39 protein-coding genes and 1 rRNA gene are annotated in these 46,248 nt (G+C 70.8%); 16 read left to right on the top strand and 24 right to left on the bottom strand.

Annotation, left to right across the window (positions count from 1 at the left end; all coding sequences use genetic code 11):
- Window positions 1-328: 328 nt before the first annotated feature.
- Window positions 329-1,033: a hypothetical protein gene (locus ACRYCC_RS43235; RefSeq protein WP_433820034.1), complete on the top strand. Its 705-nt coding sequence runs from the start codon at window positions 329-331 to the stop codon at window positions 1,031-1,033.
- Here ACRYCC_RS43235 and ACRYCC_RS43230 read toward each other — a convergent pair.
- Both ACRYCC_RS43230 and trxA read right to left on the bottom strand, forming a co-directional pair.
- Window positions 993-1,829, bottom strand: a complete 837-nt coding sequence (locus ACRYCC_RS43230; RefSeq protein ID WP_433820032.1) for a putative RNA methyltransferase — start codon at window positions 1,827-1,829, stop codon at window positions 993-995. The genes ACRYCC_RS43235 and ACRYCC_RS43230 overlap by 41 nt on opposite strands.
- Before the next feature lie 99 nt (window positions 1,830-1,928).
- The gene (gene trxA / locus ACRYCC_RS43225) at window positions 1,929-2,291 is read right to left on the bottom strand and encodes a thioredoxin (RefSeq protein WP_433820031.1); all 363 of its coding nucleotides are present in this window, start codon (window positions 2,289-2,291) and stop codon (window positions 1,929-1,931) included.
- Between the two features lie 175 nt (window positions 2,292-2,466).
- Here trxA and ACRYCC_RS43220 point away from each other — a divergent pair, with 175 nt between their 5' ends.
- A complete protein-coding gene (locus ACRYCC_RS43220; protein ID WP_433820029.1) occupies window positions 2,467-3,429 on the top strand; it encodes a sigma-70 family RNA polymerase sigma factor in 963 nt (320 codons plus the stop codon).
- Between the two features lie 84 nt (window positions 3,430-3,513).
- Window positions 3,514-4,848 carry a class II 3-deoxy-7-phosphoheptulonate synthase gene (locus tag ACRYCC_RS43215; RefSeq protein WP_433820035.1) on the top strand — a complete coding sequence of 445 codons (1,335 nt, stop codon included), beginning with the start codon at window positions 3,514-3,516 and terminating at the stop codon, window positions 4,846-4,848.
- A gap of 10 nt (window positions 4,849-4,858) precedes the next feature.
- Here the strand turns inward: ACRYCC_RS43215 and ACRYCC_RS43210 are convergent, their stop codons facing one another.
- Genes ACRYCC_RS43210 through ACRYCC_RS43200 form a run of 3 tightly spaced genes read right to left on the bottom strand, consistent with a single transcriptional unit; the run spans window position 4,859 to window position 7,296 of the window.
- A complete protein-coding gene (locus tag ACRYCC_RS43210; protein ID WP_433820027.1) occupies window positions 4,859-5,245 on the bottom strand; it encodes an ATP-binding protein in 387 nt (128 codons plus the stop codon).
- 5 nt (window positions 5,246-5,250) lie between these two features.
- Window positions 5,251-5,574 carry an STAS domain-containing protein gene (locus tag ACRYCC_RS43205; protein ID WP_433820026.1) on the bottom strand — a complete coding sequence of 108 codons (324 nt, stop codon included), beginning with the start codon at window positions 5,572-5,574 and terminating at the stop codon, window positions 5,251-5,253.
- Window positions 5,575-5,601: 27 nt separating this feature from the next.
- On the bottom strand, window positions 5,602-7,296 hold the full coding sequence (locus ACRYCC_RS43200) for a SpoIIE family protein phosphatase (RefSeq protein ID WP_433820025.1): 1,695 nt from the start codon (window positions 7,294-7,296) through the stop codon (window positions 5,602-5,604).
- A 120-nt stretch (window positions 7,297-7,416) separates the two neighbouring features.
- Here ACRYCC_RS43200 and ACRYCC_RS43195 point away from each other — a divergent pair, with 120 nt between their 5' ends.
- Window positions 7,417-11,619 carry a HAMP domain-containing protein gene (locus ACRYCC_RS43195; RefSeq protein ID WP_433820024.1) on the top strand — a complete coding sequence of 1,401 codons (4,203 nt, stop codon included), beginning with the start codon at window positions 7,417-7,419 and terminating at the stop codon, window positions 11,617-11,619.
- Window positions 11,620-11,651: 32 nt separating this feature from the next.
- Complete coding sequence (locus tag ACRYCC_RS43190) at window positions 11,652-12,266, top strand: response regulator (RefSeq protein ID WP_433820023.1); 615 nt, start codon at window positions 11,652-11,654, stop codon at window positions 12,264-12,266.
- Here ACRYCC_RS43190 and ACRYCC_RS43185 read toward each other — a convergent pair whose 3' ends face one another.
- Window positions 12,267-12,662 carry an ATP-binding protein gene (locus ACRYCC_RS43185; protein ID WP_433820021.1) on the bottom strand — a complete coding sequence of 132 codons (396 nt, stop codon included), beginning with the start codon at window positions 12,660-12,662 and terminating at the stop codon, window positions 12,267-12,269.
- 117 nt (window positions 12,663-12,779) lie between these two features.
- Between ACRYCC_RS43185 and ACRYCC_RS43180 the strand changes: the two genes are divergently transcribed.
- Together ACRYCC_RS43180 and ACRYCC_RS43175 are read left to right on the top strand one after the other, a co-directional pair.
- A complete protein-coding gene (locus ACRYCC_RS43180; protein ID WP_433820020.1) occupies window positions 12,780-13,589 on the top strand; it encodes a helix-turn-helix domain-containing protein in 810 nt (269 codons plus the stop codon).
- Window positions 13,586-13,789 (top strand): DUF397 domain-containing protein, encoded by a 204-nt coding sequence (locus tag ACRYCC_RS43175; protein ID WP_433820019.1) that lies wholly within the window; start codon window positions 13,586-13,588, stop codon window positions 13,787-13,789. The genes ACRYCC_RS43180 and ACRYCC_RS43175 overlap by 4 nt, the downstream gene beginning before the upstream one ends.
- A gap of 83 nt (window positions 13,790-13,872) precedes the next feature.
- On the opposite strand, the gene ACRYCC_RS43170 is transcribed toward ACRYCC_RS43175, so the two are convergent.
- Entirely contained in the window at window positions 13,873-14,436 is a 564-nt protein-coding gene (locus ACRYCC_RS43170) for a GNAT family N-acetyltransferase (RefSeq protein WP_433820018.1), read from the bottom strand.
- Between the two features lie 75 nt (window positions 14,437-14,511).
- Here ACRYCC_RS43170 and ACRYCC_RS43165 point away from each other — a divergent pair, with 75 nt between their 5' ends.
- The gene (locus tag ACRYCC_RS43165) at window positions 14,512-15,999 is read left to right on the top strand and encodes an HNH endonuclease signature motif containing protein (protein ID WP_433820017.1); all 1,488 of its coding nucleotides are present in this window, start codon (window positions 14,512-14,514) and stop codon (window positions 15,997-15,999) included.
- Window positions 16,000-16,141: 142 nt separating this feature from the next.
- Here the strand turns inward: ACRYCC_RS43165 and ACRYCC_RS43160 are convergent, their stop codons facing one another.
- The 6 genes from ACRYCC_RS43160 to ACRYCC_RS43135 form a co-directional block, all read right to left on the bottom strand.
- The gene (locus tag ACRYCC_RS43160) at window positions 16,142-16,429 is read right to left on the bottom strand and encodes a DUF6295 family protein (RefSeq protein WP_433820015.1); all 288 of its coding nucleotides are present in this window, start codon (window positions 16,427-16,429) and stop codon (window positions 16,142-16,144) included.
- 12 nt (window positions 16,430-16,441) lie between these two features.
- Window positions 16,442-17,203 carry a dienelactone hydrolase family protein gene (locus ACRYCC_RS43155; RefSeq protein WP_433820014.1) on the bottom strand — a complete coding sequence of 254 codons (762 nt, stop codon included), beginning with the start codon at window positions 17,201-17,203 and terminating at the stop codon, window positions 16,442-16,444.
- The gene (locus ACRYCC_RS43150; protein WP_433820013.1) at window positions 17,200-18,897 is read right to left on the bottom strand and encodes an MFS transporter; all 1,698 of its coding nucleotides are present in this window, start codon (window positions 18,895-18,897) and stop codon (window positions 17,200-17,202) included. The genes ACRYCC_RS43155 and ACRYCC_RS43150 overlap by 4 nt, the downstream gene beginning before the upstream one ends.
- A gap of 143 nt (window positions 18,898-19,040) precedes the next feature.
- A complete protein-coding gene (locus tag ACRYCC_RS43145; protein WP_433820012.1) occupies window positions 19,041-19,484 on the bottom strand; it encodes a MarR family winged helix-turn-helix transcriptional regulator in 444 nt (147 codons plus the stop codon).
- A 224-nt stretch (window positions 19,485-19,708) separates the two neighbouring features.
- Window positions 19,709-22,336 (bottom strand): GcvT family protein, encoded by a 2,628-nt coding sequence (locus tag ACRYCC_RS43140; RefSeq protein ID WP_433820011.1) that lies wholly within the window; start codon window positions 22,334-22,336, stop codon window positions 19,709-19,711.
- The gene (locus ACRYCC_RS43135; RefSeq protein WP_433820010.1) at window positions 22,329-23,111 is read right to left on the bottom strand and encodes a GntR family transcriptional regulator; all 783 of its coding nucleotides are present in this window, start codon (window positions 23,109-23,111) and stop codon (window positions 22,329-22,331) included. The genes ACRYCC_RS43140 and ACRYCC_RS43135 overlap by 8 nt, the downstream gene beginning before the upstream one ends.
- Window positions 23,112-23,327: 216 nt before the next feature.
- Between ACRYCC_RS43135 and ACRYCC_RS43130 the strand changes: the two genes are divergently transcribed.
- From ACRYCC_RS43130 to ACRYCC_RS43120, 3 genes are all read left to right on the top strand, one after another.
- Window positions 23,328-24,257 carry a phosphotransferase gene (locus ACRYCC_RS43130; RefSeq protein WP_433820009.1) on the top strand — a complete coding sequence of 310 codons (930 nt, stop codon included), beginning with the start codon at window positions 23,328-23,330 and terminating at the stop codon, window positions 24,255-24,257.
- A gap of 100 nt (window positions 24,258-24,357) precedes the next feature.
- A complete protein-coding gene (locus ACRYCC_RS43125) occupies window positions 24,358-25,905 on the top strand; it encodes an amino acid permease (RefSeq protein ID WP_433820007.1) in 1,548 nt (515 codons plus the stop codon).
- 215 nt (window positions 25,906-26,120) lie between these two features.
- Entirely contained in the window at window positions 26,121-27,152 is a 1,032-nt protein-coding gene (locus tag ACRYCC_RS43120; protein WP_433820006.1) for an urease accessory protein UreH domain-containing protein, read from the top strand.
- Window positions 27,153-27,195: 43 nt separating this feature from the next.
- Here ACRYCC_RS43120 and ACRYCC_RS43115 read toward each other — a convergent pair whose 3' ends face one another.
- Window positions 27,196-27,609 (bottom strand): hypothetical protein, encoded by a 414-nt coding sequence (locus ACRYCC_RS43115; RefSeq protein WP_433820005.1) that lies wholly within the window; start codon window positions 27,607-27,609, stop codon window positions 27,196-27,198.
- 96 nt (window positions 27,610-27,705) lie between these two features.
- Between ACRYCC_RS43115 and ACRYCC_RS43110 the strand changes: the two genes are divergently transcribed.
- Window positions 27,706-28,296: a TetR/AcrR family transcriptional regulator gene (locus ACRYCC_RS43110; RefSeq protein ID WP_433820004.1), complete on the top strand. Its 591-nt coding sequence runs from the start codon at window positions 27,706-27,708 to the stop codon at window positions 28,294-28,296.
- Between the two features lie 94 nt (window positions 28,297-28,390).
- Here the strand turns inward: ACRYCC_RS43110 and gltX are convergent, their stop codons facing one another.
- Both gltX and ACRYCC_RS43100 read right to left on the bottom strand, forming a co-directional pair.
- Complete coding sequence (gene gltX, locus ACRYCC_RS43105) at window positions 28,391-29,806, bottom strand: glutamate--tRNA ligase (protein ID WP_433820003.1); 1,416 nt, start codon at window positions 29,804-29,806, stop codon at window positions 28,391-28,393.
- A gap of 18 nt (window positions 29,807-29,824) precedes the next feature.
- Window positions 29,825-30,403 carry a TIGR03086 family metal-binding protein gene (locus ACRYCC_RS43100; protein ID WP_433820002.1) on the bottom strand — a complete coding sequence of 193 codons (579 nt, stop codon included), beginning with the start codon at window positions 30,401-30,403 and terminating at the stop codon, window positions 29,825-29,827.
- A 129-nt stretch (window positions 30,404-30,532) separates the two neighbouring features.
- Here ACRYCC_RS43100 and ACRYCC_RS43095 point away from each other — a divergent pair, with 129 nt between their 5' ends.
- Window positions 30,533-31,357: a DUF6597 domain-containing transcriptional factor gene (locus ACRYCC_RS43095; RefSeq protein ID WP_433820001.1), complete on the top strand. Its 825-nt coding sequence runs from the start codon at window positions 30,533-30,535 to the stop codon at window positions 31,355-31,357.
- A 61-nt stretch (window positions 31,358-31,418) separates the two neighbouring features.
- A complete protein-coding gene (locus ACRYCC_RS43090; RefSeq protein WP_433820000.1) occupies window positions 31,419-32,027 on the top strand; it encodes an NUDIX hydrolase in 609 nt (202 codons plus the stop codon).
- A gap of 14 nt (window positions 32,028-32,041) precedes the next feature.
- Here ACRYCC_RS43090 and ACRYCC_RS43085 read toward each other — a convergent pair whose 3' ends face one another.
- The 5 genes from ACRYCC_RS43085 to ACRYCC_RS43065 form a co-directional block, all read right to left on the bottom strand.
- On the bottom strand, window positions 32,042-33,601 hold the full coding sequence (locus ACRYCC_RS43085) for a sulfatase family protein (protein ID WP_433819999.1): 1,560 nt from the start codon (window positions 33,599-33,601) through the stop codon (window positions 32,042-32,044).
- 33 nt (window positions 33,602-33,634) lie between these two features.
- On the bottom strand, window positions 33,635-34,762 hold the full coding sequence (locus ACRYCC_RS43080) for a hypothetical protein (RefSeq protein WP_433819998.1): 1,128 nt from the start codon (window positions 34,760-34,762) through the stop codon (window positions 33,635-33,637).
- Window positions 34,763-35,007: 245 nt separating this feature from the next.
- Window positions 35,008-35,508: an HAD domain-containing protein gene (locus tag ACRYCC_RS43075; RefSeq protein ID WP_433819997.1), complete on the bottom strand. Its 501-nt coding sequence runs from the start codon at window positions 35,506-35,508 to the stop codon at window positions 35,008-35,010.
- 107 nt (window positions 35,509-35,615) lie between these two features.
- Window positions 35,616-36,785, bottom strand: a complete 1,170-nt coding sequence (locus ACRYCC_RS43070) for an ARPP-2 domain-containing protein (RefSeq protein WP_433819996.1) — start codon at window positions 36,783-36,785, stop codon at window positions 35,616-35,618.
- A complete protein-coding gene (locus ACRYCC_RS43065; RefSeq protein ID WP_433819994.1) occupies window positions 36,782-38,188 on the bottom strand; it encodes a hypothetical protein in 1,407 nt (468 codons plus the stop codon). Before ACRYCC_RS43065 ends, ACRYCC_RS43070 begins: the two co-directional genes overlap by 4 nt.
- A gap of 204 nt (window positions 38,189-38,392) precedes the next feature.
- On the opposite strand from ACRYCC_RS43065, the gene ACRYCC_RS43060 reads away from it, so the two are divergent.
- A complete protein-coding gene (locus ACRYCC_RS43060; RefSeq protein WP_433819993.1) occupies window positions 38,393-39,490 on the top strand; it encodes a winged helix DNA-binding domain-containing protein in 1,098 nt (365 codons plus the stop codon).
- Window positions 39,491-39,637: 147 nt separating this feature from the next.
- Here the strand turns inward: ACRYCC_RS43060 and ACRYCC_RS43055 are convergent, their stop codons facing one another.
- On the bottom strand, window positions 39,638-41,296 hold the full coding sequence (locus tag ACRYCC_RS43055) for an alpha-amylase family protein (protein ID WP_433819991.1): 1,659 nt from the start codon (window positions 41,294-41,296) through the stop codon (window positions 39,638-39,640).
- Between the two features lie 267 nt (window positions 41,297-41,563).
- Here ACRYCC_RS43055 and ACRYCC_RS43050 point away from each other — a divergent pair, with 267 nt between their 5' ends.
- Window positions 41,564-42,499: a hypothetical protein gene (locus ACRYCC_RS43050; RefSeq protein ID WP_433819990.1), complete on the top strand. Its 936-nt coding sequence runs from the start codon at window positions 41,564-41,566 to the stop codon at window positions 42,497-42,499.
- 190 nt (window positions 42,500-42,689) lie between these two features.
- Here the strand turns inward: ACRYCC_RS43050 and ACRYCC_RS43045 are convergent, their stop codons facing one another.
- Together ACRYCC_RS43045 and rrf are read right to left on the bottom strand one after the other, a co-directional pair.
- A complete protein-coding gene (locus ACRYCC_RS43045; protein ID WP_433819989.1) occupies window positions 42,690-45,665 on the bottom strand; it encodes a hypothetical protein in 2,976 nt (991 codons plus the stop codon).
- A gap of 484 nt (window positions 45,666-46,149) precedes the next feature.
- Window positions 46,150-46,248 (bottom strand): 5S ribosomal RNA (rrf, locus tag ACRYCC_RS43040); the annotation flags it as partial.

The following is a 46,248-nucleotide window of genomic DNA, read 5'->3' as shown; positions in this document are numbered from 1 at the left end:
CCCGCACCAGGCAACGACCCCATCCTCCCACAGACCAAGCACCACTCAGCCCACAGAACCACGAAGCCACACACCCAAACCCCAGGACCGCCCGCCTCTCGGCGTTCCGCATCCCCTTGGGGCGAGGCACTACGTTAGGCGTGCCAGGCAACGGCGTCAAATCGGTCGGGGCCTGCGTGTCCCAGCTCACGCTGCGGTACGGTCTCACCCCCTGGTAGCGGAGCGATCCGCTCACCTGCACACCCCGACCTCCCCCACCGAGGCCACGTCTCGAGACCGCACGTCTCCGATCGGCGGGTCGTACGCCGGGGCGGGAGGGAGGAGGCCCATGACCACCTATGTCATCTCCGGCGGCATCCGGCGCGGCTCCGCCGAGCGTCTGGTGGTGGCGGCCGCGATGGCGCCGGCCGTCCAGGAGGACCAGGCGTGGCGGTTCAGGGTGCGGCCGGGCCTCATCGAGGTCGAGGCCGATCCTGCCCGGCTGCGGACCGTGCGGGACCCGCAGGGGCGGAGCCTGCACATCGGCTGCGGTACGGCCCTGCTCAACCTCCGGCTGGCCGCCGCGCAACTCGGGCGCGAGCCCGTACTCCGGCTGTCGCCCGACCGGTCCCGGCCCATGCTGCTGGCCACCGTACGGCTGGCGGGCCCGCACCGGACCACTCGGCTGGAACGGGCTCTGTACGCGGCGACGTTGCACCCGCTCCCCTCCCGGCAGCCTCAGGGTGACGAGCGGCCGGCGAGCCGGGTGGTCAATGAACTGGCGCACGCGGTCCGCCTGGAGGGGGCCGCGCTGCACGCTCTTCCCGCCGGTACCGCCGTCCTCACCACCCGGGGTGACGGCCCCGACGAGTGGCTGCGAGCCGGTCAGGCACTTCAGCGGCTGATACTCACCGCCGCGACGCTCGCCGTCTCGGCGTCGTTCCGCGACGAGGTGGCGGGCGCACCGGGGGTGGACGGCGTGGTCGAGCCCGGTGATGTTCCCCAGGTGCTGGTCACACTGGCGCGAACCGCGATATCCGGAACGAGGCCGTGACCTTGACCGGGTCTGGCAACCCGGTGAGGCGGCGGCGCAGCTCGTCACCGGGAATGTGGCCCGCGCTCGGGCCCATGCCGACGAGGGTCTCCACCTCGGCGTGGCTCAGGCACAGGGTGAACTCGTGCTCGCGATGCCGGTCGGGGCGGAAGTGCTCCCCCAGGGTCGCGGCCATCCGTTCGGGCTTGCGCTCGTCCACCGACAGCAGGCCGAGCGCGCCGACCAGCTCGCCGAGGTGCCGGTCGGTCGGCGTGACCACCACCAGGGCGCCGTCCGGGCGCAGGACCCGGTGGAACTCCGCGCCGTTCCGGGGTGCGAACACGTTCATGATCACGTTGATCGAGGCGGTACGGACCGGGAGGGGCCGCCACAGGTCCCATACGACCGCGCCGATCCTCGGGTGCGCACGGACGGCCCGTCGCAGCGCGAACTTGGAGACGTCGAGGGCGATGCCCGTCGCTCCGGGCACCCGGTCGAGGACCGCACCGAGGTAGTGGCCGGTGCCGGCTCCGGCGTCGAGGACACGGGGAGCCTCCGGCAGTCCGTCCGCCACCTCCTCGGCGAGCCGCGCCGCCAGGGAGGAGAAGTGCCCGGCACCGAGGAAGGCGGCCCGCGCCGCCACCATCTCCATGGTGTCGGCGGTTCCGGCGCGGGCGTCCCCGGACAGCAGGTTCACATAGCCCTGCCTGGCGATGTCGAAGCAGTGCCCGGCCAGGCAACGCAGCACGCGGTTCTCATCGGTGAGACCGGCACCGCATACCGGGCAGGTCAGGAGCTCGACGACGTCGGTCAGCACGGTTCCATCATGGGCCACCGCCCGTGTTCACCCGTGACGGCCACGGCCCGGCGCCGGCCGAGGCGTGCCCCGACCGGGCGAACGAACGGGACGCCGGGCTCAGCCCGACTCGTCGGCGAGGCGCTTGCGGACGTCGTCCATGTCCAGCGCGCGCACCTGCTCGATGACGTTCTCGAGTACGGGCTCGGGCAGCGCGCCCGGCTCGGCGAAGACGATGACGCCGTCCCGGATCACCATGAGGGTGGGGATCGAGGCGATGCCGAAGCGCTCGGACAGCTCGGGCTCGGCCTCGGTGTCGACCTTGCCGAACACGAGGTCGGAGTGCTTGTCCGCGGCCTTCTCGAAGATGGGCCCGAACCGCTTGCACGGACCGCACCACTCAGCCCAGAAGTCGATCAGAGTGATGCCCTCGCCCTGCGCGACCTCATCGAACTTCTCGGTGGTCACCGTGACCGTCGCCATGTTCCAGCTCCTTGTCGTCTGTCATCGACGCCATGCCCGGCCACAAGGGCGTTATGCACGGCCAGAAACGTACAGCGAGGGCCCGGCGCGTGATATTCCCGGGCCCTCCAGGGAATCACAGAGCAGTAATTAGCGTTGGTCGAATAGAGATAAAGAGAGCCGAAGAAGGGTCAGGATGGCTGTCACTCGCACCAGGACCGAGCCGACCGACAAGGACCTTGTCGGCGCCTACCTCGACGCGATCGGCCGCACTCCTCTGCTCGACGCGGAGCAGGAGGTGGAGCTGTCGAAGGCGATCGAGGCGGGCCTTTTCGCTGAGCGGCTTCTGCATGACGGGGGTCCCACCGCCGGCGCGTCCCGCGCCGAGCTCGAGGAGCTCGTCTCCGCCGGGCTGCACGCGAAGCAGCGTTTCGTCGAGGCCAACCTGCGCCTGGTCGTATCGCTCGCACGGAAGTACCCCACGGACTCGCTCCCCTTGATCGACCTGATCCAGGAGGGCAACCTCGGTTTGATGCGCGCGGTGGAGAAGTTCGACTACCGGCGCGGTTTCAAGTTCTCCACCTACGCCACCTGGTGGATCCGGCAGGCGATCGGCCGGGGGCTCAGCCACACGGCGCGGGCCATCCGGCTGCCGGTGCACGTGGAGGAGGAGCTGTCCCGCTTGCGCCGGGCGGAGCGGATGTACATCCGTGATCTTGGACGCGATCCGTCCCGGGAGGAGCTGGCCGAGACCCTCGGCATCGACCCGGCGCACGTCGATGATCTCCTCCGCTGGCGGCGGGATCCGGCCAGCCTGGACGCTTCGGTGGACGAGGCGGGTGAGACCCCGATGGGCAGCCTGCTGGAGGACCCGGACGCGATCAGCCCCGAGAACGAGGTCGTCGCCTTGGACGATCTTCAGGGGCTGGACCGGCTGCTGGGCCGGCTGCCCGAGCGAGAGGCCGACATCCTGCGCGCCCGGTTCGGCCTCGACGACGGAGAACCGCTGTCGTACGCCCAGATCGGCGCCAGATACGGGCTCAGCCACAACCGGGTCCGGCAGATCACCGACCGGTCGCTGCGCCGGCTCCGCCAGTTCGCCGGCGAGACCGGCCACTCGGAACACGCCGACCAGGACGGCCATCAGGTCGCGGCGTAGCGGCATGGACGCCGATCCGGCGAAGAACCGCTGGATCACGGATGAGAGCGAATACCATGGGGGGTCGTGAGCACGAAAACCGGTATGACCGGCCTAGATTCCTGGCGTGACCGTCCGGCCCTGCAGCAGCCGGACTGGCCTGATCTCGCCGAGTTGAAGGCCGTCACCGATGAGCTGGCCCAGCAGCCGCCGCTGGTGTTCGCCGGTGAGTGCGATCAGCTCAAGGACCGGCTGGCCGCGGTCGCCCGCGGGGAGGCGTTCGTCCTGCAGGGCGGGGACTGCGCCGAGACCTTCGCCGGCTCGACCGCCGACGCGGTCCGCAACAAGCTCAAGACCCTGCTCCAGATGGCCGTGGTCCTCACCTACGCGGGGAGCGTCCCGGTCGTCAAGATCGGCCGGATGGCCGGGCAGTTCGCCAAGCCGCGTTCCCGGGCCACCGAGATCCGCGACGGCGTCGAGCTGCCGGCGTACCGGGGCGACGCCGTCAACGGTTTCGACTTCACCCCCGAGTCCCGCCGCACCGACCCGGTGCGGCTGATGCGCGCCTACCACTGCTCCGCGGTCACCCTGAACCTCTGCCGGGCCTTCACCAAGGGCGGGTACGCCGACCTGCGGCAGGTGCACGCCTGGAACCAGGACTTCGTGGCACAGAGCCCGGCGGGCCGCCGGTACGAGCAGCTCGCCGGCGAGATCGACCGCGCGCTGTCGTTCATGCAGGCCTGCGGCGCCAACCCCGACGAGTTCCACGGGGTGGAGTTCTACTCCAGCCACGAGGCGCTGATCCTGGAGTACGAGCGGGCGCTCACCCGCATCGACTCCCGGACGGGCCTGCCGTACGACGTCTCCGCCCACATGGTCTGGATCGGTGAGCGCACCCGGTCGCTGGACGGGGCCCACGTGGAGTTCCTCCGCCAGATCCGCAATCCGATCGGGGTCAAGCTCGGGCCGACCACCACCGCCGACGACGCGCTGGCTCTGATCGACAAGCTCAATCCCGACCAGGAGCCCGGCCGTCTCACCTTCATCAGCCGGATGGGCGCGTCGCGGGTACGGGACGCGCTGCCGCCGCTGGTGGAGAAGGTCACCCAGAGCGGCGCCCCGGTCGGCTGGATCTGCGACCCCATGCACGGCAACACCTTCGAGGCGCCGAGCGGGCACAAGACCCGGCGGCTGGACGACGTGGTCGAGGAGCTGGCCGGGTTCTTCGAGGTCCACCGCGCGCTGGGGACCCACCCGGGAGGTGTCCACATCGAGTTCACCGGTGACGACGTGACCGAGTGCGTCGGCGGCGGCCACGAGGTGGTCGAGGATGATCTGCACCAGCGGTACGAGACGGCCTGTGACCCCAGGCTCAACCGGCGCCAGTCCCTGGACCTCGCGTTCCTGGTCGCCGAGCTCTATCGCACGACGCCGTCGTGACGCCCGCGGCTCAGAGCGTCCTGACCCGCACCTCGGCCCAGACGACCTTGCCGCCGACGACCGGGTCGGCGCCCCACGCCGTGGCGTAACGGTCCACGATGAACAGCCCCCGGTGCTCTTCGTCCTCCGGCTCGGGAATGCTCATCCTCGGCATGTCCACGGCCCGGTCGCGTACCTCGACCCGCACCTGATGGCGCAGCCGCGCCAGCCGCAGCTCCAGCGGGGTGCCCGCGTGACGGACGGCGTTGGCGACCAGCTCGGCCACGATCGCGGTCACCGTCTCCTCCTGGTCGAGCAGGGACCAGGCGCGCATCATCCGCGCCGAGAGCCGCCGGGCCTGCTCCACCGCCTCCGTCTGCGGGGCGCTGCGGAGCGTCGTCTCGGTCACCGGTGGCATCAAGTTCAGTCCCCTACGGAGCGGTCCCCGATCAGGAACCGGTCCAGGCCGGTGGTGCGGAGAACCGTGTCCACCCTGCCGTAGGCGCCGGTCACCGTGAGGGTCGCCCCCAGGGCCCGCGCGTGCTTGTATGCCCTGACCAGGGTGTTCAGCCCGGAGGAGTCGCAGAAGTCGACCGCGGTCAGGTCGACGACGACGTCCCTTTCACCCGCGTCCACCAGGCCCGTCAGGCACTCTCTCAGCTCGTCCGAGGAGTGCAGATCGATGGACCCGCGCACGGAGACCGTCGCTCGCCCATCCTGCTGTGTCGTGTGCAACGCAAGACCCACAGCAATACACTAACGCGCTACACCGGGTCATGAGACCCGGAGCGCGATGATGGCCACGTCGTCACCGGACGGTTCGTTGCCGTAATCGCGCACGGCCCGCTGGACACGCGCCGCGACCGCTCCGGCACTCAGGTCCGCACAGGTGGCCAGGAGCCGTTCCAGGCCATGGTCGTCGCCGAGCATGTCCGGCCCGGCCCGGCGCTCGGTGACCCCGTCGGTGACGCACAACATGACCTGGCCGGGGGTGAGGTCCACCCGGTCGACCTGATAGGTCAGCTCGTCGAAGACCCCCAGCAGCGGCTGCGCGGTGGTGACCTCGCGGACCCGCCCGCGGGTGTCCAGGACCAGCGGCGGTGGATGGCCGGCACTGACCAGCCGCAGGATGATCTCGCCGTCGTCGCCGTTGCGGATCTCGCCGTGCAGCAGCGTGAGCAGGCGGGCCCGGGGGCCCTCGTCGAGGATGAGCCGGTTGAGCCGGGAGAGTACCTCCGGCAGCGGCATGTTCTCGGTGGCGAGGATGCGCAATGCGTGCCGGGCCAACCCGGTCACCGCCGCCGCCTCGGGGCCGGTGCCGCAGACGTCGCCGATGGCGAAGCGCCAGCGGGGCCGCCCGGCGCGGTCGGGACCGCAGGCGAAGACGTCGTAGAAGTCGCCGCCGACCTCGGTGCCCTCGCCTGCGGGCTGGTAGACGACGGCCACCTCGAGCCCCGGGATGTCGGGCAGGGCCGGTGGCAGCAGGCTCCGCTGCAGCGCCGTGCTCATGGCCGTCTGCGCGGAGTACAGCCGGGCGTTGTCGATGGCCAGGGCGGCCCGGCGGCTGAGCTCCTCGGCGAGTTCGAGACCGTCCCGCGGGAACCGCTCCCCCTCGGGCCTGCCGATGACGATCATGCCGGTCCGGCGGCCCCGGGCGATCAGCGGGAACACGTACGTGAAGTCCTCGGCGAGCGAGCCGGCGGCGGCGCGGGCCGCGCCGGGGGCCTGCGCGAGACCGTTCCAGGGGGCCGACGACTCGGACGTCGGCGGCGGCTCGGTCTGCCGCAGGAACTCGCAGAGCGCGTCGGTGCGGGTCTCGTCCGCGTGCCACACGTAGGCCGGCCGGGCCGCCCCGACCTCGTCGATCGTGTAGACGGCGCACCAGGTCGCCAGGCGCGGCACCATCAGCTGGGCCACCAGCGCCATCGTGCGTTCCTGGTCGAGGGTGCCGGCGAGCAGGTCGCTGGCCTCGGCGACGAAGCCCAGCCAGCGTTCGAGTGCCTCCTCCGCGGACGGCGCGGCGGGTTCCCGCTCCTCGGCCCAGGCGGGCGTCACCGGTTCCGGAGCGCTCGGCGGCGGGCCGAGGGCAGGCTCCCCCTTGGCGGGCAGCCGGATCCAGACGGTCTTGGCCTGCGGTTCGTAGGTGACGCCCCAGGCGGCGGCCAGTCCCGCGCTGGTGGCCAGTCCCCTGCCGCGGGCCTCGCCGAGGCCGGGCATGGGGATTTGGCGGCTGGGATGGTGGTCACGTACCTTGAGCTCGACTTGACCGTTTTCGGCGCTGCAGGACACCTCGAAGGGTGTCCCGGCATAGGTGATCGCGTTGGTCGCGAGCTCGCTGGTGGCGAGCAGGGCTTCATCCCTGACGGCCGCCAGGCCCCAGTCGCTGAGAGTGGTGGCGACGAAACGGCGTGCGGCCGACACCGATGCCGCCTCGGCCGGAAAGGTGGCGGAGGCACTCAGCCGATCCAATTGTCTTCCCTGATCGAAGCGGGGATACGTACTCCACTCATCGTGACAGACTGCTCATGTGCGGCTCTCATCCGGCAGCACGTCCTGCAGGCGAACCGGCCGTGAGCCAGGAGGAAGAATATGCCTCGAACCGTGTCCCGTGCTGGCAGTGGCTCAACCCCACGCAAGGACACGACCCCACGCTACAGCGACGCCGACCTGGAGCCGTTGCTCAAGGCCCTGGCCGCGGTACGCGATGGGAACCTCCGCCCGGCCCCCGATCTCCCCGGAGACGGCGCCGTCGCCGAGGCGGCCGGAATCCTCGAGGAGATCCGGGAGAACGGTCGGCACATCATGGGCGGCCTCGCCCAGGTCCGCCGTGAGATCGGCCGGGAGGGTCACCTGCGGGGGCGTCTGTCGCCCGGCACGGTGAAGGGCTCCTGGGCGTCCGGAGTCGAGGACGCCAACGCCATCATCGACAAGCTCACGGACCTGACGACCGGCATGGCCCGTGTCGTCGAGGCGGTGGCCGCCGGCGATCTGAACCAGCGGGTGGAGCTGCGGGTCCGGGGCCGGCCGATGCGCGGGGAGCTGCTGCGCATGGCGCGGTCGGTCAACCACATGGTGGAGCAGCTCGACCAGTTCACCTGGGAGGTCACCCAGGTCGCCCGCGAGGTCGGCACCGAGGGGCGCCTCGGCGGGCAGGCACCGCTGCACGGGATGTCGGGGCGGTGGCGGGACGTCACCAGCGCCGTGAACGCCATGGCCGGGCGGCTCACCTCCCAGGTCCGCGACATCGCGGTGGTGACGACCGCCGTGGCCAAGGGCGACCTGACCCGGCACGTCACGGTGGAGGCGGCCGGTGAGCTGCAGGAGCTGAAGCTCACCGTCAACACCATGGTGGACCAGCTGTCGGCCTTCGCCGACGAGGTCACCCGCGTCGCCCGCGAAGTCGGCACCGAGGGGCGTCTCGGCGGGCAGGCGAACGTACGGGGCATCAGCGGGGTCTGGAAGGACCTCACCGACAACGTCAACGGCATGGCCTCCAACCTGACCTACCAGGTCCGCAACATCGCCCAGGTCGCCACCGGAGTCGCCCAGGGCGACCTCAGCCGCAAGATCACCGTCGACGCCCAAGGCGAGATCCTCGATCTCAAGGACACCATGAACACCATGGTGGACCAGCTCTCGGCCTTCGCCGACGAGGTCACCCGCGTCGCCCGCGAAGTCGGCACCGAAGGCCGCCTCGGCGGACAAGCCCAGGTCCGCGACGTGAGCGGGGTCTGGAAGGACCTCACCAACAACGTCAACGGCATGGCCAACAACCTCACCTACCAGGTCCGCAACATCGCCCAGGTCACCACCGCCATCGCGCACGGCGACCTCAGCAAGAAGATCACCGTGGACGCGCAGGGCGAGATCCTGGAGCTGAAGGACACCATGAACACCATGGTGGACCAGCTGTCGGCCTTCGCCGACGAGGTCACCCGCGTCGCCCGCGAAGTCGGCACCGAAGGCCGCCTCGGCGGACAAGCCCAGGTCCACGGCGTCAGCGGGGTCTGGAAGGACCTCACCGACAACGTCAACGGCATGGCCTCCAACCTGACCTACCAGGTCCGCAACATCGCCCAGGTCGCCACCGGAGTCGCCCAGGGCGACCTCAGCCGCAAGATCACCGTCGACGCCCAAGGCGAGATCCTCGATCTCAAGGACACCATGAACACCATGGTGGACCAGCTCTCGGCCTTCGCCGACGAGGTCACCCGCGTCGCCCGCGAAGTCGGCACCGAAGGCCGCCTCGGCGGACAAGCCCAGGTCCACGGCGTCAGCGGGGTCTGGAAGGACCTCACCGACAACGTCAACGGCATGGCCAACAACCTGACCTACCAGGTCCGCAACATCGCCCAGGTCACCACCGCGGTGGCGCACGGCGACCTGACCAAGAAGATCGACGTGGACGCCCGGGGCGAGATCCTCGAGCTGAAGACCACCATCAACACCATGGTCGACACGCTGTCGTCGTTCGCCTCGGAGGTCACCCGGGTCGCCCGGGACGTCGGCAGCGAGGGGCGTCTCGGCGGCCAGGCGGAGGTCGAGGGCGTCTCCGGCACGTGGAAGCGGCTGACCACGAGCGTCAACGAGCTCGCCACCAACCTCACCACCCAGGTGCGCGCGATCGCCGAGGTGGCCAGCGCGGTCGCCCGCGGTGACCTGACCCGGTCCATCACGGTGGACGCGCGCGGTGAGGTCGCCGAGCTCAAGGACAACGTCAACCTGATGGTCGCCAACCTCCGCGAGACCACCCAGGCCAACGAGGAACAGGACTGGCTCAAGTCGAACCTCGCCCGGATCGGCGGCCTGATGCAGGGCCACCGCGATCTGATGCAGGTCGCCTCGCTGATCATGAGCGAGCTGACCCCGACCGTCTCCGCCCAGTACGGCGCCTTCTACCTCGCGCAGGAGACCGACACCGGCCTCCAGCTGACCCTCATGGCCGGTTACGGCGTGAGCAGGGGCGCCTCCGGCTCGGTGTCGTTCGCGCTCGGCGAGGGCCTGGTCGGCCAGGCCGGGCTGGAACGCCAGACGATCCTGATCCAGCACGCTCCGGCCGACTACATCCGGATCAGCTCCGGGCTGGGCGAGGCCGCGCCGGCGAACGTCATCGTGATGCCGATCCTGTTCGAGGACCAGGTGCTGGGCGCGATCGAGCTCGCGTCGTTCAGCCGGTTCACCGACGTCCATCTGGCGTTCTTCAACCAGTTCACCGAGACCATCGGGGTCACGATCAACGCCATCGGCGCGAACTCCCGCACCGAGTCGCTGCTGGCCGAGTCGCAGCGGCTGGCGCAGGAACTGCAGGAACGCTCCGACGAGCTGCAGCGCCAGCAGGGCGAGCTACGCCGCTCCAACGCCGAGCTGGAGGACAAGGCGGCGCTGCTGGCCAAGCAGAACCGCGCCATCGAGATCCAGAACTTCCAGATCGAGCAGGCCCGCCGCACGCTCGAGGACCGCGCGGAACAGCTGGCGATGTCCTCCAAGTACAAGTCCGAGTTCCTCGCCAACATGTCGCACGAGCTGCGCACCCCGCTCAACAGCCTGCTCGTGCTGGCCAAGCTGCTCTCGGAGAACACCCACGGCAACCTCACCTCCAAGCAGGTGGAGTTCGCCAGGACGATCTACGAGTCGGGCACCGACCTGCTTCAGCTCATCAACGACATCCTGGACCTGTCCAAGGTCGAGGCGGGGAAGATGGAGGTGCATCCCCAGCGCCTGCCGCTCGCCAAGCTGATCGACTACGTCGCCGCGACGTTCCAGCCGATGGCGCTGGACAAGGGGCTGACCTTCGACGTGCACCTGGCCACCGACATCCCCGCCACGGTGCACGCCGACGAGCAGCGGCTCCAGCAGGTGCTGCGCAACCTGCTCTCCAACGCCGTCAAGTTCACCGGCGAGGGTCAGGTACGGCTGTCGGTGCACCGGGCGGAGGAGACCGAGTTCGACACCCCGGAGCTGCAGGACGCCGAAGACGTGATCGCCTTCGAGGTGACCGACACCGGGATCGGCATCAGCGAAGACCAGCTACAGGTCATCTTCGAGCCGTTCCAGCAGGCGGACGGCACCACGAGCCGGCGGTACGGCGGGACCGGGCTGGGCCTGTCGATCAGCCGCAACATCGCCCGGCTGCTCGGCGGGGAGATCCACGCCAAGAGCGAGCTGGGCCGGGGCAGCGCGTTCACCCTCTTCCTGCCCGCGCTGTACCAGAGCCCCGACGACGGCCAGGTCCGGGCGATCTCGTGGGACCAGAACGGCGTGGGTCCGGAGGCCGGCCGGCCCGCACGCGCCCTGGAGCCCCCCGCGCCCGAGACGTCCGGAGCACCCGGGGCGTCCGGCATCGGGCAGGACCAGTCCTTGGCGGGCTTCCTCGAAGAGCCGCCCGCCGACTATCTCGACACGGTGCTGTCCGGCCGTAAGGTCCTCATCGTCGACGACGACGTGCGCAACGTGTTCGCCCTGACCAGCGTGCTGGAGGGGTACGGGATGGACGTGCTGTACGCGGAGGACGGCCAGGCCGGCATCGACCTGCTGCAACGCAACACCGACGTCGCCCTGGTGCTGATGGACGTCATGATGCCCGGCCTGGACGGTTACGCCACGACCGAGGCCATCCGCCGGATGCCGCAGTTCACCGATCTGCCGATCATCGTCATCACCGCCAAGGTGATGAAGGGCGACCGGGAGAAGAGCTTCGAGTCCGGGGCGTCCGGCTACGTGTCCAAGCCCGTCGACGTCGATCGGCTCCTCGATGTCATGCGGACCTGGTTGCAGCGCGCACCGGTCCGCTGAACCCCCGCCGAGACCTGTAAGGAGGACACCGTATGGACGACAAGGCCAAGATCCTGCTCGTGGACGATCGCGAGGAGAACCTCATCGCCCTCGAGGCGATCCTCAGCTCCCTCGATCAGGATCTGGTACGGGCCCGTACCGGCGAGCAGGCACTGAAGGCGCTGCTCACCGACGAGTACGCGGTCATCCTGCTGGACATCGTCATGCCGGGCATGGACGGCTTCGAGACCGCCCGCGACATCAAGCGGCGCAAGAAGACCCGCGATGTGCCGATCATCTTCCTGACCGCCGTCAACAGCGATCCCGACTACGCATTCCGGGGGTACGCGGCGGGTGCGGTCGACTTCATCGCCAAGCCGTTCGACCCGTGGGTGCTGCGCGCGAAGGTGTCGGTGTTCGTGGAGCTGTACACCAAGAACCTCCAGCTCCGGGAGCAGGCCGTGCAACTGCGCGAGCAGGCGGCCATGCTCCGCACCAGGCTCACCGAACCCGCAGACGAGCCCTCCGCGCTGCTGGACGCCGTCGAGAACCAGGTCGCCAAGCTCCTCGCCCGCGCCCCGGCCGAACTCGCCGAGGACATGTTCGAGCTGGAGAAACGCGTCGCCGAGCTGCGCGGCGCGTTCCAGGATCCGTCCGCACGTCCCTGATCAGATCTCGAACCAGGTCTTGGTGCCCTCTCCCCAGGGGACCGCGCCCCACCCGGAGGCCAGGCCGGTGACCAGTCCGAGCCCGTACCCGGACTCGCTCTCCTCGGGCGGGTCCGTACGGAGCTCGGGCCTCGTCTTGCCGCCCTGATCGATCACTTCCAGCCGGGCCGCCGCCCCGGTGTCCAGGACGGCCAGCGTCACCATGCCGTCCTTGCCGCCGCTGCGGGTGTGCCGCAGCGCGTTGGTGAGGAGCTCGGTCAGCAGGAGCAGCAGATCGTCGAGCCTGGAGTGATCCCGGAACACCGCCCTGAGATAACCGCGGACGGCGGGGACGTGAGCGTCCAGCCCGGGGAACATCAGCATCAGGATGAGCTTGCCGTTGGTCTGGTCCGTCATGTCGCGCCCGGCTCCTTCGTGGTGACTTTGTGTGACTCCCTGCAATCGTGCTGTCACCGGCCTACGCTCGGCCACAGGTCCAGCCCTCCCCCGGAGCTGGAGAGTCCGGAGGTCCCGATGGCCATGGCGCACCGCAAAGATCCGTCCCGTTCGGTGCACGCGCTGTACGCCCAGCGGATGAAGCGGGAGCGCGAGAAGGCCGCCTTCACGCAGGCGGAGGTGGCGCCGAAGGTCAACGTCTCCGTCCAGCTGTACGGCCACTTCGAGACCTGTTACCGGGTGCCGACGATGGATGTCTCGAAGAAGCTCGACGGGCTGTACGGGCTGGAGGAGTACTTCGAGGGACTGCAACCGCTGGTCGTACGCGAGGTGGAGACCCCGACCGACCTGCCGGACTACGTCGAAGACGAGGGCCAGGCGGCCCTGATCCGGCTCTACCAGCCGCTGCTGATTCCCGGTCTGCTGCAGACCGAGGCATACGCGAGGGCGGTGTTGCTGTCCACCAAGCGAGAGGACCAGATCGAGCAGCCGCTCGCGGAGCGCGTGAGACGTCAGGAAACCCTACGGCGGGAACCCGCCCCGACCGTGGTGGCCGTGCTGAAGGAGTCAGTGCTCCGCGAGCCGGTCGGCGGGTCAGCCGTCATGCGGGAGCAGCTCGGGCATCTGCTGGACCTGTCCTGCGAGCCGACCATCACGGTCCAGGTGATCCCGGCGGGCTCTCCGGTCTACGTCACGGGCAACATCACGCTGCTGGGCTTCGAGGAGGGCTTGGACCTTGCGTATGTGGAGAGCGCACGTAGCATCGACCGAGTGGTGGCGGCCGCGAATGTGCGCCGGCTCCAGGCGAAGTTCGAACTGCTCCGCTCCCTGGCGCTCGACACCGCGGCCTCCGACAAGCTGATCCGCGAGATTCTGGAGAGTCTGTGAACGAGCCCTCCCCCCTCAGCTGGCGCAAGAGCTCCCACAGCGGCGAGGACGTCAACACCGAATGCGTCGAGGTCGCCGATCTCTCCCCCGTACTCGCCGTACGCGACTCCAAGAACCCCGGCGGGCCGCTGCTGACCTTCCACCGCCATGAGTTCAGGCACCTGCTCGCCCAGGTGAAGAGCGGCCGGCTCGACCTCTGACGCCGGCCGGGTCACGCGCCGCGCCGGGGCCGCCGGGGGCCGCGCCGTGTCCGGCCGGGGGCACGCCGAGCGCCCGGTGTCGGTCAGCGGTCCGCGCGGGATCTCCACTCGTCCGCGAGCATCGCGTACACGAGCTCGTCGGTCCACTCGCCCTTGACGAATTCGTTCTGCACGAAGTAGCCCTCGCGCCGCATGCCGAGCCGTTCGAGGACTCGCGCGGAGGCCGTGTTCCGTCCGTCGAGGCGTCCGCAGATGCGGTGCAGGCCGAACTCGAAGCCCAGCCGCAGCATGACCTCGGCCGCCTCGGTGGCGTAACCCTTCCCCTGGTGGTCGGGGTGGAGGATGTAGCCGATCTCACCCTGCCGGTGCTCACTGCTCGTCCAGCGGAGCATGAGATCCCCGATCAACGCGCCGGTGTCCCTGAGGACGACCGCCGGCAGGAGGGTGTCGCCCTGGGCACGGAGCGCCGTCCCCTGGATCTTCACCTGGAGCACGTCTCGTACCTGCCCGCGGTCCCGGGCGTCGAAGTAGAGGTATCGCGTCACCTCCGGCCTGGACTGGAGGTCGTGCAGGGCGTCGAGGTCGTCGGTCGTGTACGGACGGAGCAGGAGACGGGGGGTCATGATCGGATACCGCGGTTCGAACATCGACCGAGCATAGTGCCGTGCGGCTGCTCGAATTCCTGTTCGAGTTTTGTCGGTGCGTGTTGTTAGCGTTGCGCTATGTGGTCGACCGGGGGCGGGAGTGCCGTCTCCACCAGGGAGCTGGTGGAGACGGCCTTCGCCGCGCTGAGCGAGCTGGCCGGCCGCCGGCCGCCCGGCTCCCCCGCCGAGTGCCTGGAGCTGGCCGAGTGCCTGGGCCGGGGCCTGGACCTCGGCGAGGCCGCGCTGGCGACACTCCTCGGTGTGGCGGACCGCGCCGGGCAGGCATCCGCGGAGCACTACGCGGGCACGAAGGGCTGGCTCCAGGTGGCACTCGGCATGCGCGCCGGGCGGGCCGAGGAGCGGCTGGCGCTGACCCGCCGGCTGGGGCGGCTGCCCAGGACCGCGGCGCTCCTGAGGGCCGGAGAGCTCTCGTACGGCTACGCCTCGAAGATCGCCGAGGCCGTCGCGCACCTGGACGACGAGGACTGCGCCAAGGCGGAGGAGATCCTCCTCGGCCTGGCGGAGCAGGGGATCCCGCCGACCACCGTGGCCCGATACGGGCTGCGCATCCGTGAGCTGATAGCCGAACGTGACGGGAAGGAGCGGCCCCCCGAGGACGCCCGTCGCGGCGATCGGTCCTGGCTGACCATGGCGAAGTCGCTGAACGGCAGCTCCCTCGTCAAGGGCCTGTTCTCTCCGACCCTGACCGCGTTGGTACGTGACCGGCTGGGGCCGCTCGCCAAACCGGCCGGTCCTGACGACACCCGTGACCACGCGCAACGATTGGCGGACGCGCTGGAGATGGTGCTGTCCGGCGGCAAGAGCCGCTGGAACGCCACCCTGGTCATCAAGCTCACCGACCAGGGCGCGGCAGCTCCGGCCACCGCTCCCGCACCACCATCCCACCCCGCTCCCGGTGACGCCGGCTGTGACCGGAGGGACGACGCCCGCCCTCCCCTCACGCGGTCGGAGGGCGCAGAGAACACCACGCCGCAGGATGCGCGGGGCACCACGAGCCCGGTGCATGCGGCAGCGGCCGGCCGGATGCCGCAGGTTCGTGACGGCTCCGGCGGTGGCGGCGACCTCCGCGTGCCCTTCCCCAGATGGCCGTGGGAAGACGTCCGAGGTGGGTGGCGGGTGTCGGCCCGGCTGCCTGACGGGACACCGATCTCGCCCGAGCTCGCGCGGACGATCGCGCTCAACGCCGGAGTGTCCGCGCTCGTCCTGGATGCCGACGGAATTCCCCTCTACCTGGGAGACACCGTACGGTTCGTCACCCCCGGGCAGCGCCGCGCCCTGGAAGCGCTGTACGACACCTGCGCCTTCCGCGAATGCGCGGTGCCGGCCCGCTTCTGCGAAGTCGACCATGTACTGAACTGGAGCGAGGTCCACACCACCGACATCGATCTGCTCGCACCGTGCTGCTCATGGCACAACCGCGCCAAGTACCGGCTGGTCGAGCAGATCACCATGGTCCGGGACACCGAAGGCCGGTGGGTCTATCTGATCGACCGGTCGCGCAGGCGGCGGAGAACACGGTCCGCGACTCGGGCCAGAGACCCCTGACCGCCACCGGCAGGACATCCCACGTCACCCACGGCCCACGTGGGCAGTGCCACCCGGCTGCCGGTCGACCTCCCGGCATGGGCCGAAGGGACGTATCACTCCTCGCCAGGGGAATCACCAGGGGAACAGGACCGGAGAGGGCTCAGGACGCGGCACGCCGGTTGCCGGCGGAGGCGAGCCCGGGAGGCGCGGCGGCCAGGGCCTTCTGGATGGCCTCGACCAGCGCCAGCGCCGACTCCTCGGTGAGCTCGACCGCCACCCGGGAGGAGGGCCCCTCGGCCGGGTTGGTGAAGTCGATGTTCACCGTGTGCTCGTGGCAGGCGTGGTACGGGTGGTCGACGTAGACGGCGCCGTCGGTGAGCGTGAACCAGCCGGTGGCGCCCTTGCCCGCGCCGTCCAGTTCGATCTTTTCGGTGAGGTAGGTGCACATGGGGGTCTCCCTTCAGGCGCCGAGGTGGCGGCCGTAGAAATCGAAGATCTTCTTCCAGCCCTCCACGGCGGCGGCCGGACGGTACATGGGCCGGTCGACGGAGAAGAACGCGTGCCCGGCATCGGGGAACGTGTGGAACTCGTGTTCCTTGCCCAGCTTCTGCAACTCGGCGGAGAGCGCCTCGACCTCGTCCGGCGCCGGGTAGGAGTCCTCGGCTCCGAACAGTCCGAGCAGCGGGCAGGAAAGGTCCGGGGCCTTGGAGATCAGCGGTACGGCCTTGAGCGGGAACCCCGAGGGCGGCTCTTTCACCACGAAGGCGCCGTAGCAGTCCACCGCGGCGTCGATCTGCAGAGAGCAGGCGACCAGGAAGGACTGCCGGCCGCCCGAGCAGTACCCGATCACACCGATCTTGCCGTTGGCATGGTCGAGGGAGTTGAGATGTGCGGCGGCTCCGGCGACGTCACCGACGAGTTGCTCGTCCGGGACACCGCCCTTCGCCCGTGCGGCGGCGGCCTGGTCGTCGGGGCTGACCCCGGCGCCCTCCCGCGAGTAGAGGTTCGGGCAGATCGCCGCGTAGCCGTGCGCGGCGAACTTCCGGACGATCTCCTTGGTGGCCTCGTCGTATCCGGGCAGGTGGTGAATGACCACCACGCCCGCGTGCGGGGCGGCGCCGAGCGGGCGGGCCAGGTAGGCCTCGAGCTCCGCTCCCTCGTGCCCGTCGATGGTGACCGTACCGGCCCACATGTGGTCGCTCGAAGCCGCATCGTCGCTCATATCTTCACTTCCTTCTGTTCCAGCGGGGTCTCTTCTGTGTGCGTGTAACGCCCGCCGCGCAGGGCGGAGGCCACCGCGGCGATGATGGCCATCACCGTGGCGCTGGTGAACACCGCCACCAGTCCCTGATGGAACGGAGCGGAGATCAGGTCGGGAAAGAACCGCTGCCCGGTCAGGACCGCCAGGTCGGGGGCGGGCAACATGCCGAGCACATTGGTCGAGGAGAGCAGGTGGCCGATCGGGTTGTCGCCGAGGAAGGCCGCGAACAGCGTGCTCACCGGCGGCAACTGCGCGACGTGCTCGGCGGCGGACGCGGGCACCCCGTGGCTCTCCAGGCCCGAGGCGAGCGTCCCGGGCAGCGTCCCGGACAGTCCGGCGATCATGAGCGAGAAGAAGACCCCGATGGACAGTGCGCTCCCGGAGTTCTGGAAGGTCGCGCGCATGCCCGAGGCCACGCCGCGCTGACCGGGCGGCACGCTGCTCATGATGGAAGAGGTGTTCGGCGCCGAGAACATCCCCATGCCGATCCCGCAGGCCAGCAGCAACAGGGCGAACAGCGAGTAGCGGAAGTCCACCGGCAGCAGCATGAGCCCGACGAAGGACATCGCCGTGACCACCAATCCGCCAGTGGCGAAGGCCCGGGAGCCGTACCGGTCCGACAGGTGACCGGAGACCGGGCCGGCGATCAGGAAGCCGGCGGTGAGCGGGAGCATGTAGATGCCTGCCCACAGCGGGGTGTCCTCGTAGTCGTATCCGTGCAGCGGCAGCCAGATGCCCTGCAGCCAGATGATCAGCATGAACTGCAGGCCGCCCCGGGAGATCGCGGTGAGCAGCGCGGCCAGGTTGCCCGCCATGAAGGATCTGATCCGGAAGAGCTTCAGGTCGAACATCGGCTCGGCGACCTTCGTCTCCACGAGGCAGAAGATCACGAGCATCAGTATGCCCGCGGCCAACCCGCCGAGAACCCACGGGTTGCCCCAGCCCGTCGCGTGCCCTCCGTACGGCTGGATCCCGTACGTGATCGCGGCGAGGATCCCGGCGGCGCCCACGACGAAGATCAGGTTTCCGGCCCAGTCGATACGGGCCCTCCGCGAGCTGCCGACCTCGCGCAGGCTGCGATACGACCAGATGGTGCCGGCGACGCCGAACGGCACGCTCACCCAGAACACCGCGCGCCAGTCGATCGCGGCCAGCAGCCCACCGGCCACCAGCCCGAGGAACTGCCCGGCCAGGCCGGTGACCTGGTTGACGCCGAGCGCCATGCCGCGCTGCGAGGCCGGGAAGGCGTCGGTCAGGATGGCGGCGGAGTTCGCGGTGAGCATCGCGCCGCCGAACGCCTGCACGAGCCGCCAGCCGATCAGCCAGAGCGCTCCGCCGCGCCCGGTGAACGGGTCCACCGACAGCGCCAGCGACGCGAAACTGAAGATCGCGAAGCCGAGGTTGTACAGCCGGACCCGGCCGAAGATGTCGCCCAGCCGGCCGAGCGCCACCACGAGCACGGCCTGCACCAGCAGGTAGCCCAGGATCATCCAGAGCAGGTAGCCGATGTTGCCGGGCGCGAGCGGATCCAGGCCGATCCCCCGGAAGATGGCGGGCAGCGAGATGATCACAATGGAGGAGTCCAGCGTGGCCATCAGCACGCCCAGCGAGGTGTTGGACAGGGCGATCCACTTGTAACGGTCGTCCCGCATCATCGCTGACCCGCCGGCGGCCTGAAACCGGGCGAACCCGGCGAACCCAGCGGGCCACGCGGGCCACGCGGCCGTACGGTGACGGACCCGTTGCCGAGGACCATCACCGGGACCGCCGCGGTGGCAGCGGGCCACGGGGGAGGTGGTCAGGCACCACGGGCTTCGCTCCTGTCCATGATCATGTTGAGCAGTCTCGCGGCGTCCCGCAGCCGAGCCGTCTCCTCGTCGGTGAGTTCCTCGTCGATCGCGGTGACCAGCCATCGGGCCCGCCGTCGCCGGTCCTCGGCGAGGACGGTCCGGCCGTCCGGAGTGACGGACCAGAGGATCTGCCGCCGGTCCGCCGGGTCGGCCGCACGCTCCACGTAGCCCTGGCCGTGCAGGGCGGCGAGGGTGACCGCCATCGACTGCGGCGTGATCCGCTCGGCCGCCGCGAGACCGCTGGAGGTCATCGGGCCGCCCCGCTCGAGCCATCGCAACGCGGTGACGTGCTGGTTCGGCATGCCCGACTCGCTGCGGAGCCGCCGCACGAGTCGGCCGATCGCGGTCCGGAGCTCCTCGGCGACCGTCTCCGCGCTCGCAAGATCTCCCATAGCCGCACAATACAGCCTGACTGCTCAGTTAGCCTGCAAAGTCTGTCTTAACAGTTCAACTGAGGAGTTTCACTCCTGAGGAGTACGGCACACAGGAGCCCTGCGGCGTTGGATGATCGCGCGATCACACCTCCGCACCCTGGGCCAGTACCTCACGTACTTCCCCGGCCGGTACGGGTGCGCGACGGGGGGTCCGCCCGTCTGGACGGCGGGCCCCCGCGAGCCTAGGCCCGGATCCGCTCGCCCTTCGGATCGAACAGCGGGCCGCCGGTGATCCGGCCGGTGACCCATTCGCCGAACAGCTCGACCTCCACCTTGGTGTCGGGCCCGATCCGCTGCGCCTCCGCGCCGGCCGGCAGGTAGGCGTACGCGATGGACAGACCCGTCGTGTGGCCGAAGCCCCCGCTGGTCACCCGGCCGAGGATCTGCCCGTTCACCCTGACCGGTTCACTGCCGAGGCACACCGCCCGCGGGTCGTCCAGGACGATGCAGCGCAGCCGCCGCCCGAGCCCGGCGGCACGCGCCGCCACCAGTGCGTCCCTGCCCAGGAAGCCGCCCGGCTTGCCGAGCTTCACGCAGAAGCCGAGCCCGGCCTCGTACGGATTGTCGTCAGGACCGATGTCGGCGCCCCAGACCCGGTACCCCTTCTCCAGCCGCAGGCTGTCGATGGCGTGATAGCCGGCGGCGGTCAGGCCGTACGGCCGTCCGGCCTCCCAGAGGGTCCGCCAGAGCGCGGCGCCGTACTCACTGGAGCAGTAGAGCTCCCAGCCCAGCTCGCCGGTGAAGGTGACCCGCAGTGCGCGCACCGGCACGTCACCGACCGTCGTCTCCTGCGCGGTGAGGTAGGGGAAGGCGTCGTTGTCCAGCGCGGCGGGGGTCAGCCCGGCCAGGATGTCGCGGCTGCGCGGTCCCCACAGCGCGAAGCAGGCGTACTGACCGGTGACGTCCGCGACCCGTACCGAACCCGCGCGCTCGCCGTTCAGGGAGCGCGCGTGCCTGCGGATCCAGCTCAGGTCGTGCGTGCCGAACGCGGTCCCGGTCACGATCAGGAAGGCGTCGTCGGCCGTCCTGGTGACGGTGAAGTCGCATTCGATGCCGCCGCGTGCGTTGAGGGCCTGCGTGTAGGTGACGGCGCCGATCTCACGCGCGACCTCGTTGTCGCAGAGCCAGTCCAGCAGCCGGGCGGCCCCCGGCCCGGTGACCTCGATCTTCGAGAACGAGGACTCGTCGAACAGCCCGGCCGTCTCCCGCGTGGCCGCGTGCTCCACGCCCACGGCAGGCGACCAGTGACGTCCCGCCCAGCCGTGCGGCCGAAGCCCTTCGTCACTCCCGCCGCCCTGGCTGCGACCTTCCTGACCGCCGTTCGGGGCGTAGTAGTTCACCCGCTCCCAGCCGGCCTTCTCCCCGAAGACCGCTCCGTGCGCGGCGTGCCAGGCGTACGCGGGCGAGACCCGCAGCGGCCGGCCGGCCGTACGCTCCCGCCCGGGGTAGGGGATGTCGTAGTACGTCTCGTAGTTCTCGGTGGTCTTCTTCAGCGTGTAGGACGGCGAACGGTAGTGCGCGCCGAACCGGCGGACGTCCATGTGCCAGACGTCCAGGCCGGGGTCGCCGTCGAGGACCCACGAGGCCATCACCTGCCCGATGCCGCCCGCGCCCGCGATGCCGTGCGCGCAGAACCCCGCCGCGACGAACAGGCCGCCGAGCTCGGTCTCGCCGAGACAGAACTCGTTGTCCGGCGTGAACGCCTCCGGGCCGTTGATCAGTTTGCGGATGCCGACGTCGGCCATGCCGGGTACCCGCACCTGCGAGTTCACCGTGATCTCTTCGAAGCGGGGCCAGTCCTCGGGCAGCAGCCTGCCGTTGAAGTCGGCGGGAATGGCGTCGTATCCGGTCCCCCGCGGGCCTGCGCCCGAGCCCAGGGAACCCAGGGACCAGGCCGCGGAGTCCCGCTCGTATCCGCCCATGAGCAGGCCGTCGACCTCCTCGCGGAAGTAGACGAGGTTGTCGGGGTCGCGCAGCGTCGGGAGCCTGCGCCTGGTCGCGTCACCCCGGCCCGGCAGGCCGGGGAGCGCCTCGGTGACGAGGTACTGGTGCGACATCGGCACCAGCGGAATGCGCACCCCCGCCATCCGCCCGATCTCCGCGGCGAACATGCCACCGCAGTTGACCACGACCTCGGCCTCGATGTCGCCGCGGTCCGTCCGGACACCGGTGACCCGGCCGTCCCGCTGCTCGATGCCGAGCACCCGGGTGTGAGTGATGATCCGTACGCCTTCGGCCCGGGCGCCCGCGGCCAGCGCGTACGTCAGCTGGGAGGGGTCGATGTAGCCGTCGGTCGGCAGATGGGCACCACCGAGTACGCCCGCGGTGTCCATCATCGGGAACAGCTCCTGAGCCTGGGCGGCCGAGATCTCCTCCAGCGGCAGCCCGAACGTACGGGCCCAGCCGATCTGCCGCCGGATCTCCTCCATCCGCTCGGGAGTGCAGGCCAGCCGGATGCCTCCGCACTCCACCCAGCCGGGAGCGTGCTCCCCCCGCTGCAACCTGCGGTAGAGCTCCACGGAGTGCATGTTCATCCGGGTGAGCGTCGGATCGGCCCGGAGCTGGCCCACCAGCCCGGCCGAGTGGAACGTCGAACCGCTGGTGAGCTCGTCCCGGTCCAGTACGACGACGTCGCGCTCACCGCGTTCGGCCAGGTGGAAGGCGACGCTGGTGCCGCCGACACCGCCGCCGACGATGACGACGCGGGCCCTGGCGGGCAGCGTCCTGCCGGGCGGTGTTTTCGAAGGCGGGGACTCGGCAGGCAGGGACCCGGCGGGCAGGGACCCGGCGGGCGCGCTCTGGTCAGCCATGACCGGCCTCCTCGATCGATTCTCCGGGTCCGGTCCAGACGACGACCCGGGTACGGTCGCCGCGGAACAGGTCGTAGGCGTACTCGATGGGCACCCCTTCGCGCCCGTGGGTGATCCGTTCCACGGCGAGCAGCGGGGTCCCCGGCGGCACCGCCAGCAGCAGGGCGTCGGCGGGTTCGGCCGCGATCGGCTGGAGCCGTTCCACCGCTCGCGTCGGCCAGTCCTGGTACACCTCGCGCAGCAGGTCGTACAGCGAGCCGCCGAGCGGCTGCTCGGCCAGGCCGGGGAAACGGTCGGCGGAGAAGTAGGAGCGCTCCAGCGCGATCGGCTCGCCGTCCGCCAGCCGTACCCGGATGATCTCCACTACCGGAGCGTCGCCGGCGACCCCGAGGGCGTCGGCGACCACCGAGTCGGCCGGGAGCAGCGCGACCGAGATCACCCGTGCCCCCGCGGTGAGCCCCTGGCGACGGATGTACTCGGCCAGCCCCGCGAAGTGGCCGAGGTCCCGGTCGACCTTGGGAGAACCGACGAAGGTGCCGCCGCCCCGGCCGGGCCGGCGGACGATCACACCGGAGCGGTCGAGATCGTGCAGTGCCAGCCGCAGGGTCGAGCGGCTCACGCCCAGCGTCTCGGCGAGCTCGCGTTCGGGCGGCAGCCGGTCTCCGGGCGCGTATCCGCCCTTCTGGATGGCGTGCATGACCCCCTGCCATGCCTGCTCCCGCAGGGAGTCCCCCGGATCGTCGTCGCCGCCCTTCGGCGTGCTGTGCGTGATCACCGACCCTTGATATCACGCCAATGGACATACCAAAAGGTTTAAGGACAGCCCAATACGATTAGATCACGGGACTGTCACACCATTGACGTTCTTGCGGACCTGGAGCACACTCCCCACCAGCAGGACCCTCCTGACCGACGTTCACGACCACGGCCTCCAAAAGGGCATACCGTTGCTGCCCTTTGCTCAGACGGATTGCTTCAGACGGAGTGGTTCATGCCTGTCCCGATCGAAGATGTCATCGCCCGGATACCCGGCTGGGACCCGAGCGGTGTCCGGCACACGCCCATCACCGGCGGTCTCAGTCATCAGGTCGCCCGGCTGGATACCGCGGACGCCCGTTACATCCTGCGGGTGCTCGACCCGGAGGTGTCCCGCGCCGGGCTCGGCATCCCGCTGGAGCAGGAGATCGAGAACACGCTGCGGGCGGCGGAGTCGGGGGTCGGCCCGCGGGTGTGCGGTGTGCTGAGCGATGTGCCGGCGATGCTCCTGGAGTTCATCGAGGGCCCCACCCTGAGCGCGTCCGACGTACGGGAACCGGCGACGATCACGCGTATCGCGGCGGCCTGCCACCGGCTGCACGGCATGAACCGCCGGTTCGTCAACGACTTCGACATCTCCGCCAAGCTCGACGAACTGCTGGCGCTGTGCCGCGCACACGAACTGCGCATCCCCGACGGGTACGAGGACCACCTGGCCACGGTCCGCGACGTGGGCGCCGCGCTGGCCGAACGGCCGCTGCCGGTGGTGCCCTGCCACAACGACCTGCTCGCCGAGAACTTCATCGACGGCGGCGACGCCATCAGGATCGTCGACTACCAGCTCAGCGGGATGAACGACCCGGCCTTCGAGCTCGGCGACATCGCCGCCGAGGCGGACTTCGACGCCGACCTGACCTCCCGGCTGGCGACCGCGTACTTCGGCGCCGAGACGACCCCGGCGCTGGTCGCGCGGGTGCGGCTCAACCTGCTGCTGTCCAACTTCACCTGGACGCTGTGGTTCTCGGTCCACCACGGGATGCTCGACCGCCCGGCCGCCGGTTTCGACTACTGGCGCGAAGCCGCCGACAAATGGCGCCAGGCCGTCCGGGATCTGCACGATCCCGGGCTCGGCCGGCTGCTCGACACGGCGCGAGGGCGCCCATGAGCGCCCCGCCCCATGATCCGGCGTCCGTGAGCGTGGTCTCGGACGTACCCACCCCACTGGAATGCCGACCCACTAGTACCAGCTCGTCTTAGGAGGCCCGATGGCCCAGACCGTCCCGGACGTCCCCGAGGTCGATGCGGATTCGCAGCGACTCGCAGCGCTCGGCTACAAGCAGGAACTGTCCCGCACCTGGAGCGGTTTCTCCAATTTCGCCATCTCGTTCTCGATCATCTCGATCCTGTCCGGGTGCTTCACCACGTTCGGCCAGGCCTGGAACAACGGCGGCCCGATCGCCATCGCCTGGGGCTGGCCGCTGATCTCGATCTTCATCCTGATCATCGGTTTCTGCATGTCCGAGCTGGTGTCGGCCTACCCGACCGCCGGCGGCATCTACTGGTGGGCCGCCAAGCTGGGCAAGCCGATCCACGGCTGGTTCACCGGCTGGCTCAACCTGATCGGCCTGATCGCGGTCACGGCCTCCGTTGACTACGGCTGCGCGACGTTCCTCAACCTGCTGCTGGGCATGTTCGACTCGGACTGGGCCTTCGGGCTCACCGGCGTCTTCGGCATCTTCGCCGTGGTCCTGGTGCTGCACGCCCTGATCAACATCTACGGGCACCACCTGGTCGCCGTCCTGCAGAACGTGTCCGTGTGGTGGCACGTCTTCGGTGTCGCCGTCGTCATCCTGATCCTGGTCTTCGTCCCGGACCACCACCAGAGCGCCGACTTCGTCTTCACCGACCGGATCAACAACTCCGGCTTCGGCGACGGGACGTACTGGTTCTTCGTGCTGCCGCTCGGCTTCCTGCTGACGCAGTACACGATCACCGGCTTCGACGCCTGCGCGCACGTGTCGGAGGAGACCAAGGGCGCCGCGCGGAGCGCCGCCCAGGGGCTGTGGAAGTCGATCGCCTACTCCGCGATCGGCGGCTGGATCCTGCTGCTGGCGTTCCTGTTCGCCGCCACCGACCTCAAGGCGATCAACGACCCGGCCGCGCCCGGCTTCATCGGCAACCTGATCAACAGCGCGCTCACCCCGGGGTGGGCCAAGGCCGTCATCGCCATCTCGGTGATCGGGCAGTTCTACTGCGGCATGAGCTGCGTGACCTCGATGTCCCGGATGACCTACGCCTTCTCCCGCGACGGGGCCATCCCCGGCTCCGGGCTCTGGTCGAGGGTCGACAGGAACGGTACGCCGGTCAACGCGATCATCGGCGGTGTCATCGGCTGCCTGGCGCTGACCCTGCCCGCTCTCTACAAGGCGCCGAACGGGGTGCCGGTGGCCTTCTACGCGGTGGTGTCGGTGGCCGTCATCGGGCTCTACCTGGCCTTCCTCATCCCGATCTACCTTCGTCTGCGGGCCGGTTCGTCGTTCACCCCCGGCCCCTGGACGCTCGGGTCGAAGTACAAGTGGATGGGGTGGATCGCGGTCATCGAGATCGCCGTGATCTCGATCTACTTCATCATGCCGACCTCTCCGGCGGGCATCCCGTGGAACGACGCGTTCGACTGGAAGCTGGTCAACTACGCACCGCTCGTGGTGGGCGGCATCCTCATCGCGCTCAGCCTGTGGTGGGTGCTCTCGGCGCGCAAGTGGTTCACCGGCCCCCGCCGCACCGTCGACGAGGTGTTCTCTCCCGCCGAGTGACCCCCTCGGCCCGGTGGTCGTCCGACACCGAGGCCGAACGGGACGGGCGGCCATGCAATCGGCCGGCGAGCGATTGCATGGCCGCCCTGCGGCGTGTTCTCCCTGCGGCGTGTTCCCCCTGCCGTGTGTTTCCCCCGCGGCAGGTTCTTCCGCGGCAGGTTCTTCTGGCCGGCGGTCACGGGTGATCACGCAAAGCGAGGGGCAGTGGTCTCTGCGTGACAGACGCCTCCACGCTGTTCCTCGCCGGTGCCGGCACCGGCCTGCTCGCGGGCGGCACCTCCTGTGCGGCCGTCCAGCTCGGGCTGCTGGCCGGGTCGGTTCGGGGCGCGTCGCGGCCCGCGGCCCCGGTCGGGGTCTTCCTCGCCGCGAAATTGACCACGCACGCCGCGCTCGGCGCCGCCCTCGGCCTGGCCGGGTCCGTGGTGCAGCCCGGCCCTCGGGTCCGCGCCGTTCTGCTCGCCGGCGCTGCCGTGCTGCTGGCGCTGTTCGCCCTCGACCTGCTCGGCTTCCGCCCCGCCCGCCGGCTCCTGCGCCGCCGCGACCACCACTGCGGCGGCCGCCCCGACGATCCCCACCGCGACCACGGCGGTGAGAGCGGCGGCGACCAGTGCGGGGGTCACCGCCCGCTCCCGGCCGGTGGCCACCGGACACCGCTGCTGCTGGGGGCGTCGACGGTGCTGGTGCCCTGCGGCCTGACCCTGTCGGCCGAGCTGATGGCGGTCACCTCCCGTTCCGCACCGGCCGGAGCGGCGGTCATGACCGGGTTCGTGCTGGGCACGATGCCGCTGTTCGGGCTCATCGGCATCACCCTGGGCCGGGGGCTGGCGCTGCTGCGCGGGCGGCTGACCGCGCTGGTCGGCGTGGGCCTGTTGCTGCTGGCGGGCTGGACCCTGCTGTCCGGCCTGCGGCTCGGCGGCTGGCTGCCCGCCCCGGCGGCCACCGCCGCGACGGACGCGCGGTTCGTCCGGACCGATGCGACCGGGACCCAGACGATCACCATCTGGGCGTTCGACCGGGGCTACCGTCCGGCGCTGCTGTCCGCGCGGGCCGGTGTCCGCACCGTCCTGGTCGTCCGCACCGCGCGGACCACGGGCTGCACCCGGGTCTTCGAGGTCCCGGCCCACCGGGTGGAACGCGTGCTGCCCGTCGACGGCGCGGCCACCATCGACCTCGGGACACCCCGGCCCGGACGGCTGCGCTTCACCTGCGCCGTCGGCCACTACCCGGGCGCGATCACCTTCCGCTGACCCGGTCCCCGGAGGCCCGAAGACCCCGAGCGGGCATCGGCGATCAACCGGCGGACTTCGCCCGGCCGGTGAGGACTCCCCGGCTCATGACGTACGCGGTGATCAGCACGATGGTCAGGGCGCCGTCCCAGCCGAAGGTCTTGGCGGCTTCCGCGATACCACCGTGGGTGAGGTAGGCGGCCGAGGTGATGGTCAGCGCCGCTTTGTTGGCGATCACCAGCGCCCAGACCGCGCCGTGCACGTGCGGCCGTAGCGCGAGCAGCACGAACAGCCCGCCACACAGGAACAGGCCGTACATCCGCCAGGTCTGCACGACCAGGGTGTCGGGACCCGCCGCGGTCACATCGGAGATCGCGGAGCCGGCCGCGGCGAGTGCGGAGATCGCGGCCAGCCAGGTCAGGGCCTGGCCGATGGTCCGCCATCGAGACGAGGTGCCGACCGAGGTCACAGTGCTCATAGTCCACTCCCTATGCGACAGACTGTCGCGTTAGAGGTAGAATGGCATGACCCGAACCTTAATGCAACGATGTGTCGCATCAGATTCTGAGGAAACATGCCCCAGACCCGGCCCGGAGGGCGAAGCGCGCGGACCCGGGCGGCCGTGCTCGAGGCGACCATCGACGAGCTGATCGAGTCCGGATATGCGGGTTTGAGCATGGAGGCCGTCGCCAACCGCGCCGGCGTGCACAAGGCCACGGTCTACCGGCGCTGGGGCACCCTCGACGGGCTGCTGGTCGACGCGCTCGTACGGTTCGCCGAGCGATCAGTGGCGATGCCCGACACCGGCAGCATCGACAGTGACCTACGCCAGCTCGCCCGCTCCGCGCTCGCCGTACTCGCCGACCGCGGCGGACAGGCGCTGGTCCGGGCCATGGTCTCGGTCGGCCAGCAGAGCCAGGTCGCGCAGGTCGTCCGCGCGTTCTGGGCCGAGCACACCACGATGGTCGCCGAGATCGTCGCCCGTGCCGTCGGCCGCGGCGAACTGCCCCCCGGCACCCGGCCCGCCGACATCTCACGAGCCATCGGGGCCCCGCTGTACATGCGGCTGCTCGTCACCGCCGAACCACTCGACGACGAAGCCGCCGACCAGTCGGCCGCGGCGGTCGCCGCCGCCGCCCGCGCCGGCGTCTTCGTCACACCATGATCCAGTCACACCATGGCCCGGAGGCCACGGCCCGGTCACGCCGCAGGCTCGACCACGAGATGACGGCCGATTCCGGCTCCGGGTGCCGGGCGGGTCAGGCGCCGGCCGCCAGACGGGCGCGGGCCGCGGCGAGGCGGGCCAGGGTCCGCTCCCGGCCGAGCACCTCCAGCGACTCGAACAGCGGGAGCCCGACCGTGCGGCCGGTGACCGCCACCCGGACCGGGGCCTGGGTCTTGCCGAGCTTCAACCCGAACGCGGCGCCGGCCTGCTCCAGCCGGGACTTCAGCTCCTCGGTCTCCCAGGGGGCGTCCCGGTAGACCTCTTCGGCGGCGGCCAGGATCTCCGCCGCGGACCCCTTCATGCCCTTGGCCCAGGACGTCTCGTCGACGACGGGTTCATCGAGGAACAGGAAGTCCACGTTCGCCGTGATCTCCGACAGCACGGCGATGCGGGTCTGCGCGAGCTCGGCCACCTGCGCGAAGACCTTCGGGTCGTACCCGGGGATCTGTGCCGCCCAGGGCTCGCACCGGGTGATGAACTCCTCCAGCGGCAGCGCCCGGATGTACTCGCCGTTGAAGGCCCGCAGCTTCTTCTCGTCGAAGAACGCGGGAGCGGAGTTGACGTCCTCCAGCGCGAACAGCGGCATCATCTCGTCCCAGGGCATGATCTCCCGGTCGTTGCCGGGGCCCCAGCCGAGCAGCATCAGGTAGTTGACCATCGCCTCGGCGAGATAGCCCTCGTCCCGGTAGGACTCCAGGGCCACCTTGTCGCGGCGCTTGGACAGCTTCTGGCGCCGCTCGTTCACGATCACCGGTACGTGCGCCCACACCGGCGGTGCGCCGTGCTCCCGGCCCGGCTCCGGCGTGCCCAGCGCCTCCCACAGCAGTTGCTGCTTCGGGGTGTTGGACAGGTGCTCCTCGGCACGGACGACGTGCGTGATCCCCATCTCCAGGTCGTCGACCACGTTGGCGAGGATGAACAGCGGAGAGCCGTCGCCCCGGGCGATGACGAAGTCCTCCATCGCGTTGTTGGGGAACTCGACCGTGCCGCGGACGGTGTCCGCCACGACGGTCACGCCCTCGTCCGGGGTACGGAACCTGACCGCGCCCTCGGTCAGCCCGCGGTCCCGGCAGTATCCGTCGTAGCCCTGGTGCTCGGACCCGGTCCGGGCCTTCACGTCCTCCCGGGTACAGGTGCAGTAGTACGCCTTGCCCTCGGCGACCAGCCGGGCCGCCGCGGCCCGCTGCTGTGCGTCGTAGGCCGACTGGAAGTAGGGGCCCTCGAAGATCGGCGCGTCGCTGTGGATGCCGATCCAGGCGAGCGCGGAGATGATCCCCTCGGTCCACTCGGGGCGGTTGCGCGCGGCGTCGGTGTCCTCGATCCGCAGGACGAACGTTCCGCCGGACTGTTCGGCCAGCGCCCAGTTGAACAGGGCGGACCGGGCGCCACCGACATGGAAGATGCCGGTCGGAGAGGGGGCGAAACGTACTCGGATCGAAGAGGAGGCCATGGCCCCAAGCCTACGGGGTCAGGGGGTCCAGTCCGGATCGCGCCCGGCCAGGCCGAGAGCGCGTTCGAACGGGGACGCCGAGGCCGGCACCGGCACCTCGGGGCCGAAGATCTTGTATTGCCGCGCCGTCTCCTTCATGCCGTCCACCTTGGCGAGGAGCTCCTGCTGCAGGTCGTCGTCGATGGCGGGTTTCTGCCCGGTGGCGGCGGCCAGATCCCAGCCGTGCAGGAGCCACTCGGCGAAGAGGATCCCGCCGATGAACGGGGCGGGCATCCGGCCGGCGCCGCTCATGCCGGTCTCGCCCTCCCACGCCGCGGGGTCGCTCCAGGCCCGCGCGGTGGCGGCGGAGAGCTCGGCGTAGTGCTCGGCCCAGCCCGGTTCGGCGGTGTAGTCATGATCTTCGCCGGGGCCCTCGATCGGCTTCTTGCCCGCCGCGAGCCCGGCACGGTGGCCGGTCCAGAGGATCACGTGGTTGAGCAGCCCGCGGACGTCCCACTCCGGGCACGGCGTGGGGCCGTCCAGCCGGCCGGGCTCGACGCCCCGCACGATCTCGATGGCCGTATCGGATGCCTTCGTCATCAGTAGCCGCAGTTCCATGCGAGCCACGTTAGGGATCCACGGCCGATCCGTATTGAACAAACCCGACACCGGACAAACCCGACACCGAACGGCCCCGTACCTCTCGCGAATCCGCCATGGGCCCGGCGACCCGCCTAGCCTGGACCCATGGCAGGCTCCCTCCCTCCCGACACCCGGGGCATCCTGGACCCTCATACGGCCCGGGAACGCTTCCATCTCGACCAGCGGCCGCCCGTCCCCGAGCTGGCCCCCTTCGTGGCGAACTGCTGGATGCTCACCTGGGACCTGGACGAGCCGCATCGCCAGCGGGTGCTCACCCATCCCGCGGTGCACATGACGTTCACGACCTATGCGACAGGCCCGGGCCGGGCCCGGATCGCCGGAGTCGTGCGGGGTGAGTTCACCGAGGAGATCTCCGGTCGCGGCCGGGTCGTCGGCGTACGGTTCCGGCCGGGCGGTTTCCGGCCCTTCCTGGGCGCCCCGGTGGCGACGATCACCGACCGGTTCCCCGCCGTCTCGGAGGTCTTCGGCGCCGAGGGCCTGGCCGTGGCGGAGCGGATCCTCACCACCCCGGAGACCGCCGACGCCGTCACCCTGCTCGAGGACTTCCTGGTGGCGCGGGCACCCGAGCCGGACCCGGTCGTCGACGAGGTCGCCGCCATGGTGGCCCGGATCGCCGCCGACCCGGCCCTCCTCCGGGTGGACGAGCTCACCCGGGTGCTGGGCGTGCCGGCCCGGCGGCTCCAGCGGCTGTTCCACGAGTACGTCGGCGCCGGGCCGAAGTGGGTGATCCGCCGCTACCGGATGCACGAGGCCGCCGAGCGGGCTGCCGAGTCGGCCGAGGGCACCGACCTCGACTGGGCGGGACTCGCCGCCGAGCTCGGGTACGCCGACCAGGCGCACTTCACCCGGGACTTCACCGCCACGGTGGGGCGGCCCCCCGGGCAGTACGCGCGTATCGTCACCGGATGACGTCTTTTCACCTGACTCTGGGCGGGCACTCCCACCCGGACCCACACCTGGAGCCGTCCGCATGAACCTGCAGGAGTTCCGGGAGGTGGCCGTCGGCCGGCTGCGCGACTTTCCGTACACCACCGTGGCCGACGCGCCCGGCATGCGGCGGGCGGGGGTCGTGCTGTGCGTCGTGGAGCACGGCGGAGTCCCCTGCGTGATCCTGATCAAGCGGGCGTACCGCGGGCGCAACGCCGGCCAGTGGGGACTGCCCGGCGGCCGGCTGGACGACGGCGAGACCCCGGAGCAGACGGCGCTGCGGGAACTGCACGAGGAGATCGGGCTGCGGGTGGACCCGGCGGACGTCCTCGGGCGCCTGGACGACTTCCCGGCCGCCTCCGGATTCGCGATCAGCCCGATCGTCGTGGCACCGCGCGACCCGGGGCCGATCAGCGCCAACCACGAGGTCCACTCGGTCCACCGGGTGGAGCTGAGCAGGCTGGCCGCCGACGACGCGCCCCGCTGGGTGCCGCAGCCGGACGGCACCCGGCTGCTCCAGCTGCGCCTGCGCGACGACATGGTCATCCATGCCCCCACCGGCGCCATGCTCTGGCAGTTCCGCGAGGTCGTGCTGCTCGGCCGGCACGCCCGCGTCGCGGAGTTCCTCCAGCCCGACTGGACCCACAGGTAGGACCCGCGCGGCCGTCACCAGGCCGGTTCCGACCCGTCCTCGGCGGCTCGGCAGCTCTCCCCGGCGCACTCCCGCAGCCGCCGCAGCCGGTCCGACAGACCGGTCAGCAACGGGTTGCCCGCCGCGATGTCGTGCAGCTCGTAGGGGTCGGCCACGACGTCGTACATCTCGCGTTCCCCCGTTTCGTACTCGACGTAGAGGTAGCGCCTGGTGCGCAGCGCCACGAAGGGCGCCAGGTAGGCCTTGGTCCGTACCCCCGCCCGGACCATCTCCGGCGGCTCGAGCGTGCCGTCCACCGTCGTCCGGGGCCCGATCGGGTGGGTGCCGCGGGCCTTGGCGTGTTCGAGCAGGAGCACCTGCCGCCAGTTCTTCGGCGGCGGCCCGCCGGTCAGGATCGGCCGCAGCGAGCGTCCGTCGGCGAACTCGGGCGTCTTCGCACCGGCGAGATCGGCCAGCATCGGGCCGAGGTCGATGTTGGAGGCGAGGGCGTCGACTGTCCGCCCGGCCGGGATGCCGGGGCCGCGGATGACGAAGGGGACGCGGATGTCCTCCTCGTAGGCGGTGTTCTTGCCCGGGGCCAGCCGATGCTGACCGATGTGGAAGCCGTTGTCCGAGGTGAAGATGAAATAGGTGTTGGCGAGCCGCCCGGAGTCCTTCAGGGTCTGCACCAGGTCGCCGATCATGTCGTCGACCGACTGCATCGACTGCAGCCGCTTGCGGTACAGCGCGTCCCACTCCCGGGCCTCCCTGCCCGTGATCGGGGGCAGCCGCTGGAGTTCGGCCGGCTTCCCGGCCATGTCGGGCTCGTCGTAGGAGGGGGGTCTCGGGGCCCGGACGCCGGCGAACAACTTCCGGTGCCGTGGCGCCGGGGTGGCCGGGATGTGCGGGTTGTAGGGAGCGATGTAGGCCAGGAACGGCCTGGTGTCCTTGGCCGCGAGGAAGCCGTCGGCCTTGCGGGTCAGCACGTCGGTCAGGTAGGTGGCGTTGGACGGCTTCTCATGGGTCAGCCGGCCGTTCTCGTTGAGCGTGTAGTCGAACTGGCTGTAGGGATATCCGGCCGCCGGGCTGACCCAGGTGGTCCAGCCGGGCGGCACGTAGGTCTTCTTGACCGGCGCCTGTTCCGGATAGCCGTTGAGGTACTTCCCGAACAGGCCGGTGCGGTAGCCCGCCCCCCGCAGCCAGGTCGCCAGCGTCGACCGCTCCCGGCCGAGCTGGTGGAACATGAAGAAGCCGCCGTTGGGCGCGGTGTTGGTCCAGACACCGGTGTTGTGCGCGTACTGCCCGCGCAGGGTGGACGCCCGCGACGGGCAGCACCAGGCCAGGCTGACGTAGTACCGCGACAACGTGGTGCCCTGGTCGGTCAACAGCGCCTTGAGGTTGGGCATGTACGCCGTCGCCGACGTGTCGAGGTCGTCGGTGAGCAGGAACACGAAGTTCGGCTTGTCGCGCGGGCCGGAGCCGGGGCCGGAGCCCGGACCGCCCCCCGCCGACGACGTGCAACCGGACAACAGCGCCGCCGCGAGGAGCACGGCGGCCAGACCGGCGTGCGAACGCTTCCGCACGTGCTTGGGCACGAAGTAATCCCCCCGGGATGTCGGCGACCAGCGCTACACGGACGTCCGGAAGAGCCTACGCGGACGGTGCGGTGCGGCCTGCTCCACGGGGGGCTGCTTGAACGCCGCGGCCACCGCGAGCACCGCCACGGCACTCGCCCTGCCGACGTCTCTGGCGGTGGGCGGCTGCGGCGGCTCCCCGCCGGGTTCGTAGCGGAGGTCCTCGACGTCTCCCACCAGCCGTACCCCGCTGTCGAGGAGATCGGCGACATCCGACTCGCCCCACTGCAGGACCCGGCCACGCCAGTCCTCGGGGATGACGTTCTTGGCGCCGCGCTCCGTGCGGGTGAGGAACCCGTCGTTGACGACGGTGTCCCGCACCCGGGTGGCCTCTTCCCTGCTCAAGTCCGACTGCGACAGCGCGTAGTTCAGCGAGCTGAGCACGACGGTCTCCTCGGCGGTCAGCCCGGCGTGGGTGCGCTTGCCGAGTACGTCGGCGGACGGGCGGCCGGCGAAGTCGGGCAGCCCGATCGCCTGGGTGAACCGCGACCACAGCAGCTGCGGCGGCGACCCCGCGTTGGTCACCAGCCGGATCCTGCCGGTCCCGGTCTCCGCGGCCCACCGCCGCACGAGCCCGCCGAGCGCGAAGGCACGCCACAGGTGCAGCTCCAGGACCTGCTCGATGTCCTGGCGCGGGCGGTCCCGCTGGTCGGCCAGCACCTGCAGGTAGTTCTCGAAGGTCCCGGCCCGGCCGTTGCGGATGTGCTGCTGCCACAGCGAGGGCAGGGACCGGCCCAGGCCGCGGGCCGTCACCAGCACCTCGAGGTCGGGCGGGTCGAGCGTGTCGAGCAGCCGCCGGATCGCCGGGGTGCGGATGACCGCGAGCGCCTCCGCGGACAGCAGCACCGTGCCGGGCCAGTCCTTGACCTGTGCGGCCAGGCGCTCCCAGGTCTCGCGCAGCTCGGCGGCGCGCGCCTCGCCGACCCAGGGGAACTCGGTGCCCAGCAGCCCGTACATGGCGTGCTCGTGGTTCTCGACGGCACCGGGCCGGGGCGCCTCCGCCGCGAGCGGGTAGAGCATGCCCGCCTCGGCCAGCTCGCCCGTGCACGTACCGAGGACCTCCTGCAGGTACGTCGTCCCGGACTTCTGCAGGCCGATGTGCAGAATGATCTTACTGGCCATCCGGCACTCCAGAAAGGTGATCGCGAAGTCGACCGATCATCGCGAGAGGTCGACCAGGTTTTCGTGAGGTCAACAACGTCATCGCGAAGCAAGGAGGGTTATCGCGAAGTCAACCGCCACCAGATTGTAGGAGCCGGAACCGCCGGGAAGGCGTTTGGGTACGCGGCATTCACGGACTGTTCACCATGCCCGCCGGTGGCGTGCGAACTCCCTCAGCAGGTCTCTTTCGTGCGTGCCCGAACCCGCTAGGCGCGCTGGAGCAGCCAGGACCGGGCCTGCTCGATGTGGTCCTCGGTCAGCCCGACGAGGGGATCCACGGCGACGAGGAGATGGTCGCCGACATCGGCCTCACCCTGCAGGCAGCCGGTGACGTCGGGCTCGTCCTCGAACCAGACGAACGGTCGGCCCTGCGCCCACACGGCGACATGCCGCGCCTTCCACGCCCCGAGCGAGAGCTCCGTGTCGTACGGCCGGGCCGAGATCGGGACGTACGGCAGGTCCGGCAGGCCCACCCGGGGCGCGATCCACTCGTTGGCGTGCTCACACCAGTAACTGGCCCACACCAGCTCGGCACGGGTCTCGGTGACGAGCTCGCGCAGCATCGGCCCGTGCCCGGCGTTCAGCCAGAGCCGGTAGGTGATGCCGTTGGGCGACGCCCGGCACCGGCGATAGCCGCGCCCCGCCCGTTTGATCGGATTCAGCACTCCGTCGACATCCAGCAGCACGGCCGGCGTCCCCGTTCTCATCTCCGGAACGTACGACATCGACAGGGCACCTGGATACCGGTAATCGGCGTGGCGTTCCCAGGGTGGCGTGCGCGGGCTGGCGTGCGCGGGCTGGCGTGCGCGGCCGGTCAGGTGAGTTCCCGGCGGCGGGCCGCCGCGCGGTAGTGGTCGAGGACGTCCTGCCGCAGCAGGTAGCCGAACCCGGAGCGCTGGAGCCGCAGTGCCAGCCCTTCGGCGTCGGTGCCGAGGGCCGCGGCCGCCGCGCCCAGGTTCCAGTCGCAGCGGGCGAGCCGGGTGAGCAGGTGACCCCGGCGCACCTGGCCCTGCGACAGCCGGTAGGTCTTCAGGTAGGCCACCCGGCCCGAACCGTCCACGATCACCTCCCCGAGGTGGCTCTCGTCGTGCAGCCGGAAGGACGGCAGGAACCGCTGGAGCCGGAACCGGCCCAGCCGGTAGACCTCCTCGAAGGTGTAGTCGTCCGCGCCCAGCAGCCCGCCCGCCATGACCGTGTCGTGGAAGTCCGCCCACTCGGCCGTGCGCAGTGCCGCCTGCGCCCGCAGATCGGCGAGCGACCGCACCTGTGCGTCCACGATCGGGGAGACCAGGTCCGGCACCGGCAGGGTCATCAGCCCGTACTGGTAGATCAGCTCGCCGTACAGGTCCCGTACGAGCGTCGCGTGCAGCGCGCGGTAGTCCTCCGGATGCGGCACGACGAACGCGCCGGCCAGCGCGTCGGCCACGTAGACCAGCACCCCGCACTGGCCCGGGTGGATCTCGAAGATGCGCAACGCGTCGTCCAGGTCCCGGACCTCGGCCCCGCTGTAGACCTCCTCGCAGCGCGGGGACAGGCCCTGCCGCACCGCCCGCTGCGACCACTCGTCCCACGCCACCGACGGCCCGCCGAAGTGCAACGCCAGATAGCCCTCCAACGCCAGATGCAGCGGCAGGAAACGCAGCCGGTCCCGGTCCACCCGGCGGGCCATGCGCCGCCGCAGCCGCAGCGGCACGCACGCCGGTACGGTGACGTCCCGCTCCGGTGCTCCGGCCGAGCCGAGCTGCGTCCCGTACGCGGCCGCGGGCGTCCCGTCGCGCGTCCAGGTCGCCACGAAGGCGTGCGGGATGTACGACACGTACGAGACCCGGGGTCCGACCGAGACGATCGACACCTCGTCGCCGTAGACCTGCGCGTTGAGCCGCAGATCCTCGATCGGCTCCTGCCGTGCGAGGGGCACCAGCCGGATCGAGCCCCACCGCTGTGCGGGCCGGGTGGCCAGTCCGGTCAGGTCGAGCCCGGTCACGAGTCCCGCTCCAGGAATGCGCCGACCCGCTCGGCCAGATGCGCCTCGAGCTCGGGCAGCCCGGTCCGGCCCTCCGCGAACTGGGCCAGCTCCACCAGCGCGGGCAGGTCCTCGGCGTCGCGGATCCCCGCCGTCGGCACGGAGGGCGACAGCCGGCGCACATCGAAGTCGGCGGCGTCGTACACCGGGTTGAGATGCACGATGCCGACCCGGCCGGCGGGGTCCAGCCGGGTCCGCCAGATCCGCAGCACCTCCCCGGCCAGTCCGGGCGGGGCGTTGTCCCACCCGTCGGAGACGATGACGAGCCGGTCGGGGCCGGTCTCGAGCGCGTCCATGATCCGCTCGCCCAGCGGCGTCGGGCCGTACGGGTACAGCAGGAGGTCGTCGCCCCGCCCGGACAGCCACAGTCCCCGGTACTCCCCCGCCAGGACCTGGAGCAGGTGGTGACAGGCCAGCGCCACCGCCAGCGGACGCCGCCGCTTCACCACCGAGCCGAACGCGGAGAAACTGTCGTCGAGGACCGCCGTCACCCGGCCCCAGGTGCCGGCCTGCCGCCCCGCCGCCCGGCGGGCCGCGTCCCGCAGCGCCGCGGTGAGTTCGGTACGGCGCCGCGCCCGGTCGTCCAGCGACAGCCCGAGGACGTACGAGGCCAGCCGGGTCAGCGGCATCCCGGTGAGGTCACGGTCGAGGCCGGTGGTCTTGCGCTCACGGGCCGACTCCTGCAGCCGCAGCCGCTCGAGGCGGGTGAGCCGCGGCGCGATCCGCTCGAGGAACGCGCCCCGGTCGATGCCGTGCTTGGCGGCGAACCCCTCGGCCACGGTGTACGGCAGCGCGTACACGGCGCCGGCCTCGTAGTGCGCTCGCCGCCAGGTGTCGAACAACGGCGTCGCGAAGACCTTGCGGCTGCGCGGGGCGAACAGGAACGGGCCGAGCTCGCCGTCCAGGGTGAGGTGGGCGTGCCGTGCGGCGGCCCGGACCGCCCCGCGGTACTTCACGGCGTCGAAGGCCGGGTCGGGGCGGGCCGCCAGCCAGTCCCGCATGATCGCCCGGGTCGTGCGGTTGTTCACCTTGGCCTTGCGCAGCTCCCGGAACATCCCGTACACCCGCTGCGGCGGGAGCAGCGCCAACCGGCGGGCGATCAGCCGGCCCTCGACCGGTCGCCGCAGCCCGCTCTCCAGCAGCCGCCGGACGATGAGCGCCGCGTTGTGGTCGTTGATGTTGAGGGCGAGGGTGGCGGCGTACAGGTCCCGGTAGTTCTCCCGCATGTAGTGGTGCAGGAAATCCAGGGACAACCGCTGCGCGCCGTCGTCGGAGTGGAACTCCCGCTGCCCGGTGGAGGTGATCGCCGCGTTGACGAACATGAGGACGTCCTCGCAGGCGATCAGGTCGGCGAAGGTTTCCACGCGGGCTCCCGGAAGAGGTCTCAGGCCGGCCGGGGAATGAGGGCGCGAGCGGCGAATCATCGCTGTACAGGCGGGTTCCGGAAGTCGCACCTGAGTCCCGCGGCCGGCTCCCGCACAGTAACACCGGACATCTCCGGCACACCTCCCGATTTCCCGCCCCCCGCTGCCCGCCTCCCCGCCCGCCGGATGGCGGAGACTGGGGCCGTGAGCGACGAGATCAGGCACCGCAGGGCCCATGCCCAGCTGCTGCATCGGCCGGGCGGCGGGGCGGCAGAGGTGGTCCGCCGGTTGCTCGCCGTGCAGGCGCAGGACATCGCCGCCTTCCCATTGGCGCTGCGGGCCCGGACGGCCGGTCTCACCGCCGCCGACGTGACGGCCGCACGCGACACCCGGGAGATCGTCCGTTGCTGGGGGCCGCGCGTCACCCTCCATCTCATCGCGGCCGAGGACCTGCCCTGGCTGTTCCCGCTGGTCCGGCCCGCTCCCACGGGCTCACTGCGGCGCCTGCGCGCCCTCGGCGTCGAGATCGGGGCCGACGAAGCCGTACGGTTCGTGACGGCCGCACTGGCCGGCCAGGGGCCGCTCGGCAAACCGGAGCTGGGCGAGCGGCTGGCGAAGGCGGGACTTCCGGCCGAGGGACAGGCGATCGTGCACCTGGCCCTGCTCGGCGCCCGGGAGGGCTTGGTGGTGCTCGGCCCCGACCGGGCGGGCAAGCCCACCTACGTGCACGCCGCCGACTGGCTCGGCCGTCCGCTTCCCGTCACGGTGACCGACCGGGACGCCGCGCTGCGCCGGCTGGCCCGCCGCTACCGCCTGGCGCACGAGCCGGCCGAGCCCGCGGATCTCGCCGCCTGGTCGGGGCTGTCCCTCGGCGAGGCCCGGCGAGCCTGGCCCGGTTCGGAGCCACCGCCCCCCGCCCAGACCACCCCCGAACACGCCGACCTCGCACAGGCCGACCTCGCACGGGCCGGCTCCGAACGAGCCGACGGCGGGCCCGTGCCGGTCGTACGGCTCGTCCCGGGTTTCGACGAATACCTCCTCGGCTGGCGGACCAGGGAACTGTCGGTGCCCGGCCCCTACCGCACGCTGATCCACCCCGGCGGTGGAATCATCCGGCCCGCGCTGCTGGTGGACGGCCAGGCCGCCGGCACCTGGCGTACCCGGCGTTCGGCCCGGCGCGTCGGCATCATCGTCGAACCGTTCGAGCCGCTCTCCCCCGCCGTGCTGGCCGAGCTGCAGGCCGAGGCCGCCGATATCGGCCGCTTCCTCGGCCTCCCGGCCGAGCCGACCGTGATCTCCTAGCCCCCAGGTGCCGGGCCCCGGCCCACCCCCGGCCCCGGGGAACGCCGCCAAGCCTCTCTCCCCGTGCTCACGCGATCAATCCCTCCCTCCCTTGGCAGGGGTGGGGTCGTTGCTGGAAGCCCGTTGCTCGCGGCGTGTCGGATCGGATCAGGGGGCGGACGCGGGGAAGGCGCGGAGCCAGCGGCAGCCGTAGCCGTCCAGCCGCAGGGTGACGCGTCCCTGGCCGGTGAGCTTGGCCGTGCCGTCGACGAGCAGATCGGCCAGGATCCAGGAGTCGTCGAACCCGTCCAGCGTGACCTCGACCTCGGTTGGGGTCTCCGCGAAGTTGTGCAGGGCGATCACGGTGGCATGCGGGGTCGAGCACCGGTGGGCGAGTACCGAATCGGTGCCGGTGTCCAGGAGGGAGTACTCGCCCCAGGCGAACTCCGGGTTCTGCCGGTAGCGCTCCGCCAGGGTGCCCATCCAGGTGAACAGCGACTCCGGGTCGCCGCGCTGGGCGCTCACGCTGACGTGCTCGGGCCCGTACTCGCCCTCGACCAGCCGGGCCGGGAACGTGGACGGATCCGCGGTGGAGAACCCGCCCGACGGGTCCGGCCGCCACTGCATCGGGGTACGGACCGCCATCCTGCCCTCGGCGCGCAGATCCTCACCCATCCCGATCTCCTCCCCGTAGAACAGGACCGGGGTGCCGGGCAGGGAGAACAGCAGGCTGTAGACCATCTTGATCCTGCGCAGGTCGCCGCCGAGCATGGGGGGCAGCCGCCGGCGCAGGCCCCGGTCGTACAGCTGCATGTCCTTCTCCGGGCCGAACGCCTCGAAGACCTCCTGCCGTTCATCATCGGTGAGCTTGTCGAGGGTGAGCTCGTCGTGGTTGCGGACGAAGGTCGCCCAGTGCCCGTCCTCCGGGGGCTGGGGGCGCTCGCTCAGGGACTCGGCGAGCGGCCGGGCGTCACCGCGGGCCAGCGCGAGGTACATCCGCTGCATCCCGATGAAGTCGAAGCACATGGTCAGCTCGCGGCCTTCGGCGAAGAAGCGCATCGTGTCCTGGTAGGGCAGGTTGACCTCGCCGAGCAGGATCGCCTCGCCGCTGCGGCGGGACAGGAAGGAGCGCAGGTCGGCGAGGAACTCATGCGGGTCAGGCAGGTTCGCGGCGTCCCGCTGGCCGGTGGTCTCCAGCATGAACGGCACCGCATCCACCCGGAACCCGGACAGTCCCAGCTCCATCCAGAAGCCGATGATGCGCGCGATCTCGTCCCGGACCTCGGGGTTGGCGACGTCGAGGTCGGGCTGGAACTTGTAGAAGCGGTGGAAGTAGTACTGGCCCGTCCCCTTGTCGTACTCCCACAGGCTCGTCTCCTGGTCGGGGAAGGTGATGCCCTGCGGGCCGTCGCTCGGCGGCTCGTCCGCCCAGATGTACCAGTCGCGGTACTTGGAGTCGCGGCTCGCCCGGGCGTTCTGGAACCACGCGTGCTCGTCGGAGGTGTGGTTGACGACCAGGTCGACGATCACTCGGATGCCGCGGTCCCGGGCGGTCCGCACGAACTCCACGAAGTCCCCCAGCGTCCCGAGCCGGGGATCGACTCCGTAGAAGTCGGTGATGTCGTAGCCGTCGTCACGGTCCGGCGACGGATAGAACGGCATCAGCCAGATGCAGGTCACCCCGAGCCGGTCCAGGTAGTCGATCTGCTGGGTGGCTCCCCGGAAGTCGCCGATGCCGTCGTCGTTGCCGTCCTTGAACGTTTCCACGTCCAGGCAGTAGACGACGGCGTTCTTCCACCACAGATCGGCGGTACGGGAGATGTTCATGCCCAGATCCCTTCAGCGCGCGGCCAGGCCGAATCGACTCTCGACCGTCATGAGGCGGTCTGTACCCATCCAGCGGAAAAGAGTCCTCCCACCCCTCGGCTACTCCTGACAGGACAGGCGGCTGTCGTCGGTAAGAAAGCTACGAGTTACACATTGGGATCGATCAATGGCATCTGACGGGGTATCTGGCTTATCGTCCATCACAGTGACGATCACAGAAGTTGGTGGCGGGAGGCTTCCGCTGGACGGAGGACACGAGGGATCAGCATGACGTCCATATTGCTGGTCCTCGCCTGCCTGGTCGTGGGCGCCGCGGAGCTGTACCTCGCGCGCGGCTCCGGCCAGAAGGCCCGGCAGCTCACCGAACTCGGCGTCCTGGTCGACGAGCAGGAGCGGCGGCTGCAGTCACTGACCACCCAGCTGGGCGGCACCGTCCCGGCCCTCCAGCGCCGCCTGAACGACCTCGAACGGCTCTCCGCCGACATGCTCCAGGCCAAGAACCGGCTGGCGCAGCTCGGTGACCAGAGCGTGGTCTTCAGCCGGCGCCTCAGCGCGCTGGAGGACTCCCGTGACTTCGGCCAGGACCTGAACCAGCGGATCACCCGTACGCTCGAGGCGCTGGAACAGAACCTCGCCAACGTGCTCCGCTACACCATCGGCCAGCTGGACCAGGCGGTCGCCGCCACTCTCGGCGGCGCCGACCCCGCCGCCGGGACGGTCAGCGGCGGCCTGTGCGGCACGGATGCCGCCCAGCGGCCGGGCCTGAGCCGGGCCTACGAGCTGTGCTCCCGTACCAACGGCCTGACCATCCGGTTCCGGGTACCACTGAAGACCACCGCCTGGCACGTGCGCTTCTATCTGACCGGTAAGAGCCCCCGGGAGCTCGAGCGCGGCTTTCTCTCGCTGCTGGACTCCGTACGGTCACAGCCCGCCTCACCCGGCGAGGCCACCTTCCAGGGCCTGCTGCTGACTCTCAACGACAGCGGGCCGGGGTTCACCCAGATCGGCCCGATGGTGGCCGTACGCACCCAGGACGCCCTGCTCTGCGGGGTGCTCACGCTGACCGAGCTGCGCCGGTTCGACGCCGACCGCATCGTCGGGGACCCCACCGCCGTGGCGGTACGGCTCCGCACGCTGCCGGCGGAACGGGTCCGTGACATCACCACCTGGCCGGCCCGCCGGGCCCGCAACGGCCGTCAGTGACGGCGGCGGCGGGGCCCGGTCGACGTGCTGCCGCCTGGATTCCCGTGCCGACGGGTTCTGGGGCGTCCTGACGTGATCCGTGCTGTTCTGAGGCGTCCCCGGCCGGGCCCGAGGCGATCCGGGCCCGCGCCGATCCCCTCGGGGAGCTTCCCCGGCCCCGCGCTGAGGGCCTTCCCGGCGCCGGGCCGGGTCAGGGCTGAGGGGCGGCGGAGCCGGCGGCGCCGCCGAGCAGCTTCAGGTTGTGCGCGGCTCCCCGAGCGATCTCGGTCTCCAGGCCGTGGAGAACACCGTGGACCCGGCCGAAGTCGTCGCGTAGCGGGCCGGTCAGGTCCTGGAGCGTCTTCTCGATGCGGGCGGCGGCGTCTCCGCTCAACGCCCCGTCCCGCATGCCCTGGGCCATCCGCGCGCGAAGATCGCGCACACGCTCGTCCCGGGCCGACCGCGCCGCCCGGACCAGCTCCTCACGGCGCAGGCGCAGCGGCAGCACCCTGTCGGGCTCCTGCCGCTCGAGGACGGCGATGATGGCGCGCGTCCCCTCGTGGTCGCCCTGCGCGGCCCGCGCCTCGAAGGCGGCCTCCCACTCCTCCTCCGGCGCCAGGGCCACCGGAATCAGGTCCGCCAGGGCGGGGGGCTCGTAGGGCACCAGGGTGGCCGGGTGGACCTGCACGGCGGGCGCCAGCAGCAACTCCCGGTTGACGACGTGCGCGTACGGGGGCTCGGTGGTCTGTACCGGCGCGCCGTCCAGCAGCTCCAGTGTCTCCCGGATCAGCACGCGCGCCGCTCCGGCCGCCGCGGCCGGCACCGGACCGCCCGCCGCGACGGGGCCGCTCAGCTCGGCCGCGGCCAGCTCTTCGTTGCGCTCGATGGCGGCGCGCAGCTCCGCCAGGGCCTGGGTGAGCCGGTCCGTGCCCACCGAGGCCGTCCCCTTGACCGCGGAGACCCAGCGCGCCACCATCTCCAGCGCGTCGCCGATCATCCCGCCGAGCCAGATCGTGGTGGTGCTCTCGACAGGGCCGCCCGCGACCCAGCGCACCGTGTCGTTGATCAATTCGCCGACGGCCCCGCCCACCCGGAGTGCGGCCACCTGATCGGCGACCTCGTCGACCCGTGCGGTGTCGTCTCGTGCCGCGGCCGTGAGGAGCCGCCCGAGCGGTGCGTCCTGCTGGACCAGCGCCCGCCACGTCTCCTCGACCAGGGCCGGCTCCAGCCTGCGGTGCGGCCCCTCCTCCAGCAGCCGTACCGAGGCCCTGACCGCGCGCTGGCGGTTCTGCCCGGCCTGCGTGCCACGTCCGTCCGTGGTCCCCCCGGGGACGAGGTACGCCCCCGAGTCCGCGGCATCGGCGAAGGCCTCCCCGTACGCCGAGAGCCCCGGATAGGGCGACACCACCGGGACGAGATCATCGAGCAGCCGGATCGATTCCGGGGTGGGATGCACGATCCCGGCACGTATCGCCGCGGCCCACGCCAAGATCCCCCCTGCCGGGTCGTCGGCGAGCGACCGTGCGTCCAGCCCCTGGGCTGCCGCGGAGAACTCGGCCGACAACCGCCCGGCGAAGTCGCCCATGGCGCGGGCCAGCCCCGCGCACCGCCGCGCCTGTGCCTCGGCGGCCGGCCGGCCCGCCGCCGTACGCAGCCAGGCCGCCAGCCCGAACCGGGCCGACCGCAGCGCGGCCACCTCCGCCTCCGTCGTCCCCGCCTCGGCCGTCCCGGTCTTTCCGGTCCTTCCAGCGGTGCCTGCGCCGTCAGACCCGACCACCCGGTGCCCCCGACTCGCCCCCGCCACGCTCCCGGCCTGCCCGGGACCTGCCTGCCCGGGACCTGCCTGCGGGCTTCTGACCTTCGAGGCTTCCAGCTCCTGGGGCCCGGCCGCGAGGTCGTGTGCGGGTGTGATCCCGGATCTGGGCCCTTCGGTCCCCGCCTGAGCAGGCGCGGACGTCTCCGTAGCCGCTGTTTCTCCCTCGTGCGTCCCTGCCTGCGGCTCCCCTACCGCGGGCGTCCCCGCCGGGCCCTCCTTCGCGGTATTCGAGCCCGTACCGGCGGGCGGATCCGGCTCATCGGGCCGCCCACGCTCATCGTGGATCGGCGGGCCGATCTGCTCGGCGAACTCCAGTACGATCTCGGACGCCTCGACGACACCGGCACCGAACGCGGGAGGCGCACCCAGCGGGGCCGGGGTAGCGCCGTCCGCGGGGGCCTGCGCGTCACTCTCCCGGCGACGCGTTGCCTCCCCGTCCTCGGTGCTGCTCCTTCCAGGACCCGGGGCGTCACCCACCTCCGACCCCTCGGCGACGCTCTCCGCAGTGCCGGGTACATCGCTCTTCCCGTCACCCGCGGCGTCGCCCGCCCCCGCAGGGCTCTGCACCGTGGCCGGTACGTCGCCGTCCCCGGGACCCGGTGCGCTGCCGGCCTCCGTGCCCTGAGCGGTGCCCTCAGGGGTCTCCGGCGCGGTCCTCTCCGTGCTCTTCCGCAAACTGACGGCCGGGGCCAGGCCTCGTTCGCCCTCAGGCCGAGCAGAGCCGGTCCCTTGCGGGCCGGTCTCCTGCGGACCGGTCTCTTGAGAGCCGGTCTCTTGAGAGCCGGTCTCCTGCGCACCGGTCGGCGAGCCGGCCTCCGCGGCGGCGCCTGCCTGCGGACGCGGTCGCTCAGGCTCTTCGGTTTCGAGACGCCGGTTGAGGGCCGCATTGATCAACGGGCGCCAGGTACCCGGCAACCGTTCCCTGGCCAGTTCGGCGGTGTCGTCCAGCTCTTGGAAGTCGCCTGTGTCTGCGGCCAGCGCGATGAGCTCCGCGAGCAACTCCAGCTGGGGCGATCGCCCGGTCCGCGCCGCCTGGCGAACCTCTTCCAGGACGTTCTCGAGCGCCGGCGGCCCCTGGATTCCCACCAGCCCACGAAGCCGCTCACTTCGCGACGCTTCAGCGGCCGCGGCGTCGAGAGCCTGCGACAACATCTCAAAAGTCTCCGGCATCGGGCCCTCCGACCTGCCCTCCATCAGCCGTACCCGGGCACCATCGAAGTCCGTCAATGCCCGCAGGATCAGATCCACATCACCGGTCTCCGGCCTGGTGCCCGCCTTGAGCGCCGCACAGACCCGAGCCGCCGCCTCCGTCGCGACCGGAAGCCTGCCGCGCAACTCCGCGGCCAGCTTCCTCAGATCCTGCACACTCATCGCCACCTCCGCGACTGGAAGGCCCGAACCAGCGTAGAACCGTATCAACCCCGAGGAGAGACACATTCCTAGACTCGTCCGGAAGAACACCTCTAAATCACCTTCAGGCGCGGTTTCCCGACCGTCACTACCTGGTCACACACGCGGATAATCGAGCTCGAACGGCTTCGAACATGCACGGGGACTATCGGTATTACTGCAGGTGGAAAACGTCGTCAGCGGGCCGGGTCGCGCGCGATCGGCTCGCCGGGACGGCCGCGGCCGGCCAGGGCGTCGTGGGCCTGGCGACCTCGCGGAAGGCCGGCATCGGCCCTCGTCATCCCGGCACGCACCGCACGACGATCGCGCGACAGGTCCTGGAAATGCGTCGAGGGCCGCCCCAGGAATGGAGCGACCCTCATATGGTCCGGCGAATGGTGTGGGGGTATTGGTGTGGGAATGCGAACGGCCCCCACCGGTGGGTGGGGGCCGTTCGTGAGGGTGTGTCCGGCGGTGTCCTACTCTCCCACACAGTCTCCCGTGCAGTACCATCGGCGCTGAAGGGCTTAACTTCCGGGTTCGGGATGGGACCGGGTGTTTCCCC

Source organism: Actinomadura scrupuli (assembly GCF_050971785.1).
Taxonomy (GTDB): domain Bacteria; phylum Actinomycetota; class Actinomycetes; order Streptosporangiales; family Streptosporangiaceae; genus Actinomadura_E; species Actinomadura_E scrupuli.
The sequence above is the reverse complement of the archived record's forward strand: the minus strand, read 5'-3'. Positions and strand labels throughout refer to the sequence as shown.

Coding starts and splice junctions, on each gene's coding strand:
- ACRYCC_RS43050 (WP_433819990.1), top strand. CDS start 41,564: ATGACGTCCATATTGCTGGTCCTCGCCTGCCTGGTCGTGGGCGCCGCG.
- ACRYCC_RS43190 (WP_433820023.1), top strand. CDS start 11,652: ATGGACGACAAGGCCAAGATCCTGCTCGTGGACGATCGCGAGGAGAAC.
- ACRYCC_RS43210 (WP_433820027.1), bottom strand. CDS start 5,245: ATGCCACCGGTGACCGAGACGACGCTCCGCAGCGCCCCGCAGACGGAG.
- ACRYCC_RS43110 (WP_433820004.1), top strand. CDS start 27,706: ATGCCCCAGACCCGGCCCGGAGGGCGAAGCGCGCGGACCCGGGCGGCC.
- ACRYCC_RS43100 (WP_433820002.1), bottom strand. CDS start 30,403: ATGGAACTGCGGCTACTGATGACGAAGGCATCCGATACGGCCATCGAG.
- ACRYCC_RS43195 (WP_433820024.1), top strand. CDS start 7,417: ATGCCTCGAACCGTGTCCCGTGCTGGCAGTGGCTCAACCCCACGCAAG.
- ACRYCC_RS43170 (WP_433820018.1), bottom strand. CDS start 14,436: ATGTTCGAACCGCGGTATCCGATCATGACCCCCCGTCTCCTGCTCCGT.
- trxA (WP_433820031.1), bottom strand. CDS start 2,291: ATGGCGACGGTCACGGTGACCACCGAGAAGTTCGATGAGGTCGCGCAG.
- ACRYCC_RS43115 (WP_433820005.1), bottom strand. CDS start 27,609: ATGAGCACTGTGACCTCGGTCGGCACCTCGTCTCGATGGCGGACCATC.
- ACRYCC_RS43155 (WP_433820014.1), bottom strand. CDS start 17,203: ATGAGCGACGATGCGGCTTCGAGCGACCACATGTGGGCCGGTACGGTC.
- gltX (WP_433820003.1), bottom strand. CDS start 29,806: ATGGCCTCCTCTTCGATCCGAGTACGTTTCGCCCCCTCTCCGACCGGC.
- ACRYCC_RS43220 (WP_433820029.1), top strand. CDS start 2,467: ATGGCTGTCACTCGCACCAGGACCGAGCCGACCGACAAGGACCTTGTC.
- ACRYCC_RS43130 (WP_433820009.1), top strand. CDS start 23,328: ATGCCTGTCCCGATCGAAGATGTCATCGCCCGGATACCCGGCTGGGAC.
- ACRYCC_RS43090 (WP_433820000.1), top strand. CDS start 31,419: ATGAACCTGCAGGAGTTCCGGGAGGTGGCCGTCGGCCGGCTGCGCGAC.
- ACRYCC_RS43055 (WP_433819991.1), bottom strand. CDS start 41,296: ATGAACATCTCCCGTACCGCCGATCTGTGGTGGAAGAACGCCGTCGTC.
- ACRYCC_RS43160 (WP_433820015.1), bottom strand. CDS start 16,429: ATGTGCACCTACCTCACCGAAAAGATCGAACTGGACGGCGCGGGCAAG.
- ACRYCC_RS43145 (WP_433820012.1), bottom strand. CDS start 19,484: ATGGGAGATCTTGCGAGCGCGGAGACGGTCGCCGAGGAGCTCCGGACC.
- ACRYCC_RS43125 (WP_433820007.1), top strand. CDS start 24,358: ATGGCCCAGACCGTCCCGGACGTCCCCGAGGTCGATGCGGATTCGCAG.
- ACRYCC_RS43140 (WP_433820011.1), bottom strand. CDS start 22,336: ATGGCTGACCAGAGCGCGCCCGCCGGGTCCCTGCCCGCCGGGTCCCTG.
- ACRYCC_RS43045 (WP_433819989.1), bottom strand. CDS start 45,665: ATGAGTGTGCAGGATCTGAGGAAGCTGGCCGCGGAGTTGCGCGGCAGG.
- ACRYCC_RS43235 (WP_433820034.1), top strand. CDS start 329: ATGACCACCTATGTCATCTCCGGCGGCATCCGGCGCGGCTCCGCCGAG.
- ACRYCC_RS43180 (WP_433820020.1), top strand. CDS start 12,780: ATGGCCATGGCGCACCGCAAAGATCCGTCCCGTTCGGTGCACGCGCTG.
- ACRYCC_RS43150 (WP_433820013.1), bottom strand. CDS start 18,897: ATGATGCGGGACGACCGTTACAAGTGGATCGCCCTGTCCAACACCTCG.
- ACRYCC_RS43080 (WP_433819998.1), bottom strand. CDS start 34,762: ATGGCCAGTAAGATCATTCTGCACATCGGCCTGCAGAAGTCCGGGACG.
- ACRYCC_RS43165 (WP_433820017.1), top strand. CDS start 14,512: ATGTGGTCGACCGGGGGCGGGAGTGCCGTCTCCACCAGGGAGCTGGTG.
- ACRYCC_RS43185 (WP_433820021.1), bottom strand. CDS start 12,662: ATGACGGACCAGACCAACGGCAAGCTCATCCTGATGCTGATGTTCCCC.
- ACRYCC_RS43095 (WP_433820001.1), top strand. CDS start 30,533: ATGGCAGGCTCCCTCCCTCCCGACACCCGGGGCATCCTGGACCCTCAT.
- ACRYCC_RS43215 (WP_433820035.1), top strand. CDS start 3,514: ATGACCGGCCTAGATTCCTGGCGTGACCGTCCGGCCCTGCAGCAGCCG.
- ACRYCC_RS43075 (WP_433819997.1), bottom strand. CDS start 35,508: ATGAGAACGGGGACGCCGGCCGTGCTGCTGGATGTCGACGGAGTGCTG.